This window comes from Alphaproteobacteria bacterium HT1-32 (assembly GCA_009649675.1).
Classification (GTDB): Bacteria; Pseudomonadota; Alphaproteobacteria; order Rhodospirillales; family HT1-32; genus HT1-32.
In genome coordinates this window covers 57,672-115,342 of the sequence record WJPL01000002.1, presented here as the reverse complement: position 1 = coordinate 115,342, position 57,671 = coordinate 57,672, and the positions used below count along the sequence as shown (strand labels likewise).

Here is a 57,671-nt window from a genome sequence, read left to right as displayed (position 1 = left end):
GATCCGGCTTGCGGGTCAGGCTGTCGGTCACGAACTCAACAGCAATCATGGCACCAAGTCCGCGAACATCACCCACGACATCAAGGCCATGACTGACCGCGAATGTGGAAAGACGATTACGCAGCCATTCACCGATATAGAGGCTCCGCTCCAGCAGGCCTTCTGCTGCGATGGCTTCAATAGCGCCCAGTGCCGCGGCACAGGCAACCGGATTACCACCATAGGTACCGCCAAGTCCGCCCGGGTCAACCGCATCCATGATATCGGCACGACCAATCACACCGGACAGCGGATAACCGCCGGCAAGGCTTTTGGCGACTGTGATGAGATCCGGCACAACGCCCGAATGCTCAATCGCGAACCATTTGCCGGTACGACCAAAACCTGACTGAACTTCATCCGCGATCAGCAGAATGCCATGGCGGTCACAGATCTCGCGCAGCGCCCGCAGGAATTCAAACGGCACCGGGTAATATCCGCCCTCACCCTGCACGGGCTCGATGATCATGCAGGCAACACGGTTGGCCTGTGCGTCCGTCATCATCAGACGGTCCAGCGCGACCAGCGCATCAGCGACTGAAATCCCCGCCTTGTCGTTGGGGAACGGCGCCCGGAAGATATCTGCCGGGAACGGGCCAAAGTCCTTCTTGTAGGGATAGACCTTCCCGGTCATGCCCAGCGTCATCATGGTCCGGCCGTGATAGCCGCCATCAAACGCAATAACCCCGGTACGACCGGTTGCCGCACGCGCAATCTTCACCGCATTCTCGACCGCTTCACTTCCGGTCGTCAGGAAGATGGTCTTCTTGGCAAAATCACCCGGCGCCAGGCCGTTCAGCGTCTCCGCCAGCGCGATATAGCTTTCATAAGGAACAACCTGAAAGCTGGTGTGAGTGAAGCGTTCTTCCTGTTCCTTCGCCCGCCCCACAACAGTGGGATGGCAATGTCCGGTATTCAGCACAGCAATACCACCGGCGAAGTCGATATAGCGTTTGCCTTCGACATCCCACAGTTCTGCATTGAATGCGCGGTCTGCATAAATACTGCAGGCATTTGCGACGCCGCGCGGGACAGCAGCCTCGCGCCTTGCATGGAGTGACTGGTTCGTATTCATGATCGTTATTCCCGTCCGTAAATGATAATTCCGGCACCTATCCCGGATGAGCAGAATTTAATGATATCCAAAATACTTAACAATCCAATTCACTGATAAGTGAAAAAATCTGTTGCTGACTGTGCTTTTCTGGATACATTATTTTTCATTGTTAAATATACTGAACAGTTGAAATGCGCGAAGTCGGTCACAGAATCAAGGTCTTACGGAAACGGCTCGGTCTGTCGCAGCGGGAACTGGCAAAACGGGCCGGACTGACCAATGCGACCATCTCCCTGATCGAGCGCTCCCAGATGAGTCCCTCCGTCGCCTCCCTGAAAAAAATTCTCGACTCGCTTGGCGTCACCATGACGGAATTTTTCTCCGGCAGAGCCCTGTTTGATGACCAGATCTTCTTCACAGCGGGGGAGCTGACTGAAATCGGCGAGAACGGTGTTTCGTTCCGGCAGGTAGGGCAGGATCTGGACGGTCGGGCCCTGCAAATACTGCATGAAGTCTATCAGCCCGGCTCCGATACCGGCGAATCGCTCTACACCCATACGGCCGAGGAATCAGGCGTCATCGTCCGCGGGCATATCGAAATCACCGTCGGCGCGGAAACCCGCCGCCTTGGTCCCGGCGATGCCTATTATTTTGACAGCCGGTTGCCCCACCGGTTCAGAAATACCGATGATGAGGAATGTGAAATTGTCAGTGCCTGCACGCCGCCGACATTCTGAACCTGCCAGGCCTGAGAAGCGATGACAGATCAACCGAGAGACTGGCTGGGGCGTCCACATCTGGACTGGTCGCCGGATGGCACCCCCCGGTCGCTTGATCACGACGACATCTATTATTCCCCGGAAGATGGCCTCGCCGAATCCCGGCATGTTTTTCTGGATGCTGTCGGCGGGCCCGTCCTCTGGAACACCCGCCGCCACACCGTCATTGCCGAAACAGGTTTCGGCACCGGTCTGAATTTTCTGGCAACCTGGCAGGCATGGCGGGCAACCCGGAAGCCTGGCCAGCATCTGACCTTCATCTCGGTCGAGGGTTATCCGCTGGCTGCTGAAGATTTGCACCGCGCTCATGCCGTCTGGCCGGAATTACAGAACCTGTCATCGGAACTGACCACAGCCCTGCCCCCTGCGGTTCCGGGATTTCATGCCGTCGACCTTTCCGACAATCTCCGTCTGCTACTGCTTTACGGCAATGCCGGGCAAGTACTGAGCCAGCTCGATGCGCAGGTGAATGCCTGGTATCTCGACGGCTTTGCCCCGGCCCGCAATGCCGACCTCTGGTCAGACGGGGTGATGACGGAAATCCGGCGGCTGTCCGCCCCCGGTGCAATTCTCGCGACCTTCACGGCTGCCGGTGCAGTCCGTCGCACTTTGTCTGCTCTCGGATTCGACGTTATCAAAGCTCCCGGCTTTGGCCGCAAGCGGGAACGCATCACGGCAACCCTGCCCGGCACGCCTTCGCAAACCACCGGTACGGCAAGCCCGGTTATCCTTGGCAACGGTATCGCCGGACGTTTGCTGCACCGGGCGCTGCGTCGCCTTGGCGTTGAAGCCCGCATCGTCGCCCCCGGACCAGACCGCACTACCGGAGGCTCCGAAAACCCGCTGCCCATGGTGACACCCCGGCTGACACTGGACCACGGTGCCTACGGCCTTCTGCAAGACCAGACCTATCTCCGGGCCCTGCGTTTCTATGACAGCCTGGTATCCGGACCGGAAGATATCTGGCTTGCCCCACGCGGCGCACTGGCTGTTGCCCGTGAGGCAGAAGATGCCGAACGACAGAAACGCCAGATTGCCTTTGCAAACTGGCCCTGCTCACTGGCACGCCTTCTCTCGCCGGATGAAGCACGGGCCCTTGCCGGGCGGGACCTTCCCTACGGCGCCATATCATTCCCGTCAGGCGGCGGGCTGAACAAACGGACCCTGATTGATACTCTCTGGTCAGAAGCGGAGATCCTGTGGCCCGCTTCCGCCGTCAGCGTTGAAGGTGATGCGGGCCACTGGTCAATCCGGGACAGTAACGGCCTGCTGGCTGAAACCGACTGTCTGATTATTGCAGCCGGACCTCTCAGCACCGACTTCGTTCCGATGCTTCGTCCGGCAACCGCACGGGTTCTCGGTCAGGTCGATTTTATCCGCCGCGAAAACCGTGGCCCCGCTCTCACCTTCGGCTCTTACCTGTCACCGTCTGTTGTCGGTGAGCATGGCGAGAGGATCGCCGCCCTTGGCGCAACCTTTAACCGCGAGGCCGCTTTTCAGCCGGGAGAAACGGTGCCCACAGATTCCGAAACTGCCACGAATTTTCGTCTGCTCTCGGAACGCCTGTTTGGACAGGAAGCCAAACCGACGGCAACCAACCCTTGGGCGGCCTGGCGGCTGACAACCCGCGACCGGCTTCCGTTCGTCGGCGGCATGGGCAAAGGCCGCTTCATCATGACCGGCCTGGGGTCACGCGGTTTCACCTATGCGCCGCTGCTGGCCGACATGCTGGCCGCTGTGATTGCCGGTGCGCCAATACCGGTCCGGCGCGATATCACAGATGCGATCGCCCCGAACCGGTTTGCGCATCTGGTCTAGCGATCCAGCATTCCGCTTGCTTTGGTAAAGAAATCTTCAGCGCCGAAATTCCCGGATTTCAGGGCCAGCGCCACACCCGGCTCACCCATCGACAAGGTCCAGGGCACACCCGGATCAATTTCCGGCCCGATCTGCAGGGACTTGACCTTCAGGGCGCTGACAACCGCTCCCGATGTCTCTCCGCCCGCCACGACCAGCCGGCTGATTCCGGATTCCACCAGCCCGCGGGCAATATCTGCCATCAGGTCTTCAATCAGGGCACCGGCCTTTTCCCGGCCAAAGGCTTCCTGTGCACGGCCCACCTCTGCCGGATCCGCACTGGAATAAATCAGTACGGGATCAGCACCGCCGTTCGACAATGCCCAGTCGGTGAATGTGGCTGCTGTTTCACTGCCATCGGCGACCCGGAACGGATCAATGCGGCGCGATGGAATGCCCGCTTCCTGAACCACCTCAATCTGGCGGCGGGTTGCCTGCGAACAGCTGCCGGCAAGGTAAATGGCACGGCCCTGAGGGGCCGCAAATCCGCTTGTCTGGTCCGCTGCCAGCAATCCCCGGCGACGGAAATTCTCCGGCAGTCCCATGGCGATGCCGGAACCACCTGTCACCAGCTTCATGCCATCAAGCGCACGCCCGGTATCCATCAGATGCCGGTCGCTGATTGCATCCGTGATCGCAACAGCAACACCTTTTGATTTCAGGTCAGCAAAGCGTGCTGCAATTTTTTCAGCACCAGCATCGACAGCATCATAGTCCACCAGACCAACCCGGCCGGACATCTGGCGCCCCAGCACACTGACAAGATTGGAATCGGTCATCGGGGTCAGCGGGTGATGCTGCATCGGGCTGTCGCTCAGCAACTGATCACCGACAAACAGATGGCCCTTGAAAATGGTGCGCCCGTTTGTCGGGAAAGCCGGGCAGGCAATGGTGAAGTCACAACCAAGACGCTGCATCAGGGCTTCCGTTACCGGACCGATATTGCCGTCATCTGTCGAATCGAAGGTTGAACAATATTTGAAGATGATCTGTTCAGCTCCTGCCGCCAGCAGCACCTCAAGGGAGGCCAGTGACTGCGCGACTGCCTCTGCCGCCGGAATGGTACGTGATTTCAGGGCAACGACCACCGCCTCGCAATCCGGCATCTCATCAACAGAGTTTGGGACACCAATCGTCTGCACCACCCGCATCCCGCTTCGGGACAATGTCAGTGCGAGATCTGTCGCCCCGGTAAAATCATCAGCAATACATCCAAGCAGCATTAACCGTTCCTTTGAATCCTCAAGACCTGATATTCAATTAGCAGAGCAATCAGGACACATCCATTAATGTCGACATCAGAAAAACGGGAGGCGGGCACCACAGCCCCATGCGGAATTGCCCGCCTCGCCGGGAAAGACCGGCAGATCGGGAGAACTGCCGGAGACCTTCATTGCCGGACTGCAAATTCTGATGCGCGATGCATCTTGCAACCTGACAGAAAATAATGTATGCGTTATTGCATACCTCGTCAACAACAGATACTCGACCCCGAACTGGAGCAGATCATGACTACATCACCGTCCTTCCGCATCGCGGTATTTAACGGAGACGGCATTGGACCGGAAATCACAACGCCCTGCCTTGATATCTTGCGGGCGGCACAATCCAGCGTCGGCGGCTTCGATCTGTCTTTCGAAGAACTGCCGGCAGGTGCCGGCTGTTACCGGGACACCGGCGAGGCACTGCCGAAAGCATCCATGGATACCGCACGCGCTGCCGATGCCATCCTGCTCTCAGCCATGGGTCTGCCGGAAATCAGACTGCCGGACGGCACTGAAATCCAGCCGCAACTCGACCTGCGTTTTGAACTCGACCTGTATGCCGGCCTACGTCCCATCCGGGCCATTCCCGGCGTGCCCGTCGCTCTTGCCGACCCCCGTGCGCGGGACATTGATTTCATGCTGGTTCGTGAATCCACCGAAGGGTTGTTTGCCTCCGTCGGGAAAAGTGTCGTCACCGCTGATGAAGCCCGCGACACTATGGTTATCACCCGCCACACAACCTCGCGGCTGTGTGAACAGGCATTTGCCCTGGCGGAAAAACGCAAGCAGGCAGGCCGTCCCGGCAAGCTGACCTGTGTCGACAAGGCGAATGTCTTTGGCTCCATGGCCTTTTTCCGCAGCGTCTTCATGGATGCAGCGGCCAACCACAAGGATATTACTCCGCTGACCGCCTATGTTGATGCCACGGCCCTGACCCTGGTTCAGAAACCCTGGGATCTTGATGTTCTGGTTACGGAAAACATGTTTGGCGATATCCTGTCCGATCTGGCCGCCGGTCTTATCGGTGGTATGGGCTATGCGCCTTCCGCTGATATCGGTGACGAACATGCGGTCTTCCAGCCCTGCCATGGCAGCGCGCCTGACATTGCCGGCAAGGGCCTCGCGAACCCGACAGCCATGTTCCTGTCCGGTGCGATGATGCTGGAATGGCTGGCGGAAAAGCATGACGTCCCGGCATTGGGCGCGGCTGGTGCCCTGATCCGTGAAGCCGTCGACAGCGCTTTTGCCGGCGGGAAACTGGTTACCCCGGAAGTGGGTGGCAAAGCCGGAACCGCAGATGTGACTGCCGCCGTACTGGCAGAGATCAGCCGCCTCGGTAAAATGGCATCCGCTGCACAGTAACAGGACAGCAATGTTAACCGGAACCGGACAGCAGTTATGATGAAGGTCGCCTGTATAGGTGCGGGTTATTTCGCCCGTTTTCATCATGACGGCTGGTCCCGGATGGCCGGTGTCGAGTTTACCGCGATCTGTGATGCCGATATCGCGAAGGCCGAGGCCAGCGCCAGAGAATTTGGTGCGTCCCGGGTCTTTGCCGATATCGACAGCCTGATCGCGGAGACCCGGCCTGACCTGATTGATATCGCAACGCCACCGGCCACCCATCTGCCGATCATCCGGACCTGTATCGACCACAATATTCCGGTGATCTGTCAGAAACCGTTCTGTGGCGGACTGGCAGGTGCGGAAGATGCCGTCAGGCTATCTGAAAACTCCGGCGTGCCCGTCATCGTGCATGAAAACTTCCGTTTCCAGCCCTGGTTTGTCGAGGCTGAACGCCAGCTTGCAGCGGGTGCGGTCGGCCAGCCATATCAGGTGACGTTCCGTCTGCGCCCCGGTGATGGCCGGGGCCCCGATGCCTATCTTGACCGCCAGCCCTATTTCCAGCAGATGGAACGCTTTCTGATACATGAGACGGCGGTACATATCATTGATGTTTTCCGCTTTCTGCTGGGGCCAGTAACCGCCGTCACCGCACATCTCACCCGCCTTAACCCGGCAATCGCCGGCGAAGATGCAGGCTTCATCCTGTTCGACTTCGCTTCCGGCGCCCGCGGCCTGTTTGACGGCAACCGGCTGTCCAGTCACGCCGCCGAAAACCGCCGTCGGACCATGGGTGAAATGTGGCTGGAGGGATCAGAGGCCGTTTTGCAGCTTGATGGAGATGGCGGTCTCAGCCTGCGGCCGCATGACAGCAACAACCCCGCCACCATAGACTATGACTGGCAGGACAGCGGGTTTGCCGGAGACTGCGTCTATAAACTGCAACGCCATGTGATTGACGCTCTGGCTGGCGGAACACGCCCTGCCAACACCGCCCGCGACTATCTGACAAATCTCAGACTGGTCGAGGCGGTCTATCAGTCCAGTGCCGAGGGGCGGCGGATTGAGATCAACTGACCAGATCAGTTTTCTGGCAGCGGAATGAATTCTTCCGCGTCACCCGGCACCTTCGGGAAACGCCCGGCCTTCCAGTCGGATTTCGCCTGCTCCAGACGTTCTTCGGAACTCGATACGAAATTCCACCAGATATGCCGCTTGCCCTGCAGGGTCGCACCGCCCAGCAACATCACGCGACTGTCGGCCTTTGCAGAAATCTCGACCGGCACTGCCTCCCTGAAGACGATCATATTGCCGCTGCCGAAAGTCTGGCCGTCGATCTCGACCGAGCCTTCAACGACAAAGGCTGCCCGCTCAGCATGTTCAACCGGCACGTCAATCTGTGCGCCTGCCGTCATTTCCAGATGCAGATAGAACATCGGGGACTCACCCTTCACCGGTGATTCCTCACCAAAGGCCGTCCCGGCAATCAGCCGCATCTCGACACCCTCGCGGCTGATCTTCGGGATGGTCTCTGCCGGGTGATGCCGGAACGACGGCTCCATCTCTTCCTTTTCCAGCGGCAGGGCAATCCAGGTCTGAATACCATGCATCCGGTTGACGCTGTTCAGGACGTCATCTGTCACCCGCTCAGAATGGACAATTCCCCGACCAGCCGTCATCCAGTTCACGGCCCCCGGCCGGATCGGCTGTTCAGACCCCAGACTGTCACGATGAAGGATCTCGCCTTCAAACAGGTAGGTTACCGTCGCCAGACCGATATGCGGATGCGGGCGGACATTGATCGCCTCACCCGCAGGAAATTCAGCCGGTCCCATTTCATCGAAAAAGATAAAGGGGCCGACCAGCCGCCGCTTCGCATAAGGCAGTATCCGCTGGACTTCAAACCCGCCGAGATCCCGGCGACGCCCGGTTATGACCATGTCGATCATCTCATTCCTCATCATCCCGCCCCTTGCTGTCTGTTATCCGCTCACCCGGCAAACCGGGCAATCTTAACCCCTGCCTTGTCGAGACGTGTACGCACAACCTCTGCCATGCGAACGGCATCCGGCGAATCACCGTGGACACAGACCGTCTCCACCGAAACCGGAACCTTCACGCCATTGATTGAGGTGATGCAGCCACTGTCGATCACCGCCAGCACGTTATCCGCTGCCTTGTCCGGGTCATGAATCACCGCCCCCGGTTTGCCGCGCGAGACCAGCGTCGCGTCATCATTATAGGCCCGGTCGGCATAGATTTCGCTAACACAGGGCTGTCCCACCTTGCGTGCCGCCCGCTCTAGTGCCGTCGCGGCAATTGCGACAAACATCAGCTTCGGGTCCAGCGCCTGAACCGCCCTGATGCAGGTTTCCGCCATCGCATCATCCTCGCTGGTCATATTGCCCAGCGCCCCGTGGATCTTCACATGGGTAACGTCACCACCTGCGGCACGGGCAATCGCCTGCAACGCGCCCACCTGATACAGCATCATGGCCTGCAACTCGTCCGAAGGAATGCCGAGAATACGGCGGCGGCCAAAGCCCTGCAGATCCTGAAAACCGGGATGCGCGCCGATGGCGACATTCTTTGCGACCGCCATTTCCACGGTCCGCCGCATTTCCAGCGGATCACCGCCATGAAACCCGCAGGCCACATTGGCACTGGTGACGATACCCAGCATCGCCGCATCATCCCCCATCCGCCAGGCACCATAACTCTCACCGAGGTCGGAATTCAGGTCGATCATCGCAGTCATCAGATGTCCTCCGGCTTTTGCGTGTCGCGCTCTGCAACCACGCCGTCGATTAGATTATAGGATAGCAGATCCGGGATATCGCGGGGATCACGGATCAATGGTCTGGCAGATGATCGAACCCGTCCCAGCATTGTTGTCATCTGTCGCAACGCCTCCAGCGCCTCGTCCTCCTCAATTGCCCTGAACAGAACTTCCGTGCCGGGACGAAGCTGGGCGAAGGCGGGAATATCCGCGCTGATGATCGTCGCAATCCGGGGGTATCCCCCGGTTGGCTGACGATCCGCCATCAGGGCAATCGGCCGGCCATTACCCGGCACCTGAAGATCACCAAGCACCACAGAATCAGAAATCGCGACCAGCCCGCTGTCGGTACGGATGGGGTCCGCACCGGTTTCCAGCCGGACCCCCATGCGATCCATTGAGGCAGATATCCGGAACCGGGTTTCCGTGAAACGTGACCGTTCCTCCGCCGGGAACAGATGGGCCTGCGCCCCCCAGAGAACGCGGATCACCGTCGCATTGAAGTAATCTGCGGGTGGCAGGATCATCGGGTTGTCCGGCAGATGGTCACTATCCCCGACCGGCAGTCTGTCACCGGCCTTCAGAGGCCGTCCCTCGACCCCGCCGATTCCGGCACGCGGCTGTGTGGCACGGGACCCCAGAACAGGCGGGACATCAAAACCACCGCCAACGGACAGATAACCGTAATTGCCTTCAAGGCAGGGGCCGATATCAAGCACCTGCCCTTCCTGAAGACGAAACACCGTTCGCCATTTTACCGGCGCAGCATCAACCGACACCCGGAAAAGTGCCCCGGTCAGCGCGATCCATACCGGACCGCCGGAAGCTGTAAATCTGCCACCGGTTCCGACCATCTCGATCGCCGCGCAATCTGAAGAGTTACCGAGCAGGCCCTGCCCTTCAGCCAGCGCCCGACGGTCCATGGCCCCGCCCGCTGAAACCCCGCAGGCCAGATAGCCGGGACGCCCCCGGTCCTGAAGGGTGAGCGATGGGCCACAGGAAATGATATCCAGCCGGCGGGCCGTCACGACATCACCTCCGGCTCAAATGGCAGGCCACCTTCTGCAACCACCTCGTCAAACTTCCGGTAAGCGACCTCATCAACCGGCTCGAATCGCAATTCATCACCTGCCTCGATCAGAAAAGCCGGATCACGTTTCAGGTCAAAGGTACGAAAGGGTGTGCGCCCGATTGTCCGCCAGCCGGTAGGAATTGTCGTTGAGCAGACCACCGATTGGCGGATTGCGACGGAAACCGATCCCGGCGGCACCGACGGTTTGATCTCCTGCAACCGCGGCAGGGCAAACATATCCGGCAGCAGCCCGGTATAGAGATGCCCCGGCGCAAACCCCACCATGAAGACCCGCTGGTCCGTCGCCCCATGCCCCGCGATGATTTCCTGTTCACCGCACCCCGCCGCATCGGCAATGCCCGCCAGGTCCGGGCCGTGCTTACCACCGTAAATTACCGGCAGGCGCCAGCGTCTGCGGCCCGGCGGAGGCGGCGCTGCCAGCCAGTCCTGTTCGCCGAGCAGGTCTTCCAGCCGCTTGCGAAGGTCAGCCGGAGAGACTTCAAGAGGGTCGAAATTGATCAGAACCGAGCGATTTGTTGCCGCCGTTTCCGACACATGTTCAATGGCTGCGTCACGCAGCCGGGCATTGAAGGCAATCGCGGCATTGTTGATCACCGGGTCCAGCTCATCACCGAATTCAACAATCAGTGCGCAGTCGCCCGCACTGCGAAACAGCGGCGTCTCATAAGCCCCGTCAGATCGGGAAATTGATTTGGGTGTAGCCATGGATCAGGATCGTAGCATGCAGGACGTTACTGCCAACCGCTTCATATGTACGGACCAATTGACACTCGCCAAATCCGGCAATAACAAAGATACTATGTGAAATAGACACTCCGGAGGAAACAGGAACATGTCACACACACTCGAAGATTTCGCCGCCACCTGCAAAGCCGCTCTTACCGCCGACCCCGGTCCGAAGGGGCGCGAGAAAGTGGTTGAGGCCCTCCAGCCGGTGTTGACCGACAGTGCCTTTGTCGAAAAATGGCTTGGCCGCCCGGATCAGGAAGAACGCGAGGTTCTGTATGAAGATCCGGATCTCGGTTTCTGCATCTGTGCCCATGTCTATCGCGGACCGAAGAACAGCCATCCGCACGATCATGGCCCAAGCTGGGCAATCTACGGCCAGGCGGTTGGCCAGACGGAAATGACGGACTGGGAAAAGATCTCTGCACCTGCAGGCGACAAACCCGGCAAGGTCCGTGCCGGCAAGATCTACAACCTCAACCCCGGCGATGCCTATCTGTATAACGAGGGTGATCTTCACTCCCCCCGCCGCGATACGGAAACCCGACTGATCCGTATCGAAGGCATGAATATGTCCAAGGTCAAACGCGACAAATACGAAGTCGCCTGATCCGAAACCCCGGACAGCCGCAGGCCGGTTGTCCGGGGGCTTCTCCCCACCTGATTTTTCATCCATTTCTATCGAAAACCCTGAACGACTCAGGCCCGGACAGAGTTATCCACTGATTTCGTGGCTGCTCTCATTGCTCCCCCTGTCCGGCTGACCGATAAACACCGCATGGAGTCGTCGCACGACAAATACGGGGTGCTGAAGGAAGTCTTCGGCTATGACCGGTTTCGCCCCGGTCAGGAAGAGGTCGTGGATGCACTGATCGCCGGGCGCAACATGCTCGCCGTCATGCCGACCGGTGCCGGTAAATCACTGTGCTATCAGGTGCCTGCACTGGTGCGCGGCGGGCTGGCTATTGTGGTATCGCCACTGGTCGCCCTGATGCAGGATCAGGTCGCTGCCCTGCAACTGGCCGGCGTCCCGGCAGAAGCCATTCATTCCGGTCAGGACCGTTCTGTTAACGTCGCGATCTGGCGGCGGGTTGCCGCCGGTGAAGTTCCCATCCTTTACCTGGCCCCCGAACGGCTGATGACGGAACGGATGATGTCCGCCCTGTCCCGTCTTGATGTCCGGCTGATTGCGATTGACGAAGCCCACTGCATTTCACAATGGGGTCCGGCCTTCCGCCCGGAATATGAAGCCCTGTCGCAGCTGCGCGAAGTCTTCCCGGAAACGCCTATCGCCGCCATGACCGCGACCGCCGACAGCGCCACCCGCGACGACATCTCCCACAAACTGTTCGGCAATACAGGCGACAGTGTGGTGACCGGGTTTGACCGGCCGAATATCCATCTGACGGTTGAACTTAAGCGCGACTGGAAACGGCAGTTGCTCGACTTCCTCAGCCGTCATGAGGGGGAAAGCGGCATCGTCTACTGCCTGTCCCGCCGCAAGACCGACGAGACCGCCGCCTATCTGAACGACCGTGGCATCCCCGCCGTCGCCTATCATGCCGGTATGGACAAACAGGACCGTGCGGCCAGCCATGAACGGTTCATCAATGACCCGGCGGTTGTCGTGGTTGCCACCATCGCTTTCGGCATGGGCATCGACAAACCGGATGTGCGCTTCGTCTTCCATACGGATATCCCCGGCAGTGTCGAAGCCTATTATCAGGAAATCGGCCGCGCCGGCCGCGATGGCGAACCGTCGGAAGTCTGCATGCTCTACGGCCTTGATGATATCCGCATGCGCCGGATGTTCATTGAAGATGAAGACAGCGATGACGACCGGCGCAACCGCGAGCACAAGCGCCTTGATGCGCTGATCGCCTATTGTGAAGCGCCGGAATGTCGCCGTCGTGCCCTGCTTGCCTATTTCGGCGACCAGACCGGGGCCTGCGGCAATTGCGATGTTTGCCAGAACCCGGTCGAGCTTGCCGACGGCACAGCAGAAGCCCGGATGGCACTGTCAACGGTCGCCCTGACCGGACAAAGATTTGGGGCGGCACAGATCATCGATATCCTGCGTGGCGCAAAGACTGAGAAAATGGCATCCTTCGGCCATGACCAGCTGGTAACCTTCGGCAAGGGCCATCATCACAGCAAGGAGGTCTGGCGCTCCATTGTCCGCCAGCTTGTCTCCGCCGGGTATATGAACATCGATATTCAGGGCTATGGCGGCCTGAAACTCACGGCCTCTGCCCAGCCACTGCTGAAGGGCGAAGGCTCGTTCCGGTACAGGCCCGACATTTCTATCCCGAAGGGCAAAAGCAGTGCCGCCAAATCACGGGCAGCTGCCATCAGTCAGGATCTGACCCCGGAACAGGACGCCATGCTGGCCCGGCTCAAAGATCTCCGCCGTCAGCTGGCATCCGCCAAGAATGTCCCGCCTTATCTGATCTTTGCAGACCGGTCGCTGGTCGATATGGCCATCCGCCAGCCTGCCAACCGCAGCGAATTTGCCGCTGTCCACGGTGTCGGCGAGGCGAAACTGCGCGACCTGGCCGATACCTTCCTGTCGGAGATCAATGGTTAGCCCTCTGCCGGAATGATTGTGCGGGATCGGAAAACGGGGGTAGGCTGAGTGCTGTTCACCGCAACCATGATGACCGGATAATGACCACCAGCCCGCCAGACAACCGCCGCCGTCTCCGCAGTCAGGACTGGTGGGATAACAGCGCCGATCCCGGTATGACCGCGCTCTATCTCGAACGCTATCTCAATTATGGCCTGACATCAGAAGAACTGCGCTCCGGCAAACCGATCATCGGCATTGCCCAGACCGGCAGCGACCTGGCGCCCTGCAACCGCCACCATATTGATCTGGCGGAACGTACCCGCGCCGGTATTCGCGATGCCGGCGGCATTCCCTTTGAATTTCCGGTCCACCCTATTCAGGAAACCGGCAAACGCCCCACCGCGGCGCTGGACCGCAATCTTGCCTATATCGGTCTGGTCGAGGTGCTCTATGGCTATCCGCTCGACGGTGTGGTGCTGACTACCGGCTGCGACAAGACGACACCAGCCTGCCTGATGGCAGCAGCGACGGTCAATATCCCGGCCATCGTGCTGTCTGGCGGGCCAATGCTCGACGGCTGGTGGCAGGGTCGCATGGTTGGTTCCGGCACGGTGATCTGGGAAGCCCGCTCCCTGCTGGCCAAGGGCGAGATCGATTATGATACCTTCATCGAAATGGCGGCGGCCTCCGCCCCCTCTATCGGCCACTGCAATTCAATGGGGACCGCCCTGTCGATGAACAGCCTGGCCGAGGCGCTGGGCATGTCGCTGCCCGGCTGTGCCTCCATTCCGGCCCCTTATCGTGAACGTGGCCAGATGGCCTACCGCACCGGCCAGCGTATCGTCGATCTGGTGCAGGAGGACATCCGCCCGACCGATATTCTGACGCCAGCTGCCTTCCGCAATGCGGTTGCAGTTGCCACAGCCATCGGAGCATCGAGCAACTGTCCGCCACATCTGACCGCCATCGCCCGCCATGCCGGGGTCACACACGGTCTGGAGGACTGGCAGCGCGACGGGGCAGACCTGCCCCTGATCGTCAATTGCATGCCCTCCGGCAAATATCTGGGGGAAGGCTTTCACCGCGCCGGAGGCGTACCCTCTGTTATGGCGGAACTGATGCGCGCCGGCCATGTCGACGGGGGTGCGCTCACCGTCAGCGGCCAGACCGTCGCCCATAACCTCCGCGATGCACCCGCGCCGGACGGCGATGTCATCCATACCGTGGCCCGCCCGATCCGGGAACATGCCGGCTATATCGTGCTGACCGGTAATCTGTTCGACGAGGCCGTGCTGAAGACCTCCGTCATCAGTGCTGATTTTGAAGCGCGCTACCTCTCCACCCCCGGCTCGGAAGGTATTCTGGAAGGCCGTGCCGCCGTGTTTGAGGGACCGGAAGATTATCACGCCCGCATCAACGATCCCGCCCTGAATATCGGTGAAGACTCGATCCTCGTCATCCGCAACTGCGGCCCTGTCGGCTATCCCGGCTCTGCCGAAGTCGTTAACATGCAGCCACCTGATGCGCTGATCCGCCGTGGCATCCTGGAACTGCCCTGCATCGGCGACGGCCGCCAGAGCGGCACCTCCGGCAGCCCCTCAATTCTCAACGCCTCCCCGGAATCCGCCGTCGGCGGCGGCCTCGCCCTCCTTCAAACCGGCGACCGCATCCGCATCGACATCCCGGCCCGCCGGGCCGACATGCTGGTCGATGAATCAGAACTGGAAGAACGACGCACTAAATGGGTTGCAACCTACCCCGAAGATCAGACCCCCTGGCAACAGATTTACCGGGGCATGGTCGGCCAGTTGAACACCGGCGGCTGCCTGGAACCCGCGACGGCTTTTCTGGATATCGTGAGGACGAAGCCCGGACTGCGGCATTCGCATTGAGCAATGCTCCCCTCATCCTGAGGAACGCCCGCAGGGCGTGTCTCGAAGGATCAATGAAAACCGCTGACTTCGAGACGGAGCGCCACCCTTCGAGACGGCGCTCCGCGCCTCCTCAGGATGAGGAGGCGATGCGTCAGGGGCGATGCCTGATCAGCCTTCGGCCAGCCGTTCGTCGAGGAAGTCGAGGCGGTCCTGGCCCCAGAAGCGTTCGCCGTTATAGATATAGGTGGGGGTGCCGAAGACGCCGTGGGTGATGGCTTCTTCGTGGCTGGCTTTCCAGTCGGCTTTGATCTGGTCGGATTCGCCCTTGGCGACCAGCATCGCGCCATCCATGCCGAGACCGTCAGCAACCGCCTGACGGACTTCCGGCAGACGGACATCCTTTTCTTCTGACCAGAGGGCATGCAGCAAGGCGTGGCTGAGGGTGAGGGCGTCGAGGCCAAGCTGGTCGGCGGCCATCACCATGCGGGCAGAGAACTGCGGGTCCGAGGGGTAATATTTCGGACGCAGCACCAGCGGCATATCGAGCCGCTTGCGCCAGCGATCCAGTTCCAGCTCATGATAACTACGACGCGGATCCGGGCGGGTCAGCAGCGGGATACCGCCGTTTTCCTGCACGATGGTCGTCGGGCGCAGAATGACATCAAGGTCATACTTTTCCACCAGCTTGTGAAAGCGCGGACCGCCCAGATAGGCCCAGGGCGAGGAAAGGGAATGGAAATAGATGACGGTCTTCTTGGTCATGATTCAGGCCTTCTCAGATGGAGTGGACATTTCCCCGGCAGACGCCGGGTCATAAAGGTGACAGGCAACCGCCCGGCCATCCCCCATCTCGGTCCAGGCCGGATAGGTACGGCGGCAGAGATCAGTGGCATGGGGACAGCGGGGATGGAAGTGACAGCCGGATGGCGGATTGGAGGCAGAGGGCACCTCACCTTCCAGCCGGGCAAGGGTGCGGCCAACGGTCGGATCGGGCACCGGTGAGGCAGCGCGCAGGGCCTTGGTATAGGGATGCAGCGGTTCGTCAAAGATACCGGGCACTGCACCAACCTCGACAATGCGACCGAGATACATCACCGCAAGGCGCTGACAGAAATAGCGGACGACACCCAGATCATGCGAAATGAACAGGAAACCCAGACCCCGCTTTTCCAGCAGGTTGCGCATCAGGTCGAGTACCTGCGCCTGAATGGAGACATCCAGTGCCGAGACCGGCTCATCCGCCACGATAAATTCCGGATCGACGGAAAGGGCACGGGCAATCGCAATTCGCTGACGCTGACCGCCGGAAAATTCATGCGGATAACGGCTGGCCGCATCTGCCGGCAGACCGACCTCCGCCAGCAGTTCGCTCACCCGTGCCGGAATGTCCCCGGACGGCGTAATGCCATGTACTTTCAGCGGTTCCCCCAGAATGCGACCGACAGTCATCTTCGGGTTCAGGGAGGAATAGGGATCCTGAAATATCATCTGCATGCGACGGCGCAGATGCCGGAGGCTGCGACGCGACTGGTCTGCGATTTCCTCACCCTCAAAGGTGATGCTGCCCTCATCCGGGTCGATCAGCCGCAAGGCCAGTCGCCCGACCGTTGATTTCCCGCAGCCGGATTCGCCAACCAGCCCAAAGGCCTCGCCCCGCTCTACCGTGAAGGAGACACCGTCAACGGCGCGGACAACGCTGATTTCAGCCCCGAAGGGACCACGGCGGGTCTCGAAGAACTTGCGGAGGTCATGAATTTCAAGCAGGGCAGTCATGCGGTCTGCCCCCCGGCCCGGACCCAGCAGGCCGCAATATGGCTGCCCCCCTCACCCACAGGCATCAGCGGCGGGGCGGATTCGGTGCAGCGTGCCTCGGCATAGGCGCAGCGTGCGGCGAAGCGGCAGCCCACAGGCATCCGGTCAATCGACGGTACCGTGCCGGTAATCGGCACCACCGCCTCAATATCCCGGTCAGGCCGGGGGATAGAGCGGATCAGCGCCTCGGTATAGGGATGGACGGGGTTGGCGAACAGTTCCTCAACGCCCGCGGTCTCGACCATGTCACCGGCATACATTACCGCCACCCGGTCCGCGACGGCGGCGACCACGCCCAGACTGTGGGTAATCAGGATCATGCCCATGCCCTTGGCGGCTTTCAAGTCGGCCAGCAGGGCCAGAACCTGCGCCTGAATGGTGACATCCAGCGCCGTCGTCGGCTCGTCCGCCAGCAGCAGGTCCGGATCGCAGGCCAGCGCCATGGCAATCACCACACGCTGGCGCATACCGCCGGAAAATTCATGCGGATAGTCGTCGACCCGCTTGTCCGCAGACGGAATGCCAACCTGATCCAGCAGTTCGATCACCGCTGGCCGCGCCTCAGCCAGGGAAAGTCCGCGATGAAACATCATCGGCTCGGCGATCTGGAGACCAATCGGCAATACCGGGTTCAGGGCGGTCATCGGCTCCTGAAAGATCATCGCCATGCGGTTGCCGCGCAGTGACTGCATTTCCTCTTCCGACAGGCCCATCAGGTCCTGACCGTTCAGCGTCACCTGATCCGCTGTCAGACGGCAGCCGGTCTCCGGCAGCAGACGCATCAGCGACATCACGGTGATGCTTTTGCCACAACCGGATTCACCGACAATCGCCAGTGTCTCATTACGATCGACAGAAAAGGACAGGTTGCGAATGGCGGAATGCCACTGGCCACCCAGCCGGAATTCGGTTGTCAGTCCCTCGACACGAAGCAGCGGGGCTTGTGCGGTATCCGGATCAGCCACGTTCAGCCCTCCTTCGAGCGTTTGAGACGTGGATCGACCGCATCGCGCAGACCGTCACCCAGCAGGTTCAGCGACATCACCGCCAGCAGAATACAGATACCCGGAAACAGGCTCATCCAGGGGGCCTGAAAGATATGTTCAAAACCTTCCCGGATCATACCGCCCCAGGTTGGTGTTGGCGGGCGCACCCCGAGGCCCAGAAAGCTGAACCCGGCCTCGATCATGATCGCATTGGCGGTCCAGAGCGATGCCATCACCAGAATCTCAGCCAGAATGTTCGGCACGATATGCAGCAGCATGATACGCAGATCGGAATAGCCCATCGCGTGGCAGGCCTCGATATAGGCGCGCTCCTTGATGGCGATGGTCGGTGCCCGGGCAATACGGGCGAATTTCGGCACCAGCGTTGCGGTGATCGCGATGATGACATTCGGCAGGCTGGGCCCGAGCAGGGCCACGATGATGATGCCCATGATCAGCGTCGGGAAGGACAGCATGACATCCATCACCCGCATGATGACTGTGTCTGTCATCCGCCCGAAATAACCGGCGATCACCCCCAGGGATCCGCCGATCACCAGACCGAGCAGAACCGATATCACCCCCACCAGCAGCGATACCCGCGCCCCGTAAAGCGCACGCGAGAACAGATCACGGCCATACTGATCGGTGCCAAACAGATGCTCGGCAGAGGGCGGCTTCATGCGGCTCATGATGCTCTGGTCAATCGGATCGAAGGGCGCGAGAACCGGTGCACCGAGAGCCAGAATGGCCAGCACCATGAACAGGCCCAGACCAACCCATGACAGCTTGTTGTGATTGAAGGCACCGACCAGCGCACGAAACACCGGGGATCCGCTGACCGGGGCCAGTGGCTCATCTGCGACGGGCTGGCTCATGATCGTTTCACCCGCGGGTCGATAACACTGTAAGACAAGTCTGTGGCGAGGTTCACAACCACAATAATCAGCGCATAAATCACCAGCAGCCCCTGCACCATCGGATAGTCCCGGTTATCCAGTGACCCGATGATAAGCGAGCCCAGACCGGGGCGCGTAAATACGGTTTCGATCAGCACCGAATTGCCGATGATCAGCGCAAAATACAGACCGATGATGGTCACCACCGGGATCAGCGCATTTCGGAGCGCGTGACGAATGACGATAATCGACGGCGGCGCCCCCTTGGCACGGGCGGTCCGCACATAGTCTTCCCCCAGCACTTCCAGCATGGAGGAACGGGTTGCCCGGGTCATCATCGCCATCAGCGACAGCGCACCGGTCAGCGCCGGCAGGACCAGCTCGTTGATCCGCCCTGAAAATCCGGCCGAATTTCCGGAACTGATGACCGGGAACCAGCGGAAATGGACGGCAAAGGCCAGGATGAGAAGAATGGCCGTAAAGAAAACCGGTATGGAGAAGCCGATCAGCGAAACGATGCGGGTGATATAATCCAGCAGCCGGTTGCGATAGAGCGCCGAGAGCACGCCCAGCGGGATGCCGACAACACTGCCGATGATGATCGACGCGAAGGTAAGTTCCAGCGTGAACGGCAGCACCCGGAGAATTTCACCCAGAACAGGCCGCCCGAACACCAGCGATGTGCCGAAGTCGCCCTGAAAGATACCCAGCAGGAAATCGAAATATTGCTGGCTGACCGGCAGGTTCAGACCCAGCCGCTCCCGTAGGGCCTCGATCGCCTCCGCCGTCGCAATATCACCGAGGATGGCATAGGCCGGGTCACCCGGCAGGGTGCGCATGGCGAAAAAAATCACCGTCAGCACCGCAAGGATGGTCGGAATAGAAAACAGCAGACGGCGCGCAATGAAGAATGTCGTCGGGTTGCGCGCCGCCAGTTGTCTCAAAGTCATATATCTTCAGCCCCGACCTTCAGCTTCTGATGACACAATCAGCGGGTGATCGTGGTCTTTTCGGTGATCGGGGGTCCGAGATTGAGCGTACCCGTCAGATCGTAGCCGTAATCCAGCGTCGCACGGCGACCCCAGACCTGCTGCAGTTCAAAGATCGGCACAACACAGGCCGCTTCCATGATCTTGACTTGAGCCGCCGCCCAACTGGCAGCCTGTGCCTTCGGATCAGCCGCAGACCGGGCTGCGTCCAGTTCTGCATCGGCAACATTGCAATGCGAGAAGTTGGTCTGAGCCGTCGTCGTGCCGACGATCGAGCCGGAATGGAAGAACGGTGTCAGGATGGCGTCGGCCTGCGGGAACGGTGCCGCGCCGTAAATCACCAGCGGGCTTTCATTCTTGCGGATCAGGGCATGCCAGGCGCGGTGATCGATGAAGTCCACCTCCAGCGTGATACCCACCCGGCGAAGCTGTTCCATGATCAGTTCAAACGGCACTTTCAGGCTGCCGATCTTCGTGGTCGGAACCTTGATGGTCAGGCCATCCGGATAACCGGCTTCGGCCAGCAGGGCCTTTGCCTTGTCCTGATCGAAGTCATACATCGGGACGTCCGTGGTCTGACCAAGGAAGCCACTCGGCACCGGGCTGCGAAGCTGGCGGGTGATGTCCTTGCCGATCAGCGCCTGGAATTCGTCCCGGTTGATGGCATGTTCGATGGCCTTGCGAACCCGGATGTCATCCAGCGGCTTGACGCTCTGATTCAGATGCAGCATCCGCGACTGGCTCGGTGCAAAGATATCAATTTCAATGCTGTCGCCATACTGGCCGCGCATACGATCCACCCAGTCCTGCTCGCGACGGCCATAGAACAGGTCAATTTCGCCAGAGGCAAAAGCCAGTTCACGGGCATTATCCGAGGGAATGTAGCGGTAGTTGATCTGGTCGATCTTCGGCTTGCCGCGGAAATAACCCGCATGGGCCGACAGCACGGTCTGATTCTTCGGTGTGTAGCTTTCGAACTGGAACGGGCCCGTGCCGATCATCACCGCCTTGACGTCACTGCCAAGTTCCTCAGCCGCCTTCTTGCTGATAATCAGCCCCCCTGACGGGTCAGCCAGGATACCTTCAAAGGTCGGAACGCGGTCTGACAGCGTGATTTTCAGTGCATGACTATCGATCTTCTCGATCCCTGAAATCACCCCGAAGGTTTTTGAAAAGCCGGATGTTTTCGGGTCGCGTGCCTTGTCGAGTGAATAGATCACATCATCGGCCGTCAGTTCGCCATAGCCATGATGGAACTGGACACCCTTCTGCAGGGTGATGGTCCAGACCAGACCATCCGGCGAACCTTCGACAGATTCCGCCAAATCCAGTTCAATATCTTTCGGGTCCATGCTGCCCGGTTTAAAGCGCATCAAACTGTTAAAGACATAGCCGAACAGCGCCCGGTCCTGACCGCCACCGGAAAGATGCGGATCAAGTTTATTCGCGTCTGCGCCAAATGCGCCAACGTTCAAAATGCTCTGTGCCTGTGCCGGCGCTGTAACAAGCAATGCCAGCGCCGTTGCCGCAGCAACGCCCAATGTCCTGAATTTCATGATGACCCCTTCCTGAACCATACCGTCACACGACCCGCAGGCCGTAACCGAAGGACAGGCTAAAGCTATTTGGAGACGCGGCCAAATCAAATGTTCTTAGGTTAAGTCATTTCGAAGAATTCCATGACCAATACGTCTTATTATTACACTCAACAACGTCATCGACATCTCGTTTGATCCCGCAGATCACGAACCTGCAGGCACACCCAACAGGGGTCAGCACTGAAAGAAAACGAACCATATTTCAAAATTTAATTGTTATTTTGACTGAAAAAGAAAATAAACGCGCCTATATATGGGTTATACGAAGAAATTCGAAAGCTTTTGCGCATGGCTGTTTCACCCCGGCAATCCGAGATCATCCGGCTGGCCCGGCTTGAGGGGCACGTCGAGGTTGAGTCGCTCGCGACAGACCTTGAGGTTTCACCCCAGACAATCCGAAAAGATCTCAATGACCTCTGTGAAGGCGGGCTGTTGCAGCGCATTCATGGTGGTGCCGTCTACCCGTCCGGTGGCGTCACCAACTATGCCTATGATTCACGGCGGATACTGGCAGCAGAAGCCAAGCGCGAGATTGGTGAACGCTGTGCGAAGCTGATTCCGGACAACAGCTCCGTCTTGCTCAATATCGGGACAACAACGGAACAGGTCGCCGCTGCCCTCTGCCGGCATCAGGGGCTGATGGTCGTCACCAACAATATCAATGTCGCGAACATCCTCCGGGGCTCTCCTTCGTCAGAGGTCATCATTGCCGGCGGTATCGTGCGCCCTGCCGATGGCGGCATCGTGGGTGAAGCAACCGTTGACTTCATCCGCCAGTTTCGCGTCGATTTCGCAATTATCGGCGCCTCGGCGATCGATGAAGACGGGGCGATTCTGGATTACGACTATCGCGAAGTCGTGGTCTCGCAACAGATCATCAAAAGCGCCCGCAAGACCATTCTGGTTGCAGACCGCATGAAGTTCGAACGAACCGCGCCGGTTCGCATCGCACATATGTCTGACATCTCGACCTTCGTGACCGACCAGCCCCCTCCTGCCGCCGTGCAGGAGATTTGCGACAATCATGATGTGACCATCAGTGTCACAAACACAGGACGCATACCCGATGCCTGACACACAGACTGACGTCGATATTTTCATCATCGGTGGCGGCATCAACGGCTGCGGCATTGCCCGCGACGCCGCAGGGCGCGGCTTCCGGGTGGCTGTCGCCGAAATGAATGATCTGGCCAGCGGCACATCAAGCTGGTCGACCAAGCTGGTGCATGGCGGACTGCGCTATCTTGAACATTACGAATTCCGGCTGGTACGCGAAGCCCTGAAAGAGCGTGAAGTGCTCTGGAAAATGGCACCGCACATTATCTGGCCGCTGCGGTTTGTCCTGCCCCATCACAAGGATCTTCGCCCGGCCTGGCTGCTGCGGCTTGGCCTGTTCATTTATGACCATCTGGGCGGTCGCAAACTGCTGCCAGCGACCCGCACCCTCGACATGACCCGGGATATTACCGCACAGCCTCTGAAACCGCTCTTCTCCAGAGGTTTCGAATATTCGGATTGCTGGGTCGATGACGCCCGGCTGGTCGCCCTGAACGCGCAGGACGCGGCAGACCGGGGAGCACAGATACGAACCCGGACGAAAGTCACTTCCGCCCGCCGGGAAAATGGCATGTGGAATATCCACACACTGGACCGCGCCACCGGCACTGAAACCGTCACCACCGCACGGCTGCTGGTCAATGCGTCCGGCCCCTGGGTTGATCAGGTGCTGTCGGGCGCTGCCGGCTGGGACAAGGCGCAGAATGTGCGTCTGGTACAGGGCAGTCATATTGTCGTTCGGAAAATGTTCGACCATGACCGCTGCTACATCTTTCAGAATGCTGACGGGCGGATCATTTTTGCCATTCCGTACCAGCAGGACTTCACGTTGCTGGGAACCACTGACCATGATTTCAGCGGCGACCCTGCCAAAGCCGCCATCACGGCAGAGGAGACCGACTATCTTTGCCGGGCCGCCAGCGATTACTTCCGGCAGGCCGTCACCCCCGATGATATCGTCTGGACCTATGCCGGTGTCCGGCCGCTGTTTGATGACGGTGCCTCAAAAGCACAGGAAGCCACCCGCGACTATGTGCTGCGGGAAGAAGGCTCTACCAGCGAGGGCATACTGATCAACATTTTCGGCGGCAAGATCACCACCTATCGCCGACTGGCTGAATCTGTTCTGGAAAAAATCGAGCAGGCACTGGGACAGCGCCAGCCCGCCTGGACAGCAACAAGCACCCTGCCCGGCGGCGATTTTCCGGCAACCGGGTTTGAGGCACTGCATCGGGATTTCATGACCTCCTTCCCGTTTCTGGAACCGGACCATGCCCGCCGTCTGCTGCGGCAATATGGAACAAATGCCCGGACAATCATCGGTGAAGCCCGGTCAGCAAGTGATCTCGGCCAGCATTTCGGGGCTGATCTTTATCAGGCAGAAGTCGACTATCTGACGGCCCGTGAGTGGGCGAGAACCGCAGAGGACATTCTGTGGCGCCGGACAAAGCTTGGCCTGATAACCGATGAAGCCGACCATATTCGGCTGCAGGACTATCTCAGCCAGCGTGAACAGCTATCGGTATCCGGCAGGATGGCAGCAAACTGAACATTTGGATTCTACCGGCCTTCGGTTATATCTAGCGCCATGAGATACAACCGGATTTTACCCTTGGTTCTGGGCCTGACCCTCACCGCAACGGTTTGTCCTGCCGCGGAGACAGTGACTGTGTTTGCTGCCGCCAGCATGACCAATGTGGTCGAAGAGGTCATCAGCCGCTTTCCGGACAGCAGATCAGGCGGGATACGCAGTTCTTTTGCCGCTTCCTCAACACTGGCCCGGCAGATAGAAGCGGGCGCGCCCGCCTCGGTCTTTATCTCCGCCAATTCAAAATGGATGGACTATCTTCAGGACCGCAAGCTGATCGACCCCGCCACACGCCAGACGCTGGCCACCAACCGGCTGGCTGTCATCGGCGCGGCAAGTGAGAGTGCAGAACAGATAAACCTGGAGAGACCACAGCCCTTTGCGGCGCTGCTTGGTGACCGGGGTCGGATGGCGATCGGCGATCCCGCCCATGTTCCCGCCGGCATTTATGCCCGTCAGGCGCTGGAGAGGCTGGGATTGTGGAACGATGTCAGCAACCGGCTGGCGCTGACCGACAATGTACGCGGCGCCCTGACACTGGTTGCACGGGGTGAAACGCCGGTCGGGATTGTCTACGCGACCGATCTGGCTCTTACAGAACAGGTACGTGTCCTGACCATGCTGCCCCATAGCTCGCATGAGCCGATCCTTTATCCCGTCGCCCTCGTCACCGGTGGCATATCGGATCAGGCAAAAGAGTTTCTGTCTTTCCTGACCGGACCGGAAGGTGCCGCAATTCTGCGAAAACACGGTTTCCGGGAAGCAGGCGGACAGTGAGTTTCACCCTGTCAGATGCGGAAATCGAGGCGGTCCTCCTGAGCCTCAGGATTTCGCTGATCGCTGTCCTCGTTGCCCTGCCCTTTGCCATAGCCGTGGCCTGGCTGTTATCCCGCCACCGGTTCCCCGGCCGGTCCGTGCTGGACGCCATCGTACATATGCCCCTTGTTCTGCCGCCGGTTGTCATGGGTTACCTGCTGCTGATCACCTTTGGTGCCCGGGCACCGCTGGGCCGGTGGTTGCTGGAGACCTTCGATATACGGCTGGTGTTCAGCTGGACCGGGGCCGCACTGGCTGCTGCGATCGTCACCTTTCCGTTTCAGGTCCGCGCCATCCGGCTGGCGATGGAGGCGATTGACCCCGGACTGACACAGGCGGCGGAGACCCTCGGCGCCAACGCCTGGGACCGGTTTATCAGCATCATCCTGCCGCTGGCGGCTCCGGGTATTCTCGCTGGTGCCATCACTGCCTTTGCGGCCAGCCTTGGTGAATTCGGGGCAATCATCACCTTCGTCTCGAACATCCCCGGTGAAACACGAACCCTGCCGCTGGCCATCTATACCGCGATCCAGACACCGGGCGGAGAGGAAGCCGCCGCCAGGCTGGCAATCATGGCCATCCTTCTGGCCTTTGCCGGGCTGTTCCTGTCGGAAGTCGCCGCACGGAAATTACGGGCGATTGTCGGGCGATGAGCATCACCGTCCGCTTTCGCCATGAATTCCCCGGCTTTTCCCTGAACGCGGCCTTTGAGGCCGGTTCAAACGGTGTCACCGCACTGTTTGGCCCCTCCGGATCCGGCAAGACCAGCTGTATCAATGTGATTGCCGGACTGCTGTCACCTGCGGAGGGCTTTGTCTCGGTTGATGACGAGGTTCTGCTCGATACCAGTCGGGGCTATAATCTTGCCGCCTCACGACGCCGGGTTGGCTATGTGTTTCAGGATGCCCGCTTGTTCCCTCACCTCTCGGTCAGTGGCAATCTCGACTATGCTGCTCGGCGCGCAAGACCACGACCAGAAAGCCTCGAACGCGCCGCCATCATTGATATGCTGGGACTCGGGCATCTGCTGGACCGCCACCCCCGTTTGCTGTCCGGTGGTGAAAAGCAACGTGTTGCCCTGGGCCGGGCCCTGCTGACCTCACCAAGGGTGCTGCTGCTGGATGAACCACTGGCGGCACTGGATCAGGGCCGCAAGGCGGAAATCCTGCCCTATCTGGAAACCCTGCGGGATGAACGGCGGATGCCGATCATCTATGTCAGCCATGCCATTGACGAGGTCGCACGGCTGGCGGACGATATCGTGCTGCTGAATGACGGCGGGGTTGCTGCCGCCGGACCTGTAGAAGACGTGCTGTCACGGCTCGACCTGTTTCCGCTGACCGGCCGGTTCGAAGCGGGTGCCGCACTGCGCGCCACGGTCGCGACACAGGACAGGCAAACCCAGATGACAGAGGCCCGGTTTTCCGGCGGGTCGATCTGGATACCGGGACTGGCCGCCACCATCGGTCAGTCGTTGCGGCTGCGTATCCGCGCCCGCGATGTCATGCTGGCCAGAACTGAACCGGATGCCATCAGTGCCAATAATATTCTGGCCGCCACGATCACCGAATTCCGCGAAGAACCCGGCCCTTATCTTGATGTCCGGCTGGCCTGTGGTGACAGCTTCCTGCTGGCCCGCATAACCCGCATGTCCCGCGAACGACTGTCGCTGAAACCGGGCGACCGGGTGTTTGCCGTCATCAAATCCGTCAGCATCGAACGGGCGACATCTGAGCGTACAAAAGCCTGACCCCGCCTTCGCCATCCCGGACCCGGAAGACGAAATCACGCTGAACCCGCACCAAGGTCCAGAACTTCACCACCTGCGGCTTCTGCATCTTCTGCATCGTGGGTCACCAGAATGGCTGGCAGGCCCGCCGCTTTCAGCCGGCCGAAGACAAGATCGCGCATTTCACTGCGCAGCCCGGCATCAAGTTTCGAGAAAGGTTCGTCCAGCAGCACCGCATGGGGATCCGACAGCAACAGACGCATCAGCGCGATACGGGACCGTTCCCCGCCTGACAGGGTGGCCGGATCGCGGTCTTCAAAGCCACCCAGTCCAATATCCTGCAGGGCCATCAGAACACGTGACTTCCGGTCGCGGACTGATGCCGGCAGACCGAACCGCAAATTGCCCGCGACGGAAAGATGGGGAAACAGCAACGGATCCTGAAACAGCAGGCCGATATGCCGTTGCTCAATGGGAAGCTCCGTGATGTCCCGCTCGTCCAGCAAGATGGCACCCTGCGTCACAAATACCGGGTCGATGAAGCCCGCGACCATTGCCAGCAGGGTTGATTTCCCGACACCGGACGGTCCCATGACCGTATAGACCTCGCCCGGACCAATCCGGGTATCCGCCGCCAGCAACAACTGACCTTCTTTTCGTATCTCGATATTCTGCAGGGTCAGGTGATGGCTCATAAGGCGGCGTCTCTCAGATCACGTCGGTTTCGGTAGAATAATCGTGGCAGCATCAGGGCCAGGGCAAAACCGACAGCAGGCACCAGTGCCTGAACCAGCGCCCAGACGCCAATGATCCGACGACTGCCCCCGGCGGCAAGAGCCACCGCTTCCGTGGTCACGGTCGGCACCCGTCCGGCACCCATCAGTTGCGTCGGCAAATACTGTCCGACACTGACCGCCAGTCCGATGGCGACAGCCGTCAGACAGGGAGCCAGCAGCATCGGCAGACGCACCCGCCAGAAAGCACCGTTCGGACCAGCCCCCAGGGTGCGGGCAACCATGACCCAGCGCGGATCAAGCTGACGGTAGGATTCGGACAGAGAAAGATAGACATAAGGCAGCACGAAGATCACATGCCCGGCGACCACCAGTGCCAGCCCCGGACGAAAACCGATTGCTTCAGCCCCCGTCACGATACCAAACAGGAAGGCGATCTGCGGCACGATCAGCGGCAGATAGAGAATGCGCATCGCCGCCTGACCACTGGGCCGTGCCCGCCTGACCTCGTTCTCCAGTGAGGCCATCACCAGAACAACGGAAATGGCCGTCGCCAGAAAACCAACGGTAAAGGTAACGCCAAGAGCCTGAAAGACACCCGGCCCGGCCCGGTTCCATTGCCGGAGGCTGAAAGCCTGCGGCAGGGCATCGGGAAACCGCCAGAAGCCGGCGAAGGAATTGATCACCAGTGCCACGACACCTGCCGCCGCCAGTATCACCGCGAGACAGATCAGCGTGATACCAAGGAAGCGAAGCAAAGAATCACAAAATACCCTTGCCCCCCGTTCGATCCAGCAGCGCACACAATAGCCGACAAGCCGTTCCGCAAGCCACCAGAGGCCCATGGCAAGGCCGGTCACCCCAAGCTGGAGGACCGCCCCGGCAGAGGCCAGAAAGCGCATTTCCAGCATCGGGTCGTGGAACCAGCGGATGATCGAGACAGCCAGCGTCGGCGGGTTTGTCGGCCCCAGAATCAGCGAGACATCAACCACCGATGACGAGAAGGCTATGACCGCATAGACCGGCAAACGGATCAACGGGTACAGGCTGGGGGCGACTGCTTTCAGCCAGGCGGTGACCGGACGATAGCCCAGCGACCTCGCCACCGCGACCCGCCGGGCGGGATCAATCTGCGGCAGGGCCGCCAGACTCATCAGCAGCAGAAACGGGATTTCCTTGACCACCAGCCCCAGCATCATCGACAGCCCGAGCGTATCATGGACAATCAGCAGGTCAGCCGGTCGCTCCCACCCGGTCGCCCAGGGCGACAGAAAACGGGCAATCAGGCCGGATGGCGCAATCAGGAAGGCAATTCCGAAAGCCGCCGCCGCATGCGGCATGGAGAGCAGTGGCGAGACGGCGCGTCGTACCCATTGATAGACCCGCCCGTTCCCCGCACCGGCGAGAAACAGCATCACCACCGTCAGGGCAATGGCCGTCGTGGCAAGACCGGCCAGCAGGCTGACGACCACCGACATTCCGATACCCGGCTGTGCCGCCAGCTGACGCCATGGCTCCAGTGAAAGGCTGTCGCCGCCCAGAACCGGCAACCAGCCGAATGCGGGCAAAACCACACCCACCAGTCCAAACAGCACAGGGGCTGTCAGAAAAACAATAGCAACAGCCGGAGCCAGCCGGATCATGAAGAGAATCCGGAAGGCCGGATGGTAATCTCATCTGAACTCATCGAGCTGGACTTTCCCCTTTGCGACCGCCCAGAGGTAGCGACCCCGACCCTCCCGGTACAATAACAATACCGCGAGAATTCGATAACCGCAGCCGCTACTTAAACATATTGAAACTCAATAATTGCAGAGTCCGTTCACCTGCATCGCAAAGGCTAATGGCATGATCATATTCAATCCGGCGACAGGAAACTTTGAGCGGGCGGCGGCAGCGCGCCCGTTTGAAGCAGCCGTGCGCGGAATTGCCGGGGACTATGCCTCGGCGCTTGTCAGCACCAACAGTCTGTACTCACCGTCTGATTTCACGGCGTCAGTCAGTACGATCGGCATGGATCTCTGCCATCACCTCAGTTTCGGCGATATCGAGCAAATGGTCGTCGACTATCTGAATGGTGTATTGTCGGTGAATCAGTTCCTGGTACTCGTAGGCGCCATATTCCGCCCGTCATGGGCGAACCTGTTCTATCCGCCAACCCTGCTGAAGCTGACAGTTCAGTGGGCCCTGTCAATAGGCCGGCGAATACACCTCATTCACCGGCACCACTACGGCACGCCTGTTCAGACCGCCGTCGCCGCCAACCAGCTGGTGCATGTGCTGAACAACACCGTCGCCAACCTTCGTTATGGTCATCGCTCGACGAACCGGAGCATTCAGGGGCATTTCGATCTCAGGCTGCAACGGGGGGTAAATATTGACCCGCTGATGCTGATCACCCTGTTTTATGGCTGGTATGTCGGCAGACCTGTATTTTCCGCTGAATCGAGCGCCCTGCTGAACGACTGGGAAGCCTATGCCCGAACCGGGGTTCCGGTCCTTCCCGGTGGCGGGCTGAAACTGTCTGAAAGCAGTACTGCCGTTGCCCTGACGCGAACCGGAAATCCGGTCATGGGAACAGCCGCAATGCCGGTTCGCGAACCTTACCGCCGCACTCTCGGTGTCCCGGCCCCGGTTTCAGTTGATTCTCTGCTGCTGATCCTCGGTGCCATCTTCATGGCATGGTGGCTTGGCTTTGTGACTCTCCCGTTCCTGCGGGACGACTTCAACCGATAGCCCCTGACATTATTGCGTTGTGTAACGCTTCGCCCATTCCGCTTCGATCTGTTCCATCCAGCTGGGATGCGGCTCCGGCAGAATTCGGCCGAGTTGTTCCGGCTTCAGGGTGGCAACACCAAGGTCAAGGCTGTCAAACCGGGCTTTCTCTGCGGCCGGCAGCAGATCAACCGCCAGTACTGTTGCCGAACCCCAGACGGCCGGATCCTGCTTGCGGGCCTGCGCTTCCGGTGACAGCAGGAAATTGGCCAGCACCATGGCCCCGGCTTTATGTGCAGCATTAAACGGGACCGCCAGAAAACTGACATTCCCAATCGTCCCGCCATCAAGCACGAAGGTCCGGGTTGTGTCCGGCAATTCGCCATTGGCAACGGCGGAGGAAGGGTCTGCCGGATCGAAGGTAAACCCGATAGACAGTTCACCGTCTGCAACCAGATTACGCAGTTCCGTTCCGTTAGCCGGGAATGACCGGCCCTGACGCAGCATATGCGGGTGAAGCTGATCAAGATAAGCCCAGAGCGGTGCGCTGACTCTGGCAAAGTCCGACTGACCGACCGGGGCATAAAGCGGCGTCGTATCTGAGGCCAGTTTCATCAGTGCCTGCTTGATGAAGGTCGAGCCTAGGAAGTTCGGTGGCAGCGGATAGGATATCTGACCGGGATTGGCTTTTGCCCAGTCCAGCAGGGCCGCCATGCTGCGCGGCGGGTCCGGCAGGGTTTTGCTATCGTGATAGAACACAATCTGCGCCTTGCCCCAGGGGGCTTCATAACCTTCAACCGGTACGGTGAAGTCCTCACGAACGCCCGGATTCTCAGCCGGGTTGGTCAGGGCGAAATTCGGGATATCTTCCGACCAGGGACCAAACAGCAGGTCATTGCGTTTCATCGAGGCGAAGTTCTCGCCATTGATCCAGATAAGATCGACGGCGCCACCCTCCAGCCTGCCCGCAGATTTCTCTGCGACAACACGGGAGACCGCTTCCGCCGTATCGCTCAGCTTCACATGAACGACCTTCACGCCGTAGCGTTCTTCAACCTGACGACCGGCCCAGGCAATATAGTCATTGATCCGTGGCTCACCTGCCCAGGCATTCCAGTAAACGGTCTGCCCCTTTGCCGCAGCGACAACCTTGTCCCAGTTCTTCGGATCCGGATCGGCCGCCACAGCCGGCTGCAACAGAAACCCGGTCAGCAGCAGTGATAAGAATGTCCTGAACATCGCCGATAGCCCCCACATGATTATGAACCCGGTCAGCAGTTACCGAATGTCACCGGTCCGGTACAATAACATTGCCGCGAGATCATGGGGTAATTGATTGGCTCCGGGTGTCCGAAGCCTGCTGGCTCAACGATGAAACCCTGTCATCCCGGCCGTCGACGGGATGACAGGGTTTATGGCCGTACTATAAAGCTCAGTAAGGGCTGTCGCTCGGCAGCGCATTCACAGTGACATTGTGTTTGGACAGCCATTCCAGTCGGTAATCGTTGACGGCCTGCGCGTGATGGCGGGCCGACTTGTTGGTGGGTTGCAGCTTCTCGTCATAGAAGAAGGCTGGCAGTTCGTCATCGGCGACCGTAAAGCCCGCCTTCTCGTTGAACTGCATTTCCATCACCAGCGCCTCACGGCCCATGGTCGGGATGAAATCAATGGGCAGTTCGGTGCCGAGCGCGCCGTTGATCGAGTCCATGATGAGTTCAAAATTGATGTTCGTCACCGACCGGCCAAAAACACAGAGACCAACGGAATCCGCAGCAGCGCACAGCGCCTGTACATCAAGGCTGGCTTCCGCCAGTTCCTCGGTCGTCTTGTCCTTGCAGTCAAAGGTCGGCAGGTTACCGGTTGTATGGTCCGCACCCTGCGCCGTGACCATCATGCTGATTCCCGTCACTTCGATAACCCGGGGGTCATAAGCGCTGATGGCCTGTTTCTTGATGACCGGTACACGCTTCACATTATAATGCTCACCAACACGATGCGTGCCCTGCGCCAGCAGGCGTCCACGCTCATTACCCTTGCGCACATCTTCCAGTGCCGCCGCCATGAACACATGATCGCCGAAGGCTGCCTGACCGGCTTCCATCAGCACACCCAGCGTCGCACCGATTTCGATGGTGTCGATACCCAGGTCATTGGCGATCTGGTTCAGCAGGGCCACATCATCCGGGTCGGACAGACCGCAGTTGGTGCCCAGCAGGCCGATGGTTTCATATTCCAGCGGCGAGACCATCTCCTTGCCATCCTTGTCGGCATAGATGTTCGAGCACTGGATCAGACAGCCCGGCATGCAGGCATGGGTGGGGGTGCCACCCCGTTGCAGGTTCTGCTCACGAATGAACTCACCGCCCATTTTCAGGGTCTCTTTCTCACGGTCGACCAGCTGTCCGGAGGAGAAGTTGCGCACCGGCAGACCGCCCATGTGATTGATGATGTCAGCCACCATCGCGGTACCACGGCTGTTCAGCGCCTGAATGGCGGCATCCGCATTCAGCTTCTGGCCATAGTCGCGCACACCCATCATGACCTTCTTGCGATCAGAGAAGGTCGGCATCTTCACCTTGTCGGCAACGATGGCTTTTACTTTCTTCGATCCCATCACCGCGCCGACGCCACCACGGGCGGCGATCCGGACCGGCCGGTTTTCCGGGTCAGAGAAGGCGATGCCGGCGACCAGCCCCTGATATTCACCAACCGGACCGCAGAGCGCCAGACTGACCTTCTCGCCATATTTCTCATGCAGCAGTCCAGCCGCTTCGATATTGCCCTTGCCCATGTAAGGCGTGGCATCGTCATAGGTAATCTCACCGTCCTTGGTGATCCGGATAACCACCCAGTCATCAGACACGCCGTTCAGGGTAAACCCGCAGATTTCCATCTGGCCGAGGGCAAAGCCGAAAGTGCCGCCCGCATTGGATTCCTTGATCCCGCCGGTCAGAGGGCTTTTGCAGCCGACGCTGATGCGGTTCGCATTTGAAAAGTTGGTCCCGGCAAACGGCCCGACCGAGAAGATCAGCGGATTGTCAGCAGACAGCGGGTCCACCGTCGCGACATCCCGTTCCACCAGCGTCCTGGCAATATAATACCGTCCGGCATAGGCCAGTTGCTCACCGGACCGGGTTTCACGTTCAACGGTGCGGGTCGGCAGATCGAAATGAAGATAGGTGCGCATGTCGCAACCTCCGGCAATGGGACGGGATGAGAGGATATATAGGGATTTTCGGCGTTTTGGAAAGTCGCAGTATCCGGGTATTTCGTCAGATACTGACCGGCGCGAACACAACCACCCCGCCCGCCGCAACAAGCCCAGCACGCAGGAACCAGACTTTCGGCGTAATCACCCCGTTTGAAACCAGCGCAATCCCGACGCCCACCTTCAGCATCGCAAACAGGGCGGAGAGCGGTGCATCCGCCAGTTCGATGAGATCACGGTTGGCCACCATCCCCAGCGGGATGAGGTAAAGACCAAGACCCAGCGCCATCGCGAAGATGGCAACTTTCAGCCAGTTCTCCCCGACAATGCCGGCGGCAATGAACACAGCCCCACAAACTGGCGGGGTGATGGTCGAGAGCAGCGCAAACCAGAAGACAAAGAGATGCGCCAGCAGCGGCTCAAGCCCCAGCGAAATCAGAGCCGGCCCGGCGACAGAAACACAGATCACATAGGCTGCCGTTGTCGGTACTTCCATGCCGAGGATAAGACAGGCCAGTGCCGTCAATAAAAGTGCAGGCCACAGCATCCCGCCGGAACCAGACAGAATGACCGAGGTGATCTTCACACCCAGCCCGGTAATCCCGAGCACACCGATGACAATCGACGCGCAGAGAATGATCGCACCGATCATGGCGATCTGGCTGCCCGCACTGATACAGGCATCCAATACCCGCTCCGCCGTGCGCCTGATATCCAGTTTCAGCCGGGCATCGAAGGGCAACAGCAGGACACCCGCCAGAATTGCCAGACAGGCGGCATATTGCGGTGTGAAATCGCCAATAAAAATCCCCCACAGCAGAACCGAGAACGGCACCATGAAGAAAGCCGAAGTGATCAGCACATCCTGTGCCGAAGGGCGTTCCTCTGCACTCAGTCCGCGCAGTTCATAGCGGGTGGAAAAGCCGTCGATACCAATCCAGACCGCAATGAAATACAGCAATGCAGGCAACAGCGCCGCCGCCATGATGCCGGTATAGGGGGTGCCGGTCAGCTCCACCATGACAAAGGCCCCCGCCCCCATCAGCGGCGGCATGATCTGGCCACCGGATGACGCCACCGCCTCAACAGCACCGGCCAGTGCTTTCGGATAACCAAGCCGGGTCATGGTCGGCAGGGTAATCGCGCCGGTGGAGGCAACATTGGCCGAGGCCGAACCGGAGATTGAGCCGAACAGAGCAGATGCAATGACCGACACTTTCGCAGCCCCGCCTTTCAGCCGCCCGGCAGCAGCAGCCGCCACATTCATGAAGCCCTGCCCGGCTTCTCCCGCGTTCAGCACAGCCCCGAAGATCACAAAGATCGCGACGATGTTTACCGAAACCGCTGTCAGACTGCCCCAGAGGCCACCTTCCGCAATGGTTAGTGTTCCGAGAAAGCTGTTGAGAGGTGTGCCGGGATGGCCGAACTCACCGGGAATATGCTGACCAAACAGGCCATAGGCCAAAGCCAGCGCAGCCACCACCGGCAGCGGCCAGCCGATTGACCGGCGCGCCATTTCCAGCACGGTCACCAGCAATGTGATGGCCAGAACCAGCTGAAAATCACCGGACAGAAAACCATACTGATCCGATAACGCGGACTGATTGAAAGCAACCCAGACCGTCGCCGCCCCGCCAGCCAGTGTCAGAATAATACCGCTCACCCGCTGCAACGGGGTTCTCGCGATAAACACCAGCGCCCAGGGTAGTGCCAGCGCCATATGCAGCGGACGGCTGATCAGATTCGGAACCAGACCAGAGAAGATCAGTCCCAGATGAAAGGCGATGGAAATGAAACCAAGAAGGCCCCAGAACAGGCGGACCTGTGTCGGCATGACGGTTCTCCGCTTGACTGGTGCCGGGCGTTCGAAACGGTCCTTCGAGACGGCGCTTTGCGCCTCCTCAGAATAAGGAACACACAAATCACCTCATCCTGAGGAGCGACGCAGTCGCGTCTCGAAGGACCGTAAAAACCGGGGCGGCTCAGTAATCCACCGCCCTGTTTGTCTTACATATGCGCATCGGTCAGGGCGAAGCCCTTTTCCTTGTAGAATTTGATCGCGCCGGGATGAATCTTGCTGGTGATATTCTCCAGCATCTCCGGATTGACGCCTTTCCACCAGGCAGCACCCGCAGCCATTTTCTCACGCTGGCCCCAGAAGGTCTTGACCATTTCATAGGCCGTTGCGTCATCCATACCGGTTGTGGTGTAGGCAACCACGGGCAGCGATGTCGTCACGATATCCGCATCCTGACCGGCATAGGTGCCTGCCGGAATGACCAGCCGTGTACGCTTTGTCATCGCGATCTGCTCATCACTGAGGGACAGAACACTGACACCACTGCCGGCAGCAGCTTCAATCACATTCGGCGCCGGGAATGAACCGGCGGTGACGAACCCGTCGATCTGGCCGTTCTTCAGTGCCGGAACCGCATTCGACAGTTCCACGTCGGCCAGCGTCACCTTGCCTTCAAGGCCGAACAGCTTGAGATATTTCTCACCTTCCGTCGCACCAAAGCTACCTTTCCCGATCAGGATGGTCTTGCCTTCCATATCGGCAAAAGACTTGATGCCGCTCTTTTCACTGACGACGAAATGCATGGTCAGGGACGGGATCGGGAACAATGCCCGGATATCATCATATTTCGGATTGCCCTTGTCCTTGAACATGGCCTTCGCGCCCTGCGCAAGATTGACCAGTGCAGGCGGCGTGGTGAACACGAAATTTCCCTGACGCTGAGCCGCTTCCATAACGTTCTGGACCGAGCCCTGGCTTTCCTCGACCGTGACGATAACATCACCGTTGGTGCCGGCTTTCATCGCTTCGGCAATTTCAACGCCCATCTGATAATAGGATGAAGAGCTCTTCGCGGACTTATAGACCACGCGGGTTTCTGCCTGCGCGGCACCAAGGCTGACAGCCAGTCCGAGACCGGCCAGACCGATAGATTTAATCAGGTTCATCTGTTCTCTCCCCGAGATGATGGTTGATAGGCTGATAACCCGCAGAATACAGGTTGTTGCAGGCTTTTTATTCTTGGGCTGCATCTGATATTCCCGGATCAGTTAAGTCAATCCGGAGATATATCACCTGCTGTCCGGGACGGGTTCACGGCAGGTAGCTGTCCCGCCATTTCAGCACCACATTGAAGGAAACTGACATCCGCTGTTCCTGGCTCAGATTCGGGTGAACCAGATGATGCAGGAAAGCCGGCCAGAGCAGCAGGTCGCCAGCGGCCGGCGTAACCCGGTATTCGGGATCGACCTGCCCGTCTCCTTTAATGGCATTCATATTCGCCTGCCCCCGCGGGTCGAAAAAGCTGATCGCACCGGGATTCCGGTCATCACGGCCCGGCAGATCGTCAGTACCATCCGGCATCTGCACATAGTAAGTGCCGCTCAGCCAGCTATGCGGATGATTGTGGAGGTTATGGTAATCCCCGAAGCGGTTGAGATTCGCCCAGCCCTGAAGGCTGTAATCGAGTGTATAGTCAATACCCAGACTGGTCGCATAATCCTGCACAGCCCGCCGGAGACAGTTCCCCAGCCATTCGATAACCGGATGGTCAGTACGCAGAAAGTCGGACTCCAGATAGCTGGTGGTCATTTCTGATCTCTGGCTGTCCGCCTGTCTGATAAGCTCTGCCAGCAGCGGATTCGCCGCAGCAGATCCCGGCAGCGAAAAACGCAACATGCGGGTCGGCCATAAATCGATATAGTCAGGACCGGTTGTCGTCATCACACTGCCCGATGCTATCATTCAGATAAGGGGATAAGCAGGTTAGCCGCCGGACAGCAGAACGCAATCCGGATGCGACCGGAACTTTCACCCCTGAATTGCGTATACGTCCTTGTAAACGAACAGAAAGCTACAATCCGAATGATGCAGAAAGACCAGCCGATCCTCGTCGATGGCGAAACCTGCTGGCGAACCGAAACCGCCAACCGCGCCGCCGTGCTGGTTGACGCTGCCCCTTATTATGCTGCCCTGCGGGAAAGCCTGATCAAGGCAAGGTCGACGGTTTTCATCGCTGGATGGGATGTCGACAGTCGAACACCTCTTTACGGGCCTGACGGGCCGCCGGACGATGGTTTTCCGGAGACGCTCGGCCCCTTCCTGACAGCCCTGGCGGAAAAGACCCCGGACCTGAAAATCCACATTCTGCTCTGGGACTATTCCATGCTTTACGCCCTGGAACGCGAGCCCCTGCCCTCGATACATCTGGACTGGATGACCCCGGCCCAGATCAAGGTATGCCTGGATGACGTGCTGCCCGTTGGCTCCTCACATCATCAGAAAATTGTCGTGATTGACGATACGGTCGCCTTCAGCGGCGGCATTGATCTGGCCGTCAACCGCTGGGATGATCCGTCACATGCGCTGACAAACGACGCACGGGTTGACCCGCTCGGCAATCCCTACCGCCCGTTCCACGATATTCAGATGGTCGTCGATGGCGATGCAGCCGGGGCAATGGCGGATCTGGCGCGTGAACGCTGGCGGCTGGCAAGCTGTACCGAGCCGCCAGCCGTTGACCCGACCGGCGACTGCTGGCCCGACAGCGTTGATCCGGAATTCGAGAAGGTCAGCATCAGCATCTCCCGCACCCTGCCCCCCCAATATGGTTCCGGCGGCTTTTATGAAGTCGAAGCGCTGTACAAGAGGGCAATCGAAGCTGCCGAGAAATGCATCTATATCGAAAACCAGTTCCTGACCGCAAATGCCGTTGCTGACAGTCTGATCACCTGCATGAAGGAAAAACCGGATCTCGAAGTCCTGATCGTCGCTCCCAATGTGCATCAGAGCTGGCTTGAAGAGCGCAGCATGAATCTCGGACGCATCCGCTTCATGCGCCGGATCGCCGAGAATGATCTGGCAGACCGTGTGCGGCTGGTCTTCCCGGCTCTGCCTGATGACGCAAGCGGCGAGGGCGTAATGGTTCACGCCAAGCTGCTGATCATTGATAACCGGCTGTTGCGGGTCGGCTCCTCCAATATCAACAACCGCTCCATGCGAACCGATACGGAATGTGATCTCAGCATTGAAGCCAGCACGGATGAAGAATCGGAAACCATCGCCTGTATCCGCGCCCGTCTGCTGGCAGAGCATCTGGACTGTGACACAGACACTATTCGTAAGGCCATCGACGAGGATGGCCTGATCCGATGCATCGATCGCTTCTCCGAACAGGACCGGTGCCTGAAGCCGGTAGAGATATCTGACACACCCGAAGACCAGATTTCTCTCACCGTACAAAGCATCGCCGATCCGGAACGCCCGATCGACACTCCGAATTTTGTTGGTGACATGTTCAGCGGTCAGGTCGTGCGACAGGGGCGACGACGCCTTGTAAAGCCGCTGTTCGGCGCAGTCGTCATTCTGGTCCTTATCGCCATCTGGCGGTTCACACCGCTGGCCCAGATGACCAGCCCGGCCGATCTGGCAGAACAGCTGAACCAGTTTGCCGGCAGTGCCTGGATACCTCTGCTTGTACCACTCTGCTTTGTGCTGGGCGGCTTCATCATGTTTCCGGTAACCGTCATGATTGCGGTCACCGGCCTGTTGCTCGACCCGGTGCAGGCTTTCATCTTTGCCCTGACAGGCTCGGTATGCAGTGCCATCGTCACCTACGGTGCGGGGCATTATGCCGGTCGCGATATCATGCGTAACCTGCTGGGCATCACGATCAACAAGCTCAGTCGCAAACTCGCAAAACGCGGCGTCCTCAGTGTCGCCGCCCTGCGTATGCTGCCGATCGCACCCTTCACTGTCATAAATCTGGTTGCCGGTGCCAGCCATATCCGGTTTGGCGATTATATCCTCGGCACTATACTCGGAATGGGTCCGGGCATCCTGATCATGACACTTCTCGGCCACCAGATTGGTGCCGTTCTGTCTGATCCGACCCCCACGTCAATGACCCTTTTCGCACTGGCCATCGCCTGCTGGCTTGCCCTGTCCTTCGGCCTTCAGGCGCTGGCCGAAAAACTGCGAAATGCCGGTACGGCCTGAATCTTGACGTCAAAAAACATGCGGTTTTTATCGTGGAACATTCACGGCTTTGTCGGTGCCGACGGCCGGCACGATCCTGCCCGGATCGACCGGGCCATCAGTAACATTTCCCCGGACATCGCCGCTTTTCAGGAAGTTGAATGCCGGGGCGATGAAACCAGCCGCAGCAAAACCGCCGACGGCCTGCGGAAAGCCGTTGGCGATCACGGCCATTATGCCTGGTCAATCATTACACCTGACCGACATTACGGTCAGATGCTGGCCAGCCGCCACCCTATCCAGTCTGGCAAAATCCACGATATATCACTGGACGGCCATGAGCCAAGACGGGTCATCGAAGCCGTTATCCGGTCCGGGAAGAAAGGTCGGGTGCGGGTTCTCGCAACCCATTTCGGACTGAAAATACGGGAGCGCAGACACCAGATTGCAATCCTGCGCCGGCTGATCACCAGCGACTGGTCATTACCGCTCATCGTCATGGGTGATTTCAACAACTGGCTGATGGAACGCCGCAAGACCGGACTTGCCGGGGTTATGGCAGACCGTACCGGACTGCGAACCTTCCCCTCCCGGTTTCCGTTGCTGCCGCTCGACCGGATATGGTCACGGCCTGCCGGGATGATCGGGCAGGCCCGTACCTACCCGGAATATCGGCAGGCATCAGACCATCTGCCGCTGACTGCCGAAATCCAGATCCCCGGCTCCTGACGCCCCTGCCACATCAGGCAGCGCGGACATCAGGAACCGGATCAGACATTCCTTACTTCGTAATGATCTCCGGTCCCATCAGACTGGTCGGCAACCAGGTCGACAGAATCGGTACATAGGTGACAATGATCAGAAAAATGAACATGACCCCGACCCAGGGCATCGCCGCCCTGACCACATTCATCACTGACATCCCCGCAACACCGGCAGTGACAAACAGGTTCAGGCCGACAGGCGGGGTAATCATGCCAATTTCCATATTGACCACCATGATGATGCCGAGATGAATCGGGTCGACACCAAGCTGGATGGCAATCGGGAAAACCAGCGGCGCGACGATAACAATCAGACCCGACGGTTCCATGAACTGACCGCCAATCAGCAACAGGATATTGACGACGATCAGGAACATGACCGGACCGAACCCGGCCGCCAGCATGACTTCCGTAATCGCCTGCGGAATCCGTTCCTCCGTCAGCACATGCTTGAGGATCAGCGCGTTGGCGATGATGAACATCAGCATGATGGTCAGCTTGCCCGCATCCAGCAGGGATTTCCGGGTATCCGGATGAGTCCAGACCGTCAGCAAAGCCGACGGACGCTGCATCAGGCTGGCATTCTCACCATCTGCACCTTTCAGCGGCCCCATGTCCCGATAGACAAAATTGGCAATCAGAAAGGCATAGACAGCGGCAACCGCAGCCGCTTCAGTCGGTGTGAAGACACCGCCATAAATGCCGCCCAGAATGATCACGATCAGGAACAGGCCCCAGCCCGCACGACGCGCGGCCCGAAACCGTTCTGACCAGGAGGCGCGTGGTTCTGACGGCAGCCCCTTGATACGGGCATAGATATAAATCGCCACCATCAGCATGAGACCGGCGATCAGGCCGGGAATGACCCCCGCCAGGAACATGCGCCCAACCGACACATCAACGGACGCCGCATAGACCACCATGACAATGGAGGGCGGTATCAGAATGCCGAGAGTACCGGCATTGCAGATCACACCCGCAGCAAATTCCCTGCTGTAGCCGACCTGCCGCATACCCGCGATCACGATACTGCCGATGGCAACCACCGTCGCCGGGGAAGACCCGGAAAGGGCAGCGAACAGCATGCAGGCGAAGACACCGGCAATCGCCAGACCACCCGGGTAATGGCCGACACTGGCCACCGCAAACCGTATGATCCGGTTCGCAACACCGCCGGTCGACATGAAGGTCGAGGCCAGAATAAAGAACGGAATCGCCAGCAGCGTGTAATGTCCGGCGAAGGCATTGAACATCATCTGCGCAATCGAGGCGAGTGATGCCTCTGAATAAAGCAGCAGGAAAATCATCGAGGACAGACCAAGGCTGATGGCAATCGGCACCCCGATCAGCAGCAGGCCAATGACCAGACCAAACAGCAGGACAACAGTCATGATCAGCCCTCCCGGCCAGAGGAGGCAGCGACCAGTTGTTCCTCGACTTCGTGGCTGGCGATGACCATCTGCTGGTCGCCTTTGAGGATATACCAGCCAGCCTGCACAAACCGCAGGGTCAGCAGGCTGACACCCAGAGGCAGGGCGAAATAGGGAATGAAGCGCGGGATTTTCTCATACTTTTCGCCCCCGTTCACCAGATCCGCGATGAACTGGAGATAGCCCGGCATGGGGATGTCATTGACCTCATAGAAGGCCTGCTTCGTAGCGAAAGGCAGCCAGTAGGCCCACGAGCCGTACAGCAGCAGCAGACAGAACGCGATGCAGGCCGAGACAGCAAAAATTCCCATGAGTTTGCGCAACGCCGGAGATAAAGCCCCCAGCACCACATCGACCCCCAGATGGCTGTTCTTCTTTACGCAGTAGGATGCGCCGATCAGCACCAACCAGGCGAACAGGAAAACCGTGGTTTCCAGCGCCCACAGAATATTGGAATTGAACACATAGCGGGCGATGACATTGGCGAAAGTCACCAGTGTCATGAGGCCCAGAAGCAGGGCGATCAGACCCTCTTCCAGATTGTCGATAAGGCGTCCGATCCCGCTGCCTGAACCTTTTGGCATCCCATCCTCCCGGAGGCTGATTTGTTTTTCCAGATGGCCATAAAGCTCAGGCGGCCCCGGTTCCGGAAGCCGCCTGAACGATACTGGTCAGTTACCTGTCTTTGAGAGGGTTCAGTTCGGACTGTTGTAGGATACAGCGGCGGCAATAACGTCAGCGCCGATGCCATCTTCAAACTTGGCCCAGACCGGTTTCATCGCCTTGACCCACAGCGCGCGCTGTTCGTCGTCGAGAGTGCGGATAACACCACCGGCAGCAATGATCGCAGCCTTGGCTTCTTCGTTCACCTTGGTCGATTCCGCGTTACGCTCTTCCGTGACTTCCCTGATGATGGTCGCAAGCTGATCGCGCAGATCACCGGGCAGACCGTCCCACCATTCGTTCGAGGCAACCACGAGATAATCAATAATGCCGTGGTTGGTTTCAGTGGAGCCGTCCTGCACTTCAAAGAATTTCTGGCCATAGATATTGGACCAGGTGTTTTCCTGACCGTCGACGACCTTGGTCTGCAGGGCGCCATAAACTTCGCTGAAAGCCATTTTCTGCGGGTTGGCACCCAGCGCCTCGAACTGTGCCTGCAGCACATCCGACGGCTGAATACGGAACTTCAGGCCCTTCGCATCGGCAGGGACCAGCAGCGGCTTGCTGGCCGAAAGCTGTTTCATGCCGTTATGCCAGAAGGCGATACCCTGCAGCCCGCGGCGCTTCATCGAATCAAGCAGCGCCTGACCGTCCTTGGAATTCTGATAACGGTCAACCGCATCGACATCTTTGAATATGAAAGGCAGGTCGAACACGCGGAATTTCTTGGTGAAGGTTTCAAATTTCGACAGTGATGGTGCCGCCAGCTGGACATCGCCCTGAAGCATTGCTTCGAGAACCTTGTCGTCATCATACAGGCTGGAGTTACCGAAAACCTGCATGCAGGCCTTGCCGTTCATTTCGGCGTTCACACGATCAGCGACCATACTCGCGGCAATACCCTTCGGGTGCTTGTCGGTGTTGGTAACATGGCTGAACTTGATCACCATTTCGCCGGGATCGCAGTTCGCGAGCGCCGGTGCAGCAGAGAAGGAAAGAGCGACAGTCGCCAGAATGGCAGCAGTTGTCTTGCGCATTGGATATCCTCCCGGAGGGGTTACAGAGCTTGTTTCAGCCGACCGTTCGTCGGCCGTTGATAATCACACCAGTTTCATAGCAACCGCTGTGCCAGAAACAGCTCTGCCTGCCGGTGCCAAATCAAAGCCGCACGACCGGCCACGTCCGGAAAACCCGATCATGCAAAGGAGGCATCCCGGGGACAGGAAATGGGTAATTTCCTGCACATATTTATCAGGGCATGTGGGGAATATCGCCACAGGCATCTTCTGCCTATTCAGCCCGGCCGGGGTCATTCAGGCCGTATTTTTTCATCTTGTCATACAGCGTCTTGCGCGCCAGACCGAGCTGTTCATAAGTGGCCTTGATGCTGCCGTCATTCGCCATAAGGGCCTGTTCAATCAACCGTTTCTCATACCCCGCAACCTTTTCCGTCAGCGTGCCCCCGGAATAATCCTCTGCATCAGCAGGGGTAATCGTTCCCGAACCGGTTCCCACACCCAGCCCCAGCGCGAAACGCATGGCGACATTCTCAAGTTCACGCACGTTTCCCGGCCAGTCATGGGTCAGCAACTGCTGCAACTGCAAGGGCGACATTTCAGGCGGCGTACATTTGAAGCGGGTTGCCGCCAGCCCGACGAAATGATGAAACAGCAGCGGAATATCAGAGCGGCGTTGCCGCAGCGCGGGCAGTGGCAGGGATAAGACATTCAGCCGGTAATAGAGGTCGGTCCGGAAGCTGCCCCGGCCCGCCGCAACCAGCAGGTCTTCATTCGTTGCCGCGATGACCCGCACATCCACAGGCCGTTCCGTGTTCGATCCCAGCCGGACAATCCGCCGGTCCTGCAAAACCCGCAGCAGTCTGGGTTGCAGTTCGACCGGCATGCTCTCAATCTCATCAAGGAACAATGTCCCGCCATTGGCATATTCAAACTTGCCGAGGCGCTGCTTGCTGGCCCCGGTAAAGGCCCCCTCTTCATGCCCGAACAGTTCGCTTTCGATCAGGCTGTCTGGCAGGGCACCGCAGTTGATTGGCACAAACCGGGCCTCCGCGCGGGATGAAAGCTCATGCAGGCTGCGCGCCACCAGTTCCTTGCCCGTGCCGGTTTCGCCGACAATCAGAACATCGGCGCCGATGGGACCGAACGCCGCGACCTGACGACGCAGGTCAATGATCGTCTTGTCCTGCCCGACAATCCGCCGTTCCAGAGGACCAACCGTATCAAGAGCATCCTGCAAAGCCCGATTCTGGATAACCAAACGCCGTTTTTCCAGCGCCCGCCGCACCGCACCGACCAGTTTCTCCGAGGGGAACGGTTTCTCGATGAAGTCATAAGCCCCGTCCCGCATGGCATCGACAGCCATCGGCACATCACCATGCCCGGTCATCAGGATAACCGGTATTTCCGGATCCAGCGCCATGACCCGGTTCATCAGGGTCAGCCCGTCGATACCCGGCATCTTCACATCGCTGACAATAACCCCCGCCCAGGTGCGTGACAGGCCCGCCAGCACCTCGGTTCCCCGGGCATGGCATTCCACTGTCAGTCCGGCCAGGTCCAGCGCCTGTTCACAGGCCGTGCGCAGATGCTTTTCGTCATCGATCAGCATGACATCTGCGTTCATGTCTTTCCCTCCGCGGTATTACGATCTGCTGTCACCCGTCTCAGGCGCAGCGTAAACAGGGCGCCGCCATCCGGATGGTTCGCGGCTGTAATCTGACCACCAAACAACTGTACAATTCCATATGTAATGGACAAACCAAGTCCGGTGCCCATCCCCACCTCTTTCGTCGAGAAGAAGGGATCGAACACGCGACCGAGATCATCCGGACTGATACCTGTTCCGCTGTCCCTGACGGTGCAGGTAACAACCTCCGGCTCACAGGTGACCGCAATCAGAATGTCACGTTGAGGCTGCCCGGTCACCGCGTCAATTGCATTGGAAATGAGGTTGATGAACACCTGTTGCAGGCGAATATCACCCCCCATCACCCGTTCCTTGCGATCCGGGTTTTCGATACGCAGAACGGCTCCCGCATCGCGCAGGGGGGCTTCCAGAAGAGACACAGCCTGATCAAGCGCATCGGACAATAAGACCGGACGGACCGGGGTTTTCTCGTTCCGGGCATAGGTTCGCAAATTCCGGATAATTCGCGCCATCCGTTCGGTCAGTTCCCCGATCCCGGACAGGTTATTCAGAACCTTATCCGCCTGTCCGCGTTCCAGATAAGCCCGGGCGTTATCGGCATAAGACCGGATCGCCGCCAGGGGTTGATTCAGTTCATGGCTCAACCCGGCTGACATCTGTCCCAGCGCCGCCAGCTTTGACGTCTGGATCAGTTCTTCCTGCGCCAGCCGAAGATTATCCTCCGCCTTCTGACGCTCCAGAACCGATGCATGCAGTTGCCGGTTTGTCTCGGTCAGTTCTGCGGTGCGTTCATGCACCCGCTCCTCCAGCCGGATATTGGCATCCGTCTGAAAAGCCAGACGTTCATGGATTCGTCGCCGGCGCTGATAAACCGCCGTGACCAGCAAAAGCAGACTGATGACGGCAATCAGTGCCGCAAACCCGGCCACCGCAGTCTGGCGCCGGACCAGCGAGGTATCGACCAGAATGGCAACCTGCCAGTCTGCCTTGGTCAGGGGACGCTCAAGACGCAGGAACTCCGGCCCTGCCGGACCGGGATGGTTATCCGAAAGCCCCGTGGACAGGGTTAGCAGATCCCCCTGCCGCGACTGAATGCCGATTGATGACTGCCCGACCGGCACACCGGAATATCGTCCATCAAGTTCGATTGCCTTGCGGTCTGCTGTCGTCAGCGGGCGCAGGCTTTGCAGACGCCAGTCCGGATTACTGGACAGGAAGATGACATCTTCCCGGTCACTGACGATGATTTCATGCTCTGCTGAAAGTAGTTTGAACTTGTCCTGCGCCCGCCCGAGATCGATCACCACCACCACCACACCCCGGACCACACCTCTGCTGCGAACGGCGTGGGCATAGGCATAGATCGGCACCCGCGTTGCAGTCTCAACCGTAAAAAACCGCCCCAACCGACCCTCAAGTGCTGCCATGAAGAAGGGCGTGCCAGCCAGGTTTTCACCGATCACCGAAGGTCCGCCTCTCGCAGAGCGCCCGGCGATGACCGTCCCGCCGACATCATAAAGAAAAATATCCGCCGCCCCGGTAACGCCCTCTATCTGTTCAAGCGTCCGGTCAGCCCTGCTGAGAGCGACCCCGTCAGCCCGTGTATCAACCGCCGACAACAGGGCCGGATTGGTGGAGAGAACCCGTGGCAGGAAAATGAACCGCGCCAGTTCGACACCAAGGTTATCAACAGTCAGACGCAACACCCCGGCACTGCGTTCGCGCAGATTGTCGAGTGCGAATGCACGTGTCCAGTAAGTCGCCTGCCAGACTGCAATTCCGGCGACGGCAATGGCCACCAGCGCCAGCATCCAACGCGACCTCCGCTGCAACCCTGCTCTGACCATCAAGCCTGTCCGGTAAGTTCTTCCGCTGCAAAATAGTCTCTCCGGCTGAGAGACGGGAGTCCGCACTGCCGGGGGAACAAAAAAAGACCCGCCCGCCGGGATACGGCGGACGGGCTTTCTGTTCAGGATCGCTGTTTTCAGGCGATCACTTCATCCGCTTGCACAGGCGCAGTCTGCGGGCACCGGCGCCGGGGGTATAGTTCGGCATCATCAGCAGGCAGTTATCGTAAGGTGTGACAACTTCCTCACCGCCGTCATTGGCAATGACCGTGCCCGCCTTCTCGATCACTTCCATGCCGATGAATTCCTGAACGAAATTGAAGTTGTCGGTCTTCGCGGTGACACCTGCGGTCACTTCCCACATCTCTGCCTTCTCCGGGTTGCGGCCAACATCAGAGAAATGCTCATTCAGGAAGTCGGCTGAGACCGTTTCTGTGGCACGCAGGAAATGCAGCGCCGTATCCATTGCAATACGGCCGGTTTCCGCAGCCCAGTGCTGACCGCACTCAACCAGCATCGCGACCTTGTTGTTCGACGTATCATTGAACGGCGTATATTCGATCAGCCGTTTGCCGACAACATGGCCGGAACCGCACATGATGTGGCCGGGATAGTTCACCTTCTCCGTCAGGGCGACCTCCTTGTCGAGGCCGTTGCAGATCATCAGCGGCTTGGAATAAGTGCTCATGGAATGAATATCGAGCATCATGTCGACCGTATCGAACAGCGGGCGCAGCTCGCGGGCGCGGCGCAGTTCAACTGTATCTTCCGTGCCGTCGAGACGTTCTTCAACCCAGACACGGTTGAAGTCTTCATCGACAAAACGGCTGTCGCCCGGCTTTCCGGCATCAAAGGTGTGATAGGCCATGTGGTTGATGAACCCCAGCGTCAGCTTGCCCCGCAGCGGCTTCACGCCGGCCTTGAACAGCTTGTCGAGAGCAATTGCACCACAGATTTCATTGCCGTGGGTGACGGCATTAATCATCACATGCGGACCGGCGATCCCGCTGTCAAAGGTCGTAACAAACTCAATTCCGGTGTTTCCCTTACGATAAGGCTCAATATCCGGAGCAGTCAGTTCAACAGGATAGGTACGCACAGTCATGATCGGGTCCAGTTCAAAAAGTCATAAGACAGGTACATTTACCTATCCAGCGCGTCCTATACCAGCCCTCTGAACAGGGTTTTTCATTGTCGCATGCCGGCGGGCAGTCAGCCCCGGGTAAATTGTGCTTGAAGTCGGCAATCAGTCATTGCCTAAACGCATGGCCGGGGGCAAATCCGAACGGCCAGACTGGCAGCTTCAACAGGACCGGATCACATGCATTTCCCCATCGCCCTGCTCGCCATTCTGGTTGGCCTGACCGTTGTGTCATCCGGCGCCACAGCCTGCGGCCCTGATAGCGACTGTGTCATAGGCGACCGCATCTACCGGATAGACATGCCGCAGGGCCATGATGGCGCAACACCCGTCGGGGCAGTCATCTACTCTCACGGGCACCGGGGAACCGCCGCCGGTGTGATGGCAAACAAAAGCCTGCGTAAAATCGTCACAGACCTGGGCTTTGCCCTGATCGCAACGAAGTCCTCGGGAACCGGCTGGTCACTGCCCGGTGCCCCCTCATGGAATGCAGAGACCAGCGTCGATGAACTGCCATACTTTGACCGCCTGATTGAAGATGTGACCGCAAGATTCCCGATTGACCGCAACCGGCTGGTCGCCACCGGGTTTTCTGCGGGCGGCATGATGGTCTGGACGCTGGCCTGTCATCGCAGCAGGATGTTTGCTGCCTTTGTCCCCATGTCCGGCACCTTCTGGCGTCCGATACCGCAGACCTGCACAACCCCGCCTGCTCACCTGCTTCATATTCACGGCGACGCCGACCAGACCGTACCGCTCACCGGGCGAAAGATCCGGGAGACGCAGCAGGGTGACGTGCATGATGTCTTATCCATGTATGCCGCTTATGGACATTATGGCGACAAGACCCCCTTCCCTTTCGGTCAGATGACCTGCGAGGAACAACAGTCACCAGCAGGAAAGAACCTGTCTTTCTGCCTTTTCAAGGGCGGACACAGCTTCCGGGCGGAAACCATGAAGCTGGTTCTGGAGCGGTTGCAGAAAATCGGCGCAATCTGACCACCGCCCCCTGCGGAACCCGGACCGCCGGATCTAATCCAGCAGCCTGGCGGATTCTGCGATAGCACTGACCGTCTGCTCGATATCCTCATCCGACAGGGCCAGCGAGATATAATGCTTCGACGGCGATTTCAGGATTCCCTTATCCCGGATCAGGCTGTTGAATTTTGCCGCCCGCACCGCGTTACCTTTCATGATGCCCCGGTAATCACGCACATCATGATCCACAAACACCACATCGAACATGACCGGATCACCGACAACGCGGTGCGGAATACCGGCGGCCCCGAGATGTGTGGCCAGTGCCTCTATGATGGTTTTGCCACAGGCATAGATATGCTCGTATGAACCCGGCCGGTTGAGAATTTCCAGCGTCTTCAGACCCGCCACCGAGGCAACCGGATTGCCACTGAGTGTACCGATCTGGGTCGTGAAACCATCAGGTCCGGCCTTTTTCACGTCAAAATGCGCCATGATCTCAGCCTTCCCGGCAATCGCCGCCAGCGGAAATCCGCCGCCAATGGCTTTCCCCAGAGTACAGAGATCAGGGACCACCCCATATTTCTGCTGGGCACCGCCATAGGCCAGACGGAAGCCGGTCACCACCTCGTCGAAAATCAGCACGATACCGTGGCGCGTGGTCTCCGCCCGCAGCATTTCGAGGAAACCGGGGGCTGGTGGAATCAGACGCTGCAACGGCTCAACGATGACACAGGCAATCTCATCGGCATATTCCTCCAGCAGCTGCCGGGCCATTTCCAGATCATTGAAAGGCGCGACAATCATGTTGTCACGGACGGCCGCCGGAATTCCGGCTGAGTCCGGCATTGCCTGCGGGAAATTCACCAGCTTCGTCGGCGCAAGGCTCATCAGACCTTCTGACGACATGCCGTGATAACCACCTTCGAATTTCATGATCTTGTCACGACGGGTATGGGCGCGGGCCAGCCGCATCGCATACATGTCGGCTTCACTTCCGGTGCTGACAAAACGGACCTGATCGGCACAGGCAACCGCATCCGTGATTTCTTCCGCCAGTTCAATTCCGCTGGCGTTGTTGGCAAAGAAGGTAAAGCCCTTTGCCACCTGCTCGGTCACGACCTCGACCACTTCCGGATGGCTGTGACCAACAATCATCGGGCCGGAGCCGATCAGATAATCGATATATTTATTGCCGTCTTCATCCCAAACATGAGCGCCGTGACCTTCACGAATAACAATACCCGGGTCGAAATTGCCGAACCCGCCTGCCGGTAACACTCTGTCCGCGCGTTCCGTCCATTCCTGCAAGCTGGTCATCGCTGTTTCATCCCTGAATATTGTTATCCTGTCGAACGCTAGACCAAATCGGGTTTGTCCGAAACCTGCAAAATCCACATATCAGGAATGTTCGGCGGCACAGGTTCCGCATGTGGCGAAAGGCCCCGGCACTGCAAATTATTTTATCCGGACAATTGCTTTTCTCTTGAAAATGCGCAGCCTTCGGCACGGATATGAAGACACAATCACCAGACGATTATTGCCCGGTGAAATCTCAATAACAGGAGACGATCAATGGACGACAAGCTTTTCGAAGCCGGCCTGGCCAAGCGCAAGGCAACTCTGGGCGCAGAATATGTCGAGAAAAACCTCGCAGCCGCCGACGATTTTACCCTGCCGTTTCAGGAAGCCATGACCGCATGGTGCTGGGGCTTTGGCTGGGGCGATGAAACCATCGACATGAAAACCCGCTCAATGATGAACCTGTCGATGATTGGCGCCCTCGGCAAGATGCATGAATGGGAAATTCATTGCCGTGGCGCGATCACCAACGGTGTCAGCAAAGAGGAAATCCGGGCCATTATTCATGTCATCGGCATTTACTGCGGGGTGCCGCAATCCCTCGAATGCTTCCGTGTTGCACGCAAGGTTCTGGAGGAAGAAGGGCTTCTGTAATCCGGAAAAGCCCGTTTCCGGCGTTTACGGGCAGATGTGAAATGGTTTAAGGGTCAGCGGACGTGCCTATCCGCTGACCCTTTTCCTTTTCCGGAGTGACCCGATGAGCGACAAGCCCGTATTGCTGATCCCCCGCAAGCTTTCTGCCAGAACACTGGAACGTGCCGCCCGCGATTATGACGTACGCGTAAATCTGGAAGACCAGGTCTACACACCGGCAGAGCTTCTCGCGAAATGTCAGGATGTCGATGCGGTCCTGCCCTGCCATTCCGAACATTTTTCCGCTGATATGGTGGCCCGGCTGCCGGACCGGCTGAAAATCATCGCCAATCATTCCGTCGGGGTCGATCATTGTGATCTGAAAGCCTGCAAGGATCGCGGCATCATCGTCACCAACACTCCGGATGTCCTGTCCGATGCAACGGCTGAGATTGCCATGTTGCTGCTGCTCGGTGCAGCGCGACGCGCCAGCGAAGGCGACCGGATGATGCGCAATGGTGAATGGAAACACTGGAGCCCGTCTTTCATGGTCGGCTCGCATGTGACCGGCAAGACACTCGGCATTATCGGCATGGGCCGTGTCGGGCAGGCCATGGCCCGCTGTGCACGCGGCTTCAACATGGACATTCATTACTATAATCGCAGCCGCCTCAGCCCGGAAAAGGAACTGGGCGCGACCTATCACGATACGGTCGAAAGTGTTCTCGCTGTCTCGAACTTCCTGTCCCTGCATTGCCCGGCCACACCGGAGACAACGGGCCTGCTCAACGCTCAGCGGATCGGGCTGATGCCGGATGGCGCGGTTGTGGTGAATACCGCCCGCGGCGCGCTGATTGATGAACCCGCACTGATCGCAGCCCTGAAATCCGGCAAGCTGGCTGCTGCCGGTCTGGATGTCTTCGCGAAGGAACCCGGCGGTAATCCGGCCTTCGCCGAACTCGAGAACATTTTCATGCTGCCTCATATCGGCAGTGCGACATTTGAGACTCGTGATGCAATGGGCTTCCGGGCGCTGGACAATATCGATGCCTACTTCGCCGGGAAGCAGCCGGGAGACCGGGTCGCGTAATATTCAGCGGACCCGTCTACGTTTATTAGGGTATCACCGGTTCCATCTGACGGAATAAGGGCAGATTCTTTTGCTGAGAAACGATGACGGCGCTTGCGCATCGTCAAAGGCTATCGAATGATCTTGTTCTATCGTGAGGGTTTGTGCCCTCAGATCAATATGAAACCTTTGGGGAGCTTCAACAGCTGTTCGGTGCCGATACAGATTAAAAAAATAACGGTCGGCATACCGGTTTCATAACAAACGACATGATCATGGGAGAGAAATGTCATGGCTGATAAAAATGAAAATGTAGGTCGGCGTAAATTCCTCAGGGGTGGCGCACTTGCCGCCGGTGCAGCGGCAGCAACCGTTGCAGCACCAAATATTGCGACTGCGGCTCCGACCGTTCTTAAAATGCAGGCTGCCTGGGGTGGCGGCATCTTCCTCGAAAATGCAAAAAGCTATGTTGATCGCGTTCACGCGATGGCCGGCAAGGATCTGCGGATCGACCTGCTTGCCGTGGATTCGGTCGTCAAGACCAGCCAGATGCAGGATGCTGTTCATCGCGGCGTGCTCGATGCGGCGCATTATGTGACGGCATACTGGTATTCCAAGTCAAAGGCTGCCTCGCTGTTCGGTACCGGCCCCTGCTTCGGCTGGTCCGCTCAGGAACTGCTGGGCTGGATTCATTATGGCGGCGGACAGGAACTGTTCGACGAACTGATGGGTTCCCTTGGCCTGAACCTGGTTTCCTTCTTCAACAGCCCGATGCCGGCTCAGCCGCTTGGCTGGTTCAAGGAAGAAATCAAGGACGCCTCTCAGATGAAGGGCCTGAAGTATCGTACTGTTGGTCTTGCCGCAGACGTGCTTCTGGAAATGGGCATGTCGGTCGTGCAGCTTCCGGGCGGCGAAATTCAGCCTGCCATGAAGTCCGGCCTGATCGATGCAGCCGAATTCAACAACCCGACATCTGACCGTGACTTCGGTATGCAGGATGTCTCGAAGTTCTATCACCTCGCGAGTTATCACCAGTCGCAGGAAACCTTCGAAGTCACCTTCAACAAGAAGAAGTTCAATGCACTTCCGGCAGAACATCAGGCAATCCTGAAATATGCTTCGGAAGCAGAAAGCTCGAACTTCTACTGGCACAACACGACCCGCTATGCAGATGACCTTGTCACCCTGCAGGAAAAGAGCGGCGTGCAGGTCTTCCGTACCCCGGATTCGGTGATGGCCGAACAGCTCAAGGCATGGGATGTGGTTGTTGATCGCATTGCGAAGGAAGATCCCTTCTTCGCCAAGGTTGTCGACTCCCAGAAAGTCTACGCCAAGAAAGTCATGGGCTATCTGCTGAAGAACCAGCCGGATTACGGCCTGGCCTATAAGCATTACTTCGGTTGAAGCTGATACCTGCTCCTGCAGGTAGCAACTGAGAACCAGAGCTCCGGAGGGGCAGTCATCATGGCTGCCCCTCCAATAGGCATAACGACACTGTCATTCATATTTCGCGGGGGAGCGAACCCAATGACACGGTTCATTCATGCAACCGAAAGCCTGAATATCTGGATCGGCCGTGCTTTCGGCTGGTGTATCCTCATTCTGACCCTGTCCGTCGCCTATGAGGTGTTTGTCCGTTATGTGCTGAACGCCCCGACTGTCTGGGCCTTCGACATGATGGTCCAGATGTACGGCGCGCTGTTTCTGATGGCTGGCCCCTATGCCCTTGCCCAGGACAGCCATGTGCGTGCGGATGTGGTTTATCGCCTGCTGCCGGTACGCTGGCAGGGCAGGATCGATTTCGTTCTCTACTTTCTGTTCTTCTTCCCCGGCATGCTGGCCCTGTTCTGGTATGGCTGGGAGATCGCTGCTGATTCATGGCGATACAAGGAAGTCAGCTGGAACAGCCCCGCACGCATCCAGATCTATTTCTTCAAGACGCTGATCCCCCTCGCCGGGGCGTTGCTGATCCTTCAGGGTATTTCGGAATGCATGCGCTGCATCATTGCCGTGAAGACGGGCCAGTGGCCGAAGCGAATGGAAGACGCCAAGGAAACCGAGGAACTGCTGGTCGAGCAGTCCAGTCGATAACGAAGCCGGCCAGGTCGCCGCACTTCACCACGGAGCCCGTTAGAGCATGACGAACCCCGAAGTTGCCCTGTTTATGCTATCCCTGTTCATCATTCTTGTGATGCTGGGATTTCCGGTTGCCTTTACCCTTCTCGCGATGGGCGTTGGCTTTGGCTACTACGCCTATTATCAGGCCGGTAGCATCGAAACCCTGTCCGATGCCTTTACCAACAACATCTTTTATCTGCTGAACCAGAACACTTATTCGGTGATGGAAAACGACATCCTCGTTGCCATTCCGCTGTTCCTGTTCATGGGATATGTTGTCGAGCGGGCGAATATCGTGAACCGGCTGTTTTATTCGCTCCAGATGGCGGCCCATAACCTGCCCGGATCGATGGCGATTGCTGCACTGATTACCTGCGCCGTCTTCTCGACAGCCAGCGGTATCGTCGGTGCGGTTGTTACGCTGATGGGCCTGCTGGCCTTTCCGGCGATGGCCAGTGCCAATTATGACAAGAGCTTTGCATCCGGCGTCATCTGTGCCGGCGGCACCCTCGGCATCCTGATCCCGCCATCGATCATGCTGATCGTCTATGCGGCAATCGGTGACCTGTCGCCACTGCGTCTCTATGCCGCTGCCGTTATTCCCGGCTTCATGCTGGCCGGCTGTTATATCGTCTATGTGATTATCCGGGTGATGATCAATCCGTCGATCGCTCCGAAACCGAAGCGCGAGGACGTTCCCCCGGCATCCCAGGTCTATCTGGAACTGCTGGTCTCCTTCGTCCCCCTGACATTGCTGATCATGCTGGTGCTCGGCTCCATTCTGGGCGGCCTTGCCACACCTGCCGAAGCCGCCGCCATGGGCGCACTTGGTGCCATGGTCCTGGCCGTCATCTATCGCTCGATGACCTGGGACAAACTGAAGGAATCCGTCTATCTGACCGCCAAGGCGACAGCGATGGTCTGCTGGCTGTTTGTCGGCTCATGGACCTTTGCCTCCGTCTTCTCCTATCTTGGCGGACATGAGATCATTGAGCATTTCATCCTTGGTTTCGATCTGGCTCCCTGGCAGTTTCTCGTGCTGGTCCAGCTCATCATCTTCATTCTCGGCTGGCCGCTGGAATGGTCGGAAATTCTGATCATCTTTGTGCCGATCTTCCTGCCGATGCTCGACACCTTCGGGGTTAATCCCTACTTCTTTGCCATGCTGGTTGCCCTGAACCTGCAAACCTCGTTCCTGACCCCGCCCATGGCGATGTCGGCCTATTATCTTAAGGGGGTTCTGGGCAAAGCGATCGAACTTGTGCAGATATTCAAAGGACTGATGCCTTATCTCGGGATCGTGATTTTCTGCATGGTCATGATGTACCAGTTCCCGCAACTGGCCCTGTGGCTGCCAGACGTTCTGTTTGGCCCCTATGTGCCATGATCTGTACTCTGGGCGGAATGAAGGAGAAAACTGATGGCTGAAAAAATTGGTGGTCTCATTGGTGTCCTGATGGTCTCGGTGTTCGTTATCGGACTGGCCTGGAGCATCTCGACCGGTTTTGCCGGTTTCTGGGGTGGTTTGCCGTTCTGGTGTATCATCCTGCCAATCCTGGCGCTGGTGATCTACGATTACTGGCGCTCGATATTTCGCAAGTAACTGCCGACCCCGACCTTGCTGATGGATTGACCGGAGAGACTGAATGAGCCTTGCTGACCTGACGGCTGCCCAACTGGCGCAGAAAATAGCGGCCGGGGAAACCACCGCAACCGACGCCGTCAATGACTGTCTGACCCGTATCGAAGCAAGGGAAGGAACAGTCGGTGCCTGGGCACATCTGGACCCGGTTTTTGCCCGTCGGCAGGCTGAAAAGCTGGATGCGGTCCGGGCTTCCGGTGCCGCACTCGGCCCGCTGCATGGCGTGCCGGTTGGCATCAAGGACATCATCGATACCGATGACCTGCCGACCGAATATGGCACAGTGCTGAAAGCCGGACACCGGCCATTCCGCGATGCGACCGTCGTCGCCCGGCTGAAAGCTGCCGGCGCCATTATCATGGGCAAGACCGTCACCACGGAATTTGCCGTCTATTCCCCCGGCAAAACCACCAATCCACATGATGCCACCCGCACCCCCGGCGGATCCTCCAGCGGATCAGCTGCCGCGGTTGCCGCCGGTATGGTGCCTCTGGCCATCGGGTCACAGACCAACGGATCGGTGATCCGTCCCGCTTCATTCTGCGGCGTCGTCGGCTTCAAACCGACCCACGGGCAGATTTCCCGCGCCGGTGTACTGCCCCTGTCGCAAAAGCTCGACCATGTCGGCGCCTTCGCCCGCACCGTCGAAGATGCGGCCCTGCTTGGCGACGTGCTGTTCGGCCATGACCGGGAAGACCCGGACACCAGACCGAAAGCCGCACCGCAATTGCAGAAGGCAACCCTGTCGGAACCACCGGCACCTCCCCGATATGCCTTCCTCCGCACGCCGTTCTGGGACCGGGCGGAGTCGGCAACACAGGAAGCCTTCACCGAACTGGCAGAATTTCTCGGCGCAAACTGTGTCGAGGAAGTCCTGCATGAAGAGTTTGACCGGGCAGCTGATTACCTCCGCACCATCATGTATCCGGATCTGGCTTTTGCACTGGATCGCTATTTCAACAATGGTGCCGACCAGATCAGCGCCATCCTGACCGGCATGGTCGAGGAAGGGCGCGCAGTCACCGCGCTTGATTACAACAAAGCAGCCAGCCGGATTGAGCCGATGAATGCCTGGCTGGCCCGCATCTTTGAAGATTACGACGCCATCCTGACCCTCTCGACCCCCGGTGAAGCCCCGGTCGGGCTGGATGCAACCGGTGATCCGATCTTCTGTTCCACCTGGTCCCTGCTTGGCACACCGGCCATTACCCTGCCGCTGATGCAGGGGGAAGCCGGGATGCCGCTGGGGGTTCAGCTGGTCGGCGAACGCGGCGACGATGCCCGTCTGCTCCGCACAGCACAGCAACTGGCCGCGCAGGTGGCGGCAGGGTAAAATGCCGGCCACACCATCACTGTCCGGTATCTGACCGGACCCGGCGGAAGGCCTCGACATGACCAGCACAGACCAGCCTGAAATTCTCGCTGAAACCGACGGCACCATTGGCCGTATCATCATCAACCGCCCGGCAAAGCGGAACGCCATGACACTCGGCATGTGGCGGCATCTTGGTGATCTGCTCGAAGAGTGGCAATCCAACGACAGCATCCGGGTCATTATTCTGGCGGGTGCCGGCGACAAAAGCTTCTGTGCCGGGAACGATATCAAGGAATATGCAAGCATCCGGGCGACCGCAGAGCAGCGCGTTACCTATGATGCCGTCACCACCCGCACCTACTCCCTGCTGAAAAACTTTCCCCGCCCGACCATCGCCCGGGTCACCGGCTATTGTGTTGGTGGCGGCATGGAACTGGCCCTGCTATGCGACCTCCAGATCGCAGCCGCCAGCGCCAGCTTCGCCGTTACCCCGGCCCGTCTCGGGATCGGCTACAAGCTTGAGGACGTGGAACTGCTGCTGGAGAATATCAGCCCGAAACATGCCCGGGAGCTGCTTTACACCGCCGACAAATTCCCG

The 57,671-nt window shown here is 58.8% G+C and carries 50 protein-coding genes (2 of these 50 cut by a window edge); 24 read left to right on the top strand and 26 right to left on the bottom strand.

Going from position 1 to position 57,671, the window contains the following annotated elements; all coding sequences use genetic code 11:
• A protein-coding gene (gene gabT / locus GH722_12095) for a 4-aminobutyrate--2-oxoglutarate transaminase (GenBank protein ID MRG72501.1) crosses the window boundary here: on the bottom strand, positions 1-1,114 show its 5' portion. It extends 188 nt beyond the left edge of the window; 1,114 of the gene's 1,302 nt are visible here — the first part of the coding sequence; the start codon lies at positions 1,112-1,114; the stop codon falls past the left edge of the window.
• Between the two features lie 173 nt (positions 1,115-1,287).
• Between gabT and GH722_12090 the strand changes: the two genes are divergently transcribed.
• On the top strand, positions 1,288-1,833 hold the full coding sequence (locus GH722_12090) for a cupin domain-containing protein (protein MRG72500.1): 546 nt from the start codon (positions 1,288-1,290) through the stop codon (positions 1,831-1,833).
• Positions 1,834-1,854: 21 nt separating this feature from the next.
• Positions 1,855-3,693 (top strand): tRNA (5-methylaminomethyl-2-thiouridine)(34)-methyltransferase MnmD, encoded by a 1,839-nt coding sequence (mnmD, locus tag GH722_12085; GenBank protein MRG72499.1) that lies wholly within the window; start codon positions 1,855-1,857, stop codon positions 3,691-3,693.
• On the opposite strand, the gene GH722_12080 is transcribed toward mnmD, so the two are convergent.
• Positions 3,690-4,955, bottom strand: a complete 1,266-nt coding sequence (locus tag GH722_12080; protein ID MRG72498.1) for a hypothetical protein — start codon at positions 4,953-4,955, stop codon at positions 3,690-3,692. The two genes, mnmD and GH722_12080, sit on opposite strands and share 4 nt — an antisense overlap.
• Positions 4,956-5,240: 285 nt before the next feature.
• Between GH722_12080 and GH722_12075 the strand changes: the two genes are divergently transcribed.
• Positions 5,241-6,359 (top strand): isocitrate/isopropylmalate dehydrogenase family protein, encoded by a 1,119-nt coding sequence (locus GH722_12075; GenBank protein MRG72497.1) that lies wholly within the window; start codon positions 5,241-5,243, stop codon positions 6,357-6,359.
• 36 nt (positions 6,360-6,395) lie between these two features.
• Positions 6,396-7,418: a gfo/Idh/MocA family oxidoreductase gene (locus tag GH722_12070; GenBank protein ID MRG72496.1), complete on the top strand. Its 1,023-nt coding sequence runs from the start codon at positions 6,396-6,398 to the stop codon at positions 7,416-7,418.
• A 5-nt stretch (positions 7,419-7,423) separates the two neighbouring features.
• On the opposite strand, the gene GH722_12065 is transcribed toward GH722_12070, so the two are convergent.
• From GH722_12065 to GH722_12050, 4 genes are read right to left on the bottom strand one after another with little or no spacing between them, the layout of a single operon-like run.
• Complete coding sequence (locus tag GH722_12065; protein ID MRG72495.1) at positions 7,424-8,305, bottom strand: pirin family protein; 882 nt, start codon at positions 8,303-8,305, stop codon at positions 7,424-7,426.
• A gap of 26 nt (positions 8,306-8,331) precedes the next feature.
• Complete coding sequence (gene pxpA / locus GH722_12060) at positions 8,332-9,099, bottom strand: 5-oxoprolinase subunit PxpA (GenBank protein MRG72494.1); 768 nt, start codon at positions 9,097-9,099, stop codon at positions 8,332-8,334.
• Positions 9,099-10,148: a 5-oxoprolinase/urea amidolyase family protein gene (locus tag GH722_12055; GenBank protein MRG72493.1), complete on the bottom strand. Its 1,050-nt coding sequence runs from the start codon at positions 10,146-10,148 to the stop codon at positions 9,099-9,101. Before GH722_12055 ends, pxpA begins: the two co-directional genes overlap by 1 nt.
• Positions 10,145-10,918 (bottom strand): carboxyltransferase domain-containing protein, encoded by a 774-nt coding sequence (locus GH722_12050; GenBank protein MRG72492.1) that lies wholly within the window; start codon positions 10,916-10,918, stop codon positions 10,145-10,147. The genes GH722_12055 and GH722_12050 overlap by 4 nt, the downstream gene beginning before the upstream one ends.
• 127 nt (positions 10,919-11,045) lie before the next feature.
• Between GH722_12050 and GH722_12045 the strand changes: the two genes are divergently transcribed.
• The 3 genes from GH722_12045 to GH722_12035 all read left to right on the top strand — a co-directional run bounded on the left by GH722_12045 (position 11,046) and on the right by GH722_12035 (position 15,400).
• Positions 11,046-11,549: a hypothetical protein gene (locus tag GH722_12045; GenBank protein MRG72491.1), complete on the top strand. Its 504-nt coding sequence runs from the start codon at positions 11,046-11,048 to the stop codon at positions 11,547-11,549.
• 168 nt (positions 11,550-11,717) lie between these two features.
• The gene (recQ, locus tag GH722_12040) at positions 11,718-13,526 is read left to right on the top strand and encodes a DNA helicase RecQ (GenBank protein MRG72490.1); all 1,809 of its coding nucleotides are present in this window, start codon (positions 11,718-11,720) and stop codon (positions 13,524-13,526) included.
• 80 nt (positions 13,527-13,606) lie between these two features.
• Positions 13,607-15,400 (top strand): dihydroxy-acid dehydratase, encoded by a 1,794-nt coding sequence (locus tag GH722_12035; GenBank protein MRG72489.1) that lies wholly within the window; start codon positions 13,607-13,609, stop codon positions 15,398-15,400.
• A gap of 150 nt (positions 15,401-15,550) precedes the next feature.
• On the opposite strand, the gene GH722_12030 is transcribed toward GH722_12035, so the two are convergent.
• The 6 genes from GH722_12030 to GH722_12005 are packed head-to-tail and all read right to left on the bottom strand — an operon-like array spanning position 15,551 to position 21,627.
• Positions 15,551-16,144 (bottom strand): 2-hydroxychromene-2-carboxylate isomerase, encoded by a 594-nt coding sequence (locus tag GH722_12030; protein MRG72488.1) that lies wholly within the window; start codon positions 16,142-16,144, stop codon positions 15,551-15,553.
• Between the two features lie 3 nt (positions 16,145-16,147).
• Positions 16,148-17,155, bottom strand: a complete 1,008-nt coding sequence (locus GH722_12025; protein ID MRG72487.1) for an ATP-binding cassette domain-containing protein — start codon at positions 17,153-17,155, stop codon at positions 16,148-16,150.
• Positions 17,152-18,159 carry an ATP-binding cassette domain-containing protein gene (locus tag GH722_12020; GenBank protein ID MRG72486.1) on the bottom strand — a complete coding sequence of 336 codons (1,008 nt, stop codon included), beginning with the start codon at positions 18,157-18,159 and terminating at the stop codon, positions 17,152-17,154. Before GH722_12020 ends, GH722_12025 begins: the two co-directional genes overlap by 4 nt.
• Positions 18,160-18,161: 2 nt before the next feature.
• The gene (locus tag GH722_12015; protein MRG72485.1) at positions 18,162-19,058 is read right to left on the bottom strand and encodes an ABC transporter permease subunit; all 897 of its coding nucleotides are present in this window, start codon (positions 19,056-19,058) and stop codon (positions 18,162-18,164) included.
• Positions 19,055-20,029, bottom strand: coding sequence for an ABC transporter permease subunit (locus GH722_12010; protein ID MRG72484.1), 975 nt, complete (start codon positions 20,027-20,029; stop codon positions 19,055-19,057). Before GH722_12010 ends, GH722_12015 begins: the two co-directional genes overlap by 4 nt.
• 38 nt (positions 20,030-20,067) lie before the next feature.
• Positions 20,068-21,627 carry a polyamine ABC transporter substrate-binding protein gene (locus GH722_12005; GenBank protein ID MRG72483.1) on the bottom strand — a complete coding sequence of 520 codons (1,560 nt, stop codon included), beginning with the start codon at positions 21,625-21,627 and terminating at the stop codon, positions 20,068-20,070.
• A 327-nt stretch (positions 21,628-21,954) separates the two neighbouring features.
• Here GH722_12005 and GH722_12000 point away from each other — a divergent pair, with 327 nt between their 5' ends.
• Genes GH722_12000 through modC form a run of 5 tightly spaced genes read left to right on the top strand, consistent with a single transcriptional unit; the run spans position 21,955 to position 26,876 of the window.
• Positions 21,955-22,740, top strand: coding sequence for a DeoR family transcriptional regulator (locus tag GH722_12000; protein ID MRG72482.1), 786 nt, complete (start codon positions 21,955-21,957; stop codon positions 22,738-22,740).
• Positions 22,733-24,271, top strand: a complete 1,539-nt coding sequence (locus GH722_11995) for a glycerol-3-phosphate dehydrogenase (protein ID MRG72481.1) — start codon at positions 22,733-22,735, stop codon at positions 24,269-24,271. Before GH722_12000 ends, GH722_11995 begins: the two co-directional genes overlap by 8 nt.
• 39 nt (positions 24,272-24,310) lie before the next feature.
• Positions 24,311-25,087 carry a molybdate ABC transporter substrate-binding protein gene (gene modA, locus GH722_11990; protein MRG72480.1) on the top strand — a complete coding sequence of 259 codons (777 nt, stop codon included), beginning with the start codon at positions 24,311-24,313 and terminating at the stop codon, positions 25,085-25,087.
• Positions 25,084-25,779, top strand: a complete 696-nt coding sequence (gene modB / locus GH722_11985) for a molybdate ABC transporter permease subunit (protein ID MRG72479.1) — start codon at positions 25,084-25,086, stop codon at positions 25,777-25,779. Before modA ends, modB begins: the two co-directional genes overlap by 4 nt.
• The gene (gene modC, locus GH722_11980) at positions 25,776-26,876 is read left to right on the top strand and encodes a molybdenum ABC transporter ATP-binding protein (GenBank protein ID MRG72478.1); all 1,101 of its coding nucleotides are present in this window, start codon (positions 25,776-25,778) and stop codon (positions 26,874-26,876) included. Before modB ends, modC begins: the two co-directional genes overlap by 4 nt.
• Positions 26,877-26,911: 35 nt before the next feature.
• Here modC and GH722_11975 read toward each other — a convergent pair whose 3' ends face one another.
• Both GH722_11975 and GH722_11970 read right to left on the bottom strand, forming a co-directional pair.
• On the bottom strand, positions 26,912-27,550 hold the full coding sequence (locus GH722_11975; protein ID MRG72477.1) for an ATP-binding cassette domain-containing protein: 639 nt from the start codon (positions 27,548-27,550) through the stop codon (positions 26,912-26,914).
• On the bottom strand, positions 27,547-29,232 hold the full coding sequence (locus tag GH722_11970; protein MRG72476.1) for an ABC transporter permease subunit: 1,686 nt from the start codon (positions 29,230-29,232) through the stop codon (positions 27,547-27,549). The genes GH722_11975 and GH722_11970 overlap by 4 nt, the downstream gene beginning before the upstream one ends.
• A gap of 205 nt (positions 29,233-29,437) precedes the next feature.
• On the opposite strand from GH722_11970, the gene GH722_11965 reads away from it, so the two are divergent.
• Positions 29,438-30,325 (top strand): hypothetical protein, encoded by an 888-nt coding sequence (locus GH722_11965; protein ID MRG72475.1) that lies wholly within the window; start codon positions 29,438-29,440, stop codon positions 30,323-30,325.
• A gap of 9 nt (positions 30,326-30,334) precedes the next feature.
• Here the strand turns inward: GH722_11965 and GH722_11960 are convergent, their stop codons facing one another.
• The 5 genes from GH722_11960 to GH722_11940 all read right to left on the bottom strand — a co-directional run bounded on the left by GH722_11960 (position 30,335) and on the right by GH722_11940 (position 37,251).
• On the bottom strand, positions 30,335-31,543 hold the full coding sequence (locus tag GH722_11960; GenBank protein MRG72474.1) for an ABC transporter substrate-binding protein: 1,209 nt from the start codon (positions 31,541-31,543) through the stop codon (positions 30,335-30,337).
• Between the two features lie 193 nt (positions 31,544-31,736).
• Positions 31,737-33,491, bottom strand: coding sequence for an aldehyde ferredoxin oxidoreductase (locus GH722_11955; protein ID MRG72473.1), 1,755 nt, complete (start codon positions 33,489-33,491; stop codon positions 31,737-31,739).
• An 85-nt stretch (positions 33,492-33,576) separates the two neighbouring features.
• A complete protein-coding gene (locus tag GH722_11950; protein MRG72472.1) occupies positions 33,577-35,346 on the bottom strand; it encodes a TRAP transporter fused permease subunit in 1,770 nt (589 codons plus the stop codon).
• 173 nt (positions 35,347-35,519) lie between these two features.
• Positions 35,520-36,476, bottom strand: a complete 957-nt coding sequence (locus GH722_11945) for a TAXI family TRAP transporter solute-binding subunit (protein MRG72471.1) — start codon at positions 36,474-36,476, stop codon at positions 35,520-35,522.
• A 145-nt stretch (positions 36,477-36,621) separates the two neighbouring features.
• A complete protein-coding gene (locus tag GH722_11940) occupies positions 36,622-37,251 on the bottom strand; it encodes a hypothetical protein (protein ID MRG72470.1) in 630 nt (209 codons plus the stop codon).
• A 72-nt stretch (positions 37,252-37,323) separates the two neighbouring features.
• Here GH722_11940 and GH722_11935 point away from each other — a divergent pair, with 72 nt between their 5' ends.
• Both GH722_11935 and GH722_11930 read left to right on the top strand, forming a co-directional pair.
• Complete coding sequence (locus GH722_11935) at positions 37,324-39,525, top strand: phospholipase (protein ID MRG72469.1); 2,202 nt, start codon at positions 37,324-37,326, stop codon at positions 39,523-39,525.
• A gap of 3 nt (positions 39,526-39,528) precedes the next feature.
• Positions 39,529-40,233, top strand: coding sequence for an endonuclease/exonuclease/phosphatase (locus GH722_11930; protein ID MRG72468.1), 705 nt, complete (start codon positions 39,529-39,531; stop codon positions 40,231-40,233).
• A 52-nt stretch (positions 40,234-40,285) separates the two neighbouring features.
• Here GH722_11930 and GH722_11925 read toward each other — a convergent pair whose 3' ends face one another.
• The 6 genes from GH722_11925 to GH722_11900 form a co-directional block, all read right to left on the bottom strand.
• Positions 40,286-41,659: a TRAP transporter large permease subunit gene (locus tag GH722_11925; protein MRG72467.1), complete on the bottom strand. Its 1,374-nt coding sequence runs from the start codon at positions 41,657-41,659 to the stop codon at positions 40,286-40,288.
• A 2-nt stretch (positions 41,660-41,661) separates the two neighbouring features.
• On the bottom strand, positions 41,662-42,282 hold the full coding sequence (locus GH722_11920) for a TRAP transporter small permease subunit (protein MRG72466.1): 621 nt from the start codon (positions 42,280-42,282) through the stop codon (positions 41,662-41,664).
• Positions 42,283-42,393: 111 nt separating this feature from the next.
• Positions 42,394-43,398, bottom strand: coding sequence for a DctP family TRAP transporter solute-binding subunit (locus GH722_11915; GenBank protein ID MRG72465.1), 1,005 nt, complete (start codon positions 43,396-43,398; stop codon positions 42,394-42,396).
• A 253-nt stretch (positions 43,399-43,651) separates the two neighbouring features.
• On the bottom strand, positions 43,652-45,004 hold the full coding sequence (locus GH722_11910) for a response regulator (GenBank protein MRG72464.1): 1,353 nt from the start codon (positions 45,002-45,004) through the stop codon (positions 43,652-43,654).
• Positions 45,001-46,875, bottom strand: a complete 1,875-nt coding sequence (locus tag GH722_11905; GenBank protein MRG72463.1) for a hypothetical protein — start codon at positions 46,873-46,875, stop codon at positions 45,001-45,003. Before GH722_11905 ends, GH722_11910 begins: the two co-directional genes overlap by 4 nt.
• Positions 46,876-47,020: 145 nt before the next feature.
• A complete protein-coding gene (locus GH722_11900; protein MRG72462.1) occupies positions 47,021-47,980 on the bottom strand; it encodes a succinylglutamate desuccinylase in 960 nt (319 codons plus the stop codon).
• 228 nt (positions 47,981-48,208) lie between these two features.
• Here GH722_11900 and GH722_11895 point away from each other — a divergent pair, with 228 nt between their 5' ends.
• Positions 48,209-49,015, top strand: a complete 807-nt coding sequence (locus GH722_11895; protein ID MRG72461.1) for a prolyl oligopeptidase family serine peptidase — start codon at positions 48,209-48,211, stop codon at positions 49,013-49,015.
• Positions 49,016-49,048: 33 nt separating this feature from the next.
• Here GH722_11895 and GH722_11890 read toward each other — a convergent pair whose 3' ends face one another.
• Entirely contained in the window at positions 49,049-50,314 is a 1,266-nt protein-coding gene (locus GH722_11890; GenBank protein ID MRG72460.1) for an aminotransferase class III-fold pyridoxal phosphate-dependent enzyme, read from the bottom strand.
• 255 nt (positions 50,315-50,569) lie between these two features.
• Here GH722_11890 and GH722_11885 point away from each other — a divergent pair, with 255 nt between their 5' ends.
• From GH722_11885 to GH722_11850, 8 genes are all read left to right on the top strand, one after another.
• Positions 50,570-50,950, top strand: a complete 381-nt coding sequence (locus GH722_11885; protein ID MRG72459.1) for a 4-carboxymuconolactone decarboxylase — start codon at positions 50,570-50,572, stop codon at positions 50,948-50,950.
• A gap of 103 nt (positions 50,951-51,053) precedes the next feature.
• Positions 51,054-52,019, top strand: a complete 966-nt coding sequence (locus tag GH722_11880; GenBank protein MRG72458.1) for a D-glycerate dehydrogenase — start codon at positions 51,054-51,056, stop codon at positions 52,017-52,019.
• Positions 52,020-52,289: 270 nt separating this feature from the next.
• Positions 52,290-53,402 carry a C4-dicarboxylate ABC transporter gene (locus GH722_11875; protein MRG72457.1) on the top strand — a complete coding sequence of 371 codons (1,113 nt, stop codon included), beginning with the start codon at positions 52,290-52,292 and terminating at the stop codon, positions 53,400-53,402.
• A gap of 123 nt (positions 53,403-53,525) precedes the next feature.
• Positions 53,526-54,089, top strand: coding sequence for a TRAP transporter small permease subunit (locus GH722_11870; GenBank protein MRG72456.1), 564 nt, complete (start codon positions 53,526-53,528; stop codon positions 54,087-54,089).
• A 46-nt stretch (positions 54,090-54,135) separates the two neighbouring features.
• Positions 54,136-55,503: a TRAP transporter large permease subunit gene (locus tag GH722_11865; GenBank protein ID MRG72455.1), complete on the top strand. Its 1,368-nt coding sequence runs from the start codon at positions 54,136-54,138 to the stop codon at positions 55,501-55,503.
• Between the two features lie 33 nt (positions 55,504-55,536).
• Positions 55,537-55,719 carry a hypothetical protein gene (locus tag GH722_11860; protein MRG72454.1) on the top strand — a complete coding sequence of 61 codons (183 nt, stop codon included), beginning with the start codon at positions 55,537-55,539 and terminating at the stop codon, positions 55,717-55,719.
• A 43-nt stretch (positions 55,720-55,762) separates the two neighbouring features.
• Complete coding sequence (locus tag GH722_11855; GenBank protein ID MRG72453.1) at positions 55,763-57,091, top strand: amidase; 1,329 nt, start codon at positions 55,763-55,765, stop codon at positions 57,089-57,091.
• Between the two features lie 58 nt (positions 57,092-57,149).
• Positions 57,150-57,671 carry the 5' portion of an enoyl-CoA hydratase gene (locus tag GH722_11850; protein MRG72452.1) on the top strand. It continues 270 nt past the right edge of the window, so only the first 522 of its 792 coding nucleotides appear in the window; its start codon is at positions 57,150-57,152; its stop codon lies off the right edge, out of view.

Bases quoted from the DNA above. Each gene is read 5' to 3' on its own strand.
- GH722_12090 (MRG72500.1), top strand. From the start codon at position 1,288: ATGCGCGAAGTCGGTCACAGAATCAAGGTCTTACGGAAACGGCTCGGT.
- mnmD (MRG72499.1), top strand. From the start codon at position 1,855: ATGACAGATCAACCGAGAGACTGGCTGGGGCGTCCACATCTGGACTGG.
- GH722_12080 (MRG72498.1), bottom strand. From the start codon at position 4,955: ATGCTGCTTGGATGTATTGCTGATGATTTTACCGGGGCGACAGATCTC.
- GH722_12075 (MRG72497.1), top strand. From the start codon at position 5,241: ATGACTACATCACCGTCCTTCCGCATCGCGGTATTTAACGGAGACGGC.
- GH722_12070 (MRG72496.1), top strand. From the start codon at position 6,396: ATGATGAAGGTCGCCTGTATAGGTGCGGGTTATTTCGCCCGTTTTCAT.
- GH722_12065 (MRG72495.1), bottom strand. From the start codon at position 8,305: ATGATGAGGAATGAGATGATCGACATGGTCATAACCGGGCGTCGCCGG.
- pxpA (MRG72494.1), bottom strand. From the start codon at position 9,099: ATGACTGCGATGATCGACCTGAATTCCGACCTCGGTGAGAGTTATGGT.
- GH722_12050 (MRG72492.1), bottom strand. From the start codon at position 10,918: ATGGCTACACCCAAATCAATTTCCCGATCTGACGGGGCTTATGAGACG.
- GH722_12045 (MRG72491.1), top strand. From the start codon at position 11,046: ATGTCACACACACTCGAAGATTTCGCCGCCACCTGCAAAGCCGCTCTT.
- recQ (MRG72490.1), top strand. From the start codon at position 11,718: ATGGAGTCGTCGCACGACAAATACGGGGTGCTGAAGGAAGTCTTCGGC.
- GH722_12035 (MRG72489.1), top strand. From the start codon at position 13,607: ATGACCACCAGCCCGCCAGACAACCGCCGCCGTCTCCGCAGTCAGGAC.
- GH722_12030 (MRG72488.1), bottom strand. From the start codon at position 16,144: ATGACCAAGAAGACCGTCATCTATTTCCATTCCCTTTCCTCGCCCTGG.
- GH722_12025 (MRG72487.1), bottom strand. From the start codon at position 17,155: ATGACTGCCCTGCTTGAAATTCATGACCTCCGCAAGTTCTTCGAGACC.
- GH722_12015 (MRG72485.1), bottom strand. From the start codon at position 19,058: ATGAGCCAGCCCGTCGCAGATGAGCCACTGGCCCCGGTCAGCGGATCC.
- GH722_12010 (MRG72484.1), bottom strand. From the start codon at position 20,029: ATGACTTTGAGACAACTGGCGGCGCGCAACCCGACGACATTCTTCATT.
- GH722_12000 (MRG72482.1), top strand. From the start codon at position 21,955: ATGGCTGTTTCACCCCGGCAATCCGAGATCATCCGGCTGGCCCGGCTT.
- GH722_11995 (MRG72481.1), top strand. From the start codon at position 22,733: ATGCCTGACACACAGACTGACGTCGATATTTTCATCATCGGTGGCGGC.
- modA (MRG72480.1), top strand. From the start codon at position 24,311: ATGAGATACAACCGGATTTTACCCTTGGTTCTGGGCCTGACCCTCACC.
- modC (MRG72478.1), top strand. From the start codon at position 25,776: ATGAGCATCACCGTCCGCTTTCGCCATGAATTCCCCGGCTTTTCCCTG.
- GH722_11975 (MRG72477.1), bottom strand. From the start codon at position 27,550: ATGAGCCATCACCTGACCCTGCAGAATATCGAGATACGAAAAGAAGGT.
- GH722_11970 (MRG72476.1), bottom strand. From the start codon at position 29,232: ATGATCCGGCTGGCTCCGGCTGTTGCTATTGTTTTTCTGACAGCCCCT.
- GH722_11965 (MRG72475.1), top strand. From the start codon at position 29,438: ATGATCATATTCAATCCGGCGACAGGAAACTTTGAGCGGGCGGCGGCA.
- GH722_11960 (MRG72474.1), bottom strand. From the start codon at position 31,543: ATGTTCAGGACATTCTTATCACTGCTGCTGACCGGGTTTCTGTTGCAG.
- GH722_11955 (MRG72473.1), bottom strand. From the start codon at position 33,491: ATGCGCACCTATCTTCATTTCGATCTGCCGACCCGCACCGTTGAACGT.
- GH722_11950 (MRG72472.1), bottom strand. From the start codon at position 35,346: ATGCCGACACAGGTCCGCCTGTTCTGGGGCCTTCTTGGTTTCATTTCC.
- GH722_11945 (MRG72471.1), bottom strand. From the start codon at position 36,476: ATGAACCTGATTAAATCTATCGGTCTGGCCGGTCTCGGACTGGCTGTC.
- GH722_11940 (MRG72470.1), bottom strand. From the start codon at position 37,251: ATGACGACAACCGGTCCTGACTATATCGATTTATGGCCGACCCGCATG.
- GH722_11935 (MRG72469.1), top strand. From the start codon at position 37,324: ATGCGACCGGAACTTTCACCCCTGAATTGCGTATACGTCCTTGTAAAC.
- GH722_11925 (MRG72467.1), bottom strand. From the start codon at position 41,659: ATGACTGTTGTCCTGCTGTTTGGTCTGGTCATTGGCCTGCTGCTGATC.
- GH722_11920 (MRG72466.1), bottom strand. From the start codon at position 42,282: ATGCCAAAAGGTTCAGGCAGCGGGATCGGACGCCTTATCGACAATCTG.
- GH722_11915 (MRG72465.1), bottom strand. From the start codon at position 43,398: ATGCGCAAGACAACTGCTGCCATTCTGGCGACTGTCGCTCTTTCCTTC.
- GH722_11910 (MRG72464.1), bottom strand. From the start codon at position 45,004: ATGAACGCAGATGTCATGCTGATCGATGACGAAAAGCATCTGCGCACG.
- GH722_11905 (MRG72463.1), bottom strand. From the start codon at position 46,875: ATGGTCAGAGCAGGGTTGCAGCGGAGGTCGCGTTGGATGCTGGCGCTG.
- GH722_11900 (MRG72462.1), bottom strand. From the start codon at position 47,980: ATGACTGTGCGTACCTATCCTGTTGAACTGACTGCTCCGGATATTGAG.
- GH722_11890 (MRG72460.1), bottom strand. From the start codon at position 50,314: ATGACCAGCTTGCAGGAATGGACGGAACGCGCGGACAGAGTGTTACCG.
- GH722_11885 (MRG72459.1), top strand. From the start codon at position 50,570: ATGGACGACAAGCTTTTCGAAGCCGGCCTGGCCAAGCGCAAGGCAACT.
- GH722_11880 (MRG72458.1), top strand. From the start codon at position 51,054: ATGAGCGACAAGCCCGTATTGCTGATCCCCCGCAAGCTTTCTGCCAGA.
- GH722_11875 (MRG72457.1), top strand. From the start codon at position 52,290: ATGGCTGATAAAAATGAAAATGTAGGTCGGCGTAAATTCCTCAGGGGT.
- GH722_11870 (MRG72456.1), top strand. From the start codon at position 53,526: ATGACACGGTTCATTCATGCAACCGAAAGCCTGAATATCTGGATCGGC.
- GH722_11865 (MRG72455.1), top strand. From the start codon at position 54,136: ATGACGAACCCCGAAGTTGCCCTGTTTATGCTATCCCTGTTCATCATT.
- GH722_11860 (MRG72454.1), top strand. From the start codon at position 55,537: ATGGCTGAAAAAATTGGTGGTCTCATTGGTGTCCTGATGGTCTCGGTG.
- GH722_11855 (MRG72453.1), top strand. From the start codon at position 55,763: ATGAGCCTTGCTGACCTGACGGCTGCCCAACTGGCGCAGAAAATAGCG.